52 protein-coding genes (1 of these 52 running past the window's edge) are annotated in these 57,671 nt (G+C 46.0%); 25 read left to right on the top strand and 27 right to left on the bottom strand.

Features of this window, described 5'->3' with window-relative positions; all coding sequences use genetic code 11:
* From AB4371_RS17360 to AB4371_RS17345, 4 genes are all read left to right on the top strand, one after another.
* Nucleotides 1-32, top strand: partial view of a 2-hydroxy-3-oxopropionate reductase gene (locus AB4371_RS17360; protein ID WP_017105663.1) — the final stretch only. The gene continues 865 nt to the left of window position 1, outside the view; only the last 32 of its 897 coding nucleotides appear in the window; its start codon lies beyond the left edge, outside the window; its stop codon occupies nt 30-32.
* Nucleotides 33-274: 242 nt separating this feature from the next.
* Nucleotides 275-1,585 (top strand): glycerate kinase, encoded by a 1,311-nt coding sequence (locus AB4371_RS17355; RefSeq protein WP_372150397.1) that lies wholly within the window; start codon nt 275-277, stop codon nt 1,583-1,585.
* Nucleotides 1,586-1,748: 163 nt separating this feature from the next.
* A complete protein-coding gene (locus AB4371_RS17350; RefSeq protein ID WP_372150396.1) occupies nt 1,749-2,357 on the top strand; it encodes a TetR/AcrR family transcriptional regulator in 609 nt (202 codons plus the stop codon).
* 267 nt (nt 2,358-2,624) lie between these two features.
* Nucleotides 2,625-4,061, top strand: coding sequence for an amidohydrolase (locus AB4371_RS17345; protein ID WP_372150395.1), 1,437 nt, complete (start codon nt 2,625-2,627; stop codon nt 4,059-4,061).
* Between the two features lie 86 nt (nt 4,062-4,147).
* On the opposite strand, the gene AB4371_RS17340 is transcribed toward AB4371_RS17345, so the two are convergent.
* The 4 genes from AB4371_RS17340 to uraH all read right to left on the bottom strand — a co-directional run bounded on the left by AB4371_RS17340 (nt 4,148) and on the right by uraH (nt 9,286).
* Nucleotides 4,148-5,509 carry an 8-oxoguanine deaminase gene (locus AB4371_RS17340; RefSeq protein WP_104216391.1) on the bottom strand — a complete coding sequence of 454 codons (1,362 nt, stop codon included), beginning with the start codon at nt 5,507-5,509 and terminating at the stop codon, nt 4,148-4,150.
* 158 nt (nt 5,510-5,667) lie between these two features.
* Nucleotides 5,668-7,119 (bottom strand): nucleobase:cation symporter-2 family protein, encoded by a 1,452-nt coding sequence (locus tag AB4371_RS17335; protein WP_104216392.1) that lies wholly within the window; start codon nt 7,117-7,119, stop codon nt 5,668-5,670.
* Between the two features lie 225 nt (nt 7,120-7,344).
* On the bottom strand, nt 7,345-8,688 hold the full coding sequence (locus AB4371_RS17330) for an NCS2 family permease (protein WP_017065002.1): 1,344 nt from the start codon (nt 8,686-8,688) through the stop codon (nt 7,345-7,347).
* 244 nt (nt 8,689-8,932) lie between these two features.
* On the bottom strand, nt 8,933-9,286 hold the full coding sequence (gene uraH / locus AB4371_RS17325; RefSeq protein WP_372128093.1) for a hydroxyisourate hydrolase: 354 nt from the start codon (nt 9,284-9,286) through the stop codon (nt 8,933-8,935).
* Nucleotides 9,287-9,712: 426 nt separating this feature from the next.
* Between uraH and puuE the strand changes: the two genes are divergently transcribed.
* The 9 genes from puuE (at nt 9,713) to AB4371_RS17280 (ending at nt 16,726) form a co-directional block, all read left to right on the top strand.
* Entirely contained in the window at nt 9,713-10,633 is a 921-nt protein-coding gene (puuE, locus tag AB4371_RS17320; protein ID WP_372130404.1) for an allantoinase PuuE, read from the top strand.
* Between the two features lie 23 nt (nt 10,634-10,656).
* The gene (gene uraD / locus AB4371_RS17315) at nt 10,657-11,172 is read left to right on the top strand and encodes a 2-oxo-4-hydroxy-4-carboxy-5-ureidoimidazoline decarboxylase (RefSeq protein WP_017061596.1); all 516 of its coding nucleotides are present in this window, start codon (nt 10,657-10,659) and stop codon (nt 11,170-11,172) included.
* Between the two features lie 123 nt (nt 11,173-11,295).
* Nucleotides 11,296-12,282 (top strand): allantoicase, encoded by a 987-nt coding sequence (gene alc, locus AB4371_RS17310; RefSeq protein ID WP_017069066.1) that lies wholly within the window; start codon nt 11,296-11,298, stop codon nt 12,280-12,282.
* Between the two features lie 14 nt (nt 12,283-12,296).
* The gene (locus AB4371_RS17305; RefSeq protein ID WP_372150394.1) at nt 12,297-12,857 is read left to right on the top strand and encodes an ureidoglycolate lyase; all 561 of its coding nucleotides are present in this window, start codon (nt 12,297-12,299) and stop codon (nt 12,855-12,857) included.
* Between the two features lie 14 nt (nt 12,858-12,871).
* Nucleotides 12,872-14,188 carry a urate hydroxylase PuuD gene (locus tag AB4371_RS17300; RefSeq protein WP_061037654.1) on the top strand — a complete coding sequence of 439 codons (1,317 nt, stop codon included), beginning with the start codon at nt 12,872-12,874 and terminating at the stop codon, nt 14,186-14,188.
* 348 nt (nt 14,189-14,536) lie between these two features.
* A complete protein-coding gene (locus AB4371_RS17295; protein WP_004732861.1) occupies nt 14,537-14,974 on the top strand; it encodes a hypothetical protein in 438 nt (145 codons plus the stop codon).
* A 230-nt stretch (nt 14,975-15,204) separates the two neighbouring features.
* Nucleotides 15,205-15,444 carry a hypothetical protein gene (locus AB4371_RS17290; RefSeq protein WP_017086627.1) on the top strand — a complete coding sequence of 80 codons (240 nt, stop codon included), beginning with the start codon at nt 15,205-15,207 and terminating at the stop codon, nt 15,442-15,444.
* A gap of 16 nt (nt 15,445-15,460) precedes the next feature.
* On the top strand, nt 15,461-15,934 hold the full coding sequence (locus AB4371_RS17285) for a GrpB family protein (protein WP_137002188.1): 474 nt from the start codon (nt 15,461-15,463) through the stop codon (nt 15,932-15,934).
* Between the two features lie 267 nt (nt 15,935-16,201).
* Nucleotides 16,202-16,726 (top strand): hypothetical protein, encoded by a 525-nt coding sequence (locus tag AB4371_RS17280; protein ID WP_136982328.1) that lies wholly within the window; start codon nt 16,202-16,204, stop codon nt 16,724-16,726.
* Here AB4371_RS17280 and AB4371_RS17275 read toward each other — a convergent pair.
* From AB4371_RS17275 to AB4371_RS17230, 10 genes are all read right to left on the bottom strand, one after another.
* Entirely contained in the window at nt 16,723-17,604 is an 882-nt protein-coding gene (locus tag AB4371_RS17275) for an AEC family transporter (protein ID WP_372150393.1), read from the bottom strand. The genes AB4371_RS17280 and AB4371_RS17275 overlap by 4 nt on opposite strands.
* Before the next feature lie 287 nt (nt 17,605-17,891).
* The gene (guaD, locus tag AB4371_RS17270; protein WP_372150392.1) at nt 17,892-19,226 is read right to left on the bottom strand and encodes a guanine deaminase; all 1,335 of its coding nucleotides are present in this window, start codon (nt 19,224-19,226) and stop codon (nt 17,892-17,894) included.
* Nucleotides 19,227-19,285: 59 nt separating this feature from the next.
* Nucleotides 19,286-20,167, bottom strand: a complete 882-nt coding sequence (xdhC, locus tag AB4371_RS17265) for a xanthine dehydrogenase accessory protein XdhC (protein ID WP_372100804.1) — start codon at nt 20,165-20,167, stop codon at nt 19,286-19,288.
* Between the two features lie 67 nt (nt 20,168-20,234).
* On the bottom strand, nt 20,235-22,640 hold the full coding sequence (gene xdhB, locus AB4371_RS17260; protein WP_108180032.1) for a xanthine dehydrogenase molybdopterin binding subunit: 2,406 nt from the start codon (nt 22,638-22,640) through the stop codon (nt 20,235-20,237).
* Nucleotides 22,633-24,078: a xanthine dehydrogenase small subunit gene (xdhA, locus tag AB4371_RS17255; protein WP_032549154.1), complete on the bottom strand. Its 1,446-nt coding sequence runs from the start codon at nt 24,076-24,078 to the stop codon at nt 22,633-22,635. The genes xdhB and xdhA overlap by 8 nt, the downstream gene beginning before the upstream one ends.
* Before the next feature lie 510 nt (nt 24,079-24,588).
* The gene (locus tag AB4371_RS17250; protein ID WP_017061609.1) at nt 24,589-25,323 is read right to left on the bottom strand and encodes a GntR family transcriptional regulator; all 735 of its coding nucleotides are present in this window, start codon (nt 25,321-25,323) and stop codon (nt 24,589-24,591) included.
* A 194-nt stretch (nt 25,324-25,517) separates the two neighbouring features.
* Entirely contained in the window at nt 25,518-26,204 is a 687-nt protein-coding gene (locus tag AB4371_RS17245) for a DNA-3-methyladenine glycosylase I (RefSeq protein ID WP_017067459.1), read from the bottom strand.
* Between the two features lie 89 nt (nt 26,205-26,293).
* The gene (locus AB4371_RS17240) at nt 26,294-26,809 is read right to left on the bottom strand and encodes a GNAT family N-acetyltransferase (protein ID WP_372150391.1); all 516 of its coding nucleotides are present in this window, start codon (nt 26,807-26,809) and stop codon (nt 26,294-26,296) included.
* 56 nt (nt 26,810-26,865) lie between these two features.
* Nucleotides 26,866-27,492, bottom strand: coding sequence for an HD domain-containing protein (locus AB4371_RS17235; protein WP_017071659.1), 627 nt, complete (start codon nt 27,490-27,492; stop codon nt 26,866-26,868).
* Nucleotides 27,493-27,666: 174 nt separating this feature from the next.
* Nucleotides 27,667-28,326, bottom strand: coding sequence for an HAD family phosphatase (locus tag AB4371_RS17230; RefSeq protein WP_017071658.1), 660 nt, complete (start codon nt 28,324-28,326; stop codon nt 27,667-27,669).
* Between the two features lie 411 nt (nt 28,327-28,737).
* Here AB4371_RS17230 and AB4371_RS17225 point away from each other — a divergent pair, with 411 nt between their 5' ends.
* The gene (locus AB4371_RS17225; protein WP_004732879.1) at nt 28,738-30,066 is read left to right on the top strand and encodes an anaerobic C4-dicarboxylate transporter; all 1,329 of its coding nucleotides are present in this window, start codon (nt 28,738-28,740) and stop codon (nt 30,064-30,066) included.
* Between the two features lie 115 nt (nt 30,067-30,181).
* Here AB4371_RS17225 and AB4371_RS17220 read toward each other — a convergent pair whose 3' ends face one another.
* The 5 genes from AB4371_RS17220 to AB4371_RS17200 form a co-directional block, all read right to left on the bottom strand.
* Nucleotides 30,182-30,505 carry a DUF4144 domain-containing protein gene (locus AB4371_RS17220; protein WP_017092264.1) on the bottom strand — a complete coding sequence of 108 codons (324 nt, stop codon included), beginning with the start codon at nt 30,503-30,505 and terminating at the stop codon, nt 30,182-30,184.
* 31 nt (nt 30,506-30,536) lie between these two features.
* Nucleotides 30,537-30,803, bottom strand: a complete 267-nt coding sequence (locus AB4371_RS17215) for a Txe/YoeB family addiction module toxin (protein ID WP_017069754.1) — start codon at nt 30,801-30,803, stop codon at nt 30,537-30,539.
* The gene (locus AB4371_RS17210; protein WP_017061616.1) at nt 30,793-31,050 is read right to left on the bottom strand and encodes a type II toxin-antitoxin system Phd/YefM family antitoxin; all 258 of its coding nucleotides are present in this window, start codon (nt 31,048-31,050) and stop codon (nt 30,793-30,795) included. The genes AB4371_RS17215 and AB4371_RS17210 overlap by 11 nt, the downstream gene beginning before the upstream one ends.
* Nucleotides 31,051-31,239: 189 nt before the next feature.
* Nucleotides 31,240-32,028 (bottom strand): CLCA_X family protein, encoded by a 789-nt coding sequence (locus AB4371_RS17205; RefSeq protein ID WP_102398061.1) that lies wholly within the window; start codon nt 32,026-32,028, stop codon nt 31,240-31,242.
* 120 nt (nt 32,029-32,148) lie between these two features.
* Nucleotides 32,149-32,838 carry a flavin reductase family protein gene (locus tag AB4371_RS17200; protein WP_017061618.1) on the bottom strand — a complete coding sequence of 230 codons (690 nt, stop codon included), beginning with the start codon at nt 32,836-32,838 and terminating at the stop codon, nt 32,149-32,151.
* 233 nt (nt 32,839-33,071) lie between these two features.
* Here AB4371_RS17200 and AB4371_RS17195 point away from each other — a divergent pair, with 233 nt between their 5' ends.
* The 3 genes from AB4371_RS17195 to AB4371_RS17185 all read left to right on the top strand — a co-directional run bounded on the left by AB4371_RS17195 (nt 33,072) and on the right by AB4371_RS17185 (nt 36,794).
* Nucleotides 33,072-34,403 carry a ferric reductase-like transmembrane domain-containing protein gene (locus AB4371_RS17195; RefSeq protein WP_102398060.1) on the top strand — a complete coding sequence of 444 codons (1,332 nt, stop codon included), beginning with the start codon at nt 33,072-33,074 and terminating at the stop codon, nt 34,401-34,403.
* Between the two features lie 139 nt (nt 34,404-34,542).
* On the top strand, nt 34,543-34,950 hold the full coding sequence (locus tag AB4371_RS17190; protein ID WP_017054885.1) for a hypothetical protein: 408 nt from the start codon (nt 34,543-34,545) through the stop codon (nt 34,948-34,950).
* Nucleotides 34,951-35,420: 470 nt separating this feature from the next.
* The gene (locus AB4371_RS17185; protein ID WP_102320859.1) at nt 35,421-36,794 is read left to right on the top strand and encodes a carbohydrate porin; all 1,374 of its coding nucleotides are present in this window, start codon (nt 35,421-35,423) and stop codon (nt 36,792-36,794) included.
* Between the two features lie 134 nt (nt 36,795-36,928).
* On the opposite strand, the gene AB4371_RS17180 is transcribed toward AB4371_RS17185, so the two are convergent.
* Nucleotides 36,929-37,915, bottom strand: coding sequence for a LacI family DNA-binding transcriptional regulator (locus tag AB4371_RS17180; RefSeq protein ID WP_017067468.1), 987 nt, complete (start codon nt 37,913-37,915; stop codon nt 36,929-36,931).
* A gap of 234 nt (nt 37,916-38,149) precedes the next feature.
* Here AB4371_RS17180 and AB4371_RS17175 point away from each other — a divergent pair, with 234 nt between their 5' ends.
* From AB4371_RS17175 to AB4371_RS17165, 3 genes are all read left to right on the top strand, one after another.
* Entirely contained in the window at nt 38,150-39,589 is a 1,440-nt protein-coding gene (locus AB4371_RS17175; RefSeq protein WP_017064972.1) for a sucrose-specific PTS transporter subunit IIBC, read from the top strand.
* 195 nt (nt 39,590-39,784) lie between these two features.
* The gene (locus tag AB4371_RS17170; RefSeq protein ID WP_017061624.1) at nt 39,785-40,744 is read left to right on the top strand and encodes an aminoimidazole riboside kinase; all 960 of its coding nucleotides are present in this window, start codon (nt 39,785-39,787) and stop codon (nt 40,742-40,744) included.
* Nucleotides 40,741-42,186, top strand: coding sequence for a sucrose-6-phosphate hydrolase (locus AB4371_RS17165; protein WP_372128280.1), 1,446 nt, complete (start codon nt 40,741-40,743; stop codon nt 42,184-42,186). The genes AB4371_RS17170 and AB4371_RS17165 overlap by 4 nt, the downstream gene beginning before the upstream one ends.
* A 124-nt stretch (nt 42,187-42,310) precedes the next feature.
* Here the strand turns inward: AB4371_RS17165 and AB4371_RS17160 are convergent, their stop codons facing one another.
* Entirely contained in the window at nt 42,311-43,753 is a 1,443-nt protein-coding gene (locus AB4371_RS17160) for an N-acylglucosamine 2-epimerase (protein WP_372128279.1), read from the bottom strand.
* A 143-nt stretch (nt 43,754-43,896) separates the two neighbouring features.
* Nucleotides 43,897-44,544: a glutathione S-transferase family protein gene (locus AB4371_RS17155; protein WP_017069761.1), complete on the bottom strand. Its 648-nt coding sequence runs from the start codon at nt 44,542-44,544 to the stop codon at nt 43,897-43,899.
* 98 nt (nt 44,545-44,642) lie between these two features.
* Between AB4371_RS17155 and AB4371_RS17150 the strand changes: the two genes are divergently transcribed.
* Nucleotides 44,643-45,494: a LysR family transcriptional regulator gene (locus tag AB4371_RS17150; protein WP_372150390.1), complete on the top strand. Its 852-nt coding sequence runs from the start codon at nt 44,643-44,645 to the stop codon at nt 45,492-45,494.
* Between the two features lie 18 nt (nt 45,495-45,512).
* On the opposite strand, the gene AB4371_RS17145 is transcribed toward AB4371_RS17150, so the two are convergent.
* On the bottom strand, nt 45,513-47,300 hold the full coding sequence (locus tag AB4371_RS17145) for a sigma-54-dependent Fis family transcriptional regulator (RefSeq protein WP_372150389.1): 1,788 nt from the start codon (nt 47,298-47,300) through the stop codon (nt 45,513-45,515).
* A 327-nt stretch (nt 47,301-47,627) separates the two neighbouring features.
* On the opposite strand from AB4371_RS17145, the gene AB4371_RS17140 reads away from it, so the two are divergent.
* Nucleotides 47,628-49,148, top strand: a complete 1,521-nt coding sequence (locus AB4371_RS17140; RefSeq protein WP_137002175.1) for an aldehyde dehydrogenase family protein — start codon at nt 47,628-47,630, stop codon at nt 49,146-49,148.
* A gap of 126 nt (nt 49,149-49,274) precedes the next feature.
* Here the strand turns inward: AB4371_RS17140 and AB4371_RS17135 are convergent, their stop codons facing one another.
* Both AB4371_RS17135 and AB4371_RS17130 read right to left on the bottom strand, forming a co-directional pair.
* The gene (locus AB4371_RS17135; RefSeq protein WP_104216025.1) at nt 49,275-50,012 is read right to left on the bottom strand and encodes an NUDIX domain-containing protein; all 738 of its coding nucleotides are present in this window, start codon (nt 50,010-50,012) and stop codon (nt 49,275-49,277) included.
* Nucleotides 50,013-50,236: 224 nt separating this feature from the next.
* Nucleotides 50,237-50,638: a hypothetical protein gene (locus tag AB4371_RS17130; protein ID WP_017061631.1), complete on the bottom strand. Its 402-nt coding sequence runs from the start codon at nt 50,636-50,638 to the stop codon at nt 50,237-50,239.
* Between the two features lie 306 nt (nt 50,639-50,944).
* On the opposite strand from AB4371_RS17130, the gene AB4371_RS17125 reads away from it, so the two are divergent.
* Complete coding sequence (locus AB4371_RS17125; protein WP_372128278.1) at nt 50,945-52,027, top strand: aminotransferase class I/II-fold pyridoxal phosphate-dependent enzyme; 1,083 nt, start codon at nt 50,945-50,947, stop codon at nt 52,025-52,027.
* 77 nt (nt 52,028-52,104) lie between these two features.
* Here the strand turns inward: AB4371_RS17125 and fghA are convergent, their stop codons facing one another.
* Both fghA and AB4371_RS17115 read right to left on the bottom strand, forming a co-directional pair.
* Entirely contained in the window at nt 52,105-52,944 is an 840-nt protein-coding gene (fghA, locus tag AB4371_RS17120; protein WP_017061633.1) for an S-formylglutathione hydrolase, read from the bottom strand.
* A 154-nt stretch (nt 52,945-53,098) separates the two neighbouring features.
* Nucleotides 53,099-54,247, bottom strand: a complete 1,149-nt coding sequence (locus tag AB4371_RS17115; protein WP_017064961.1) for an S-(hydroxymethyl)glutathione dehydrogenase/class III alcohol dehydrogenase — start codon at nt 54,245-54,247, stop codon at nt 53,099-53,101.
* 320 nt (nt 54,248-54,567) lie between these two features.
* Here AB4371_RS17115 and AB4371_RS17110 point away from each other — a divergent pair, with 320 nt between their 5' ends.
* Together AB4371_RS17110 and pflB are read left to right on the top strand one after the other, a co-directional pair.
* The gene (locus tag AB4371_RS17110) at nt 54,568-54,912 is read left to right on the top strand and encodes a multidrug efflux SMR transporter (RefSeq protein WP_017069768.1); all 345 of its coding nucleotides are present in this window, start codon (nt 54,568-54,570) and stop codon (nt 54,910-54,912) included.
* Between the two features lie 232 nt (nt 54,913-55,144).
* Nucleotides 55,145-57,442, top strand: coding sequence for a formate C-acetyltransferase (pflB, locus tag AB4371_RS17105; RefSeq protein ID WP_372128277.1), 2,298 nt, complete (start codon nt 55,145-55,147; stop codon nt 57,440-57,442).
* Nucleotides 57,443-57,671 lie beyond the last annotated feature (229 nt).

Here is a 57,671-nt window from a genome sequence, read left to right as displayed (position 1 = left end):
TAGAGAAACGTTCTGACCACTCGATTCGTTAATCTAGTTAACGGTTTGTCCGTTTAGTGGTTAATCAATCAACCGATTATCCGTTAATTAATTAGGGCTGCTATCGATTCGTAGCCCAACAGTTTGTTTATAAATCGCGTAGTTTCGTCTCCTTTTATACGCGTTCCTGATACGAGGCAGAGGTTGAAGTTGTTCCTTTCCAACTTGATCTTAGCAGGCACCCTTTGGCCTTGTATCGGGGTTCTTTTTTTCTCCGTCAACTAAGGAGTGGCTGATGGACATTGATGCTAAGCAGTTTCTGCAAACCCTTTTCTCAAGTGCTGTTAATCAGGCGCTACCTAAAAATCACATCGAACCTTTTCTTCCTCAAGACATTTTCTATCGCTCTGCTAATCAAGCCGGGCGTACTGTGGTGATAGGAGCAGGTAAAGCGGCCGCGTCAATGGCAGCAGAGCTTGAAGCGGTTTGGCAGGCAAAAAAACAACAAGATCTCGCACTGCGTGATCTTGAAGGTTTAGTTGTGACCCGCTACGAACACACCGCCCCTTGCGAACATATCGAAGTGATTGAAGCTGCGCACCCCGTGCCAGATGCGATGGGCTTAGAAGTGAGCCAACGTATGCTGCAATTGGTGAGTGGCTTGAGCGCTGACGACACGGTTATTTGTCTATTGTCGGGTGGAGGTTCCGCTTTGCTAAGTCTGCCCGGTGGCGACATCAGCTTGGCAGAGAAGCAACAAATCAATAAGGCGTTGCTTAAATCAGGCGCCGCCATTGATGAGATGAATTGTGTTCGCAAACATCTATCTTCGATAAAAGGGGGGCGACTAGCAAAAGCCGCGTATCCTGCAAGGGTTGTGTCACTGGCGATTTCAGATGTGCCGGGCGATGACATTAGTGTGATTGCCTCTGGCCCAACCGTACCCGACACCACCACGCGTTTTGATGCGATGGCAATTTTAGAACGTTACCAAATAGAAACACCACGCTCGGCATTTGAATGGTTAAATAATCCAGAGTCAGAAACCGTTAAGCCAGATGACGTCTGTTGGAAGAACGCTGAGCACCATATTATCGCCACCCCTATGTCGGCATTGGAATCCGCTGCAGCAGAAGCTGAAGGCTTAGGTATTCCGGCTTATGTGTTGAGTGATTGTATAGAGGGAGAGGCACGAGATGTCGCCAAGGTTCACGCTGCGCTGGCTAAGCAAGTGGCCAATCACAAGCACCCATTTGAGACGCCTTGCGTGATACTTTCCGGCGGCGAAACCACAGTAACCGTTAAAGGCAATGGTCGCGGTGGGCGTAACTGTGAGTTCTTGTTGAGCCTATATAATGAGCTTAAAGGCCAAGACAATATCTTCGCATTGGCTGCCGATACCGACGGGATTGATGGCGTGGAAGACAATGCGGGCGCATGGATAACCCCTCAAACATGGCAACAAGGTTCGAGCCTGTCGCTTAAAGCGCAAGACTACCTCGATGCCAACAACAGCTACGATTTCTTCAAGCAAGTCGATGTGCTTCTTATCACGGGGCCGACGCTGACTAACGTGAATGACTTCAGAGCGATATTGATTCTTTAACTTGAACAGTTCAAAAACACGGTATGGAATGGTCGCTTCTTAACAAATAGAGCGGCCATTTTATTGTTATCAATGCGGTGACCTTGAGTTCTGAGATTATCTTCTGGACTAATGAAGCACGTTGATTACTATGATTTTAGTAACGAGCTGTAAAGGATGCAATATGTCTAGGATCAGACAAAAGAATCAAGATTTAATCATCGAAGTCGCGTGTGAACAATTCGCCACTCATGGTTATGCCGCAACAAAAATGGCTGATATCGCAAAAGCGGCCGACATTCCCAAACCCAACGTATTCTACTATTTCAGCTCTAAAGATAAGCTCTACAATGCCGTTCTAGAAACCGTCACTCAGCCTTTACTTGAAGCATCTTGTCCGATTGAAGAGCTCAGCGATCCTGTTGAAGCCTTGTCCCAATATATTCAAACCAAACTGATCATTTCTCGCGACCATCCACATGCCTCTAAAGTGTTTGCCAATGAAGTGATGTCTGGCGCGAAAGTGCTACCAAAAGAGATTGGTGACGAGCTGTATAAGCAATCCCAGATGATTCTTGATAAGTTCTCGACATGGTCAGCGCAAGGTCTAATGGACGACGTTCCTGTACACCACCTGATGTTCACCATCTGGGCGGCAACTCAAACCTACGCCGATTTTGGCTGGCAGATTTGCAGCGTGATGCAGAAAGATCAGCTCGATGATAAAGACTATGAAGATGCCGCTGAGTTCATCACGCAGCTAGTGATTAAAGGGTGTGGTGTGAAAAGCTGACGTTATTTGAATGTTTTTTGGGTCTGCGATTGCAGGCCTTTTTTGTTTGTGCATGTGAGTGAGCATATGTGCAAAGCTACTTTTGTGACCCGTTGTGCAATAACTCATTTATCTTGAATTCGGTTCGATTAGGTATGCCATTTTATTTAAATGACAGGTTATAGTATCGCGAAAACTGGCGGCACTTACTCTTCTGAAAAGCGAAAAGCTGGAAACTTATAGATGAAGCCGCTAACAATATTACACGCACAACATTAAGGTTTAGCAATGACGCTTAAAAGCTTGGCATGCACCATCAGCGCAGTTCTGCTTGCAGGTTGCGGTTCAACGGTCGCGACGCAAACATACAACGCCGATCTGATCATCACCAACGGGCAGGTTCTCACCATCAATTCAGAAATGGATGTGATTGAAGATGGTGTTGTGGTAGTGAAAAACGACCAGATTATCGCAGTGGGCAACGAGGATTTGATCACTCAATATCGCGCTGAAAAGGTGATTGATGCTCAAGACGGAATCGTTATGCCGGGCATGGTGAATGCACACAACCATTTACCTATGATCGCGTTCCGCGGCTTAGGAGAAGAGGGCATCTCGAATCGCTTATTCGCTTACTTCTTCCCTCTAGAAGCCGAAAAGCTAAGCCGTGAACTGATTTACAACGCAACTAAGCTTGGCTCTATCGAATTGGCACAAAGCGGTGTGACCACTTACGCCGATATGTATTACCACATGGATGAAATGGCCAAGGCGACCAAAGAAGTTGGCTTGCGCGCCGTGTTGGGCGAAACCGTGATTAAGTTTCCAGTGGTCGATGCTAAAGAACCTTACGGTGGGATTGAGTATGCCAAAGGCTTTATTGAGCAGTACAAAAGCGACGAGTTAATCACACCTGCTTATGCACCACACGCGGTGTACACAGTGAGTAAAGATAAGCTGCAAGAAATCAACAAGCTGTCTGCTCAATACGATGTGCCGGTGCTGATTCACGTTGCTGAATTCCCGAATGAAGAAAAGCGCATCAAAGACGAAACCAAAGCGACATCGCCAGTTGAATACATGGATGAAATCGGTGTGCTAGACGAGCGCGTAGTGATTGCTCACGGTATCCACCTTTCAGAAAACGACCAAAAGCTACTGAAACAAGCTGACGCGGGTATCTCATACAACCCAATGGCGAACGCTAAAGGCGCGACAGGCATTGCACCTGCTTGGGAGATGTACCGTGCCGACATGCGCATTGGCTTAGGAACTGACGGCCCAATGAGCTCAAACCAAGTCGATATCATGCGTACTCTAAGTTACGCAGCTAACATGCAGCGCTTAAAGCATTCAGACCGCACCATTATGATCCCTGAGCAAGTGATTGAAATGGCAACCTTAGGTGGCGCGAAAGCCCTACACATGGAAGACCAAATTGGTTCTCTGGAAGTGGGTAAAAAAGCGGACATCGTGATTGTAGAAACACAATCAGCGAACATGATGCCAAGTTACGACCCATACGCGACATTGGTTTACCAAGCGAACCCAAGCAACATCGACACCACTATCGTTAACGGCCAAATCGTGATGGAAAACCGAGTGATGCAGACGGTTCAACTGGATGAAATCCGCCAAAGCGTCGATGAGTTTGAAACAGATATCAAAGCCTTTGCCAAAGAGCTTTCTAAGAAGGCGATTAAGTCGAAGAGCTTGATGGATTAAGATGTAAATCGGTTTCTAAAAATCGAACTGAATGAACAAGGCCGACATCACGTCGGCCTTTTTTCGCTTTTCTAGTTAGAGAGTATTTAATTATTCATCGCCAGTTTACCTAGCTTCATTGCAGCTGCATGGTGGCGGTGCATTAGTTGTTCCATGTCTACGCCAATCACAGCGCCATCGTTCACTCGCCACTTACCTGCAACCATCACTTTATCCGCTTGTTGAGCACCACAAAGTAGTAATGCGGCCAGTGGGTCGTGGCTGCCAGAAAAACGAATATCATCGAGCTTGAACATCGCGATATCGGCTTGTTTGCCAACCTCTAGTGTACCAATGTCGGTTCTGCCCATTGCCGCGGCAGAACCGGATGTCGCCCAGCGCAATGCATCAAAGTGTGAAACGTTGGCGGAACCATATTGCAGGCGTTGTAGATACATCGCCATGCGCACTTCGGCAATCATATTAGAGCCGTCGTTTGAGGCCGAACCATCCACACCTAGCCCGACTTTTACGCCTGCTGCTTCTAGATCGTTGTTTTTACAAATACCGGAAGCCAACATCATATTGGAAGTTGGGCAGTGACTGATACCAATGCCTGCTTTACCCAAACGTTTGATCTCTTCTGGATTGAAGTGAATACCATGAGCGAGCCAAGTGCGCTCGTTCAGCCAACCCACATCTTCTAGGTAATCAACTGGGCGCAAGCCAAACTTCTCTATACAGAAGTCTTCTTCATCGAGCGTTTCGCATAGGTGCGTGTGCATCATGACGTTTTCACGCTCACTGATCTTGGCGGTCTCTTTCATCAGGTCGGTAGTGACTGAGAACGGCGAACAAGGCGCGAGCGCGATTTGAATCATCGCCCCTTCATCACGCTGGTGGTAATCACGAATCAAGCGCTGGCTGTCATCAATGATGGTTTGTTCGGTTTGAATGGTGTGTCTTGGTGGCAATCCACCCTCATCTTCCCCTAGGCTCATGGAACCTCGGGTAAATATCGCTCTAACGCCCAGTTTCTCTGCGGCCTCGACTTGCAAATCAATAGCGTGCTCAAGCCCGTCTGGTAGCAAGTAATGGTGATCGGAAGCAGTGGTACAGCCCGACATCATCAGCTCAACCAGAGCAAGCTCTGTTGCGAGGCTCATCATCTCCGAATCGAGGTTGGCCCAAACTGGGTAGAGGCTTTGTAGCCAATGGAAGAGTTCTTTATTGAGTGCGCCGGGGTAGGCTCGCGTTAGGGTTTGATAGAAGTGGTGGTGCGCATTGATAAGCCCAGGAGTCACAACATGACGAGAAGCGTCGACGCTGTAATCTACGGGTAAGGTTGGCTCTTTGTGTTTGCCAACTAGCTCAATGATTTTATTACCTTTAATGACAATACCGCCTTCTGCATCAGCCAGCGAGCCAGTGTAGATTGCGAGAGGATTCTTAATCCAGATGGTTTCCATTCATAGTAGTCCTTAGCCATCTCAGCCTTTTCAGGGAAGAGGGTCTTTGTTGGTATTTGCTGTTGATAGATAAATTCGAATCAGGGGCGTTAAACGTTCAATGTTCTAATCATTCCCTGATTCTGTGAAAATCGGTTTTACGTTAGTCAGTGAACCAGTTAGTTCGCTTTGGGCTCAGGGTTATCTGATGCCGTTTGAACTTCAGTTTCTGTTGTTGCTTGTTGAATTTCTAATTGCTCGTTTGAGTGTAGTTCTTCTTCTGCTTGTTCTTTCATTTCTAGCTCAACTTGCGCTTGGCTTTCGGCTAACGCTTCTTGTTCTTCTGCGCGTGAAGATTTAGGCAATACAAGGTTAAGAACAACCGTCATGATGGTGCCAGTCGTAATGCCAGAGTGAAGGAAATTGGCCAAATCGTGTGGCAAATGTTGAAGCAATCTTGGTTCGAAGGTGACGGCTAAGCCAGACGCTAAACCTACACAGATTACTAAGGCATTTCGCTTGGTGTCTGCGGCCTTGATCAACATGCGGATACCCGCGTAAGCAATCATTCCGAACATTACAAAGCCCACGCCGCCTAAAACGGGTTTAGGGATTGTGACGGCAATAGCGGCTAATTTCGGGAATAAACCACCTAAAATTAACAAACCACCTGTTGCAGCTACTACATAGCGACTTGCTACACCAGTGATACCCACAATTCCGACGTTTTGGCTAAATGATGCTAGTGGCATCGCTGTTAAAATCGAAGATAAGGTGCTACCAAGGCCATCGCCTAGCAGTCCACGTTTTAGATCTTTACCACTGACTTGGGTTTGGCAGTTGTTACCAAGCGCCATGAAGTCACCGGTTGCTTCGGCGATAACTACGATGTACACCAAGCTCATGCTGATGATGGCACTCGCAGAAAAGGTAAAGCCATATTTGAAAGGTTCTGGGCCACCGACCCAAGCAGCAGAGCTAATTTGTTCAAGGTCGACCATGCCGAGTGACAGCGCCACAATGTAACCGCCTGCTAGGCCAATCACGATAGCGGAGGCCGCAACCGCGCCTTTACAGTAAACCGATACGCCAATCACGATCCCCAAAGAGACCAGTGCTAGAAACAGTTTAGGTAGTGTAGCGAATTGTTCCGTGTTGGCAGGAGAATCGCCAACCCAGTTCATGGCAACCGGTAAAATGGTTAAGCCGATTAAGGTAACCACAACACCACTTACCACGGTCGGGAATAGCTTGCGAACCTTGTCCATATAGAAGCTGGCACCAATGACCACAAACGAGCCGATAAGCGCCGAGCCCATGATAGCGGCAACACCACCTTCGTTACCGATCGAAATAGCCACACCTAAAAAAGCAAAGCTCGAACCCATCACCACGGGCAGTCGAATACCTACAGGGCCAAAGCCGAGACATTGCGCGACGGTCACAATACCGGATGCCAATAGCGCCGCATTGATCAGTGAGACGATCTCTGTGTTAGGTAGGCCGATAGAGGCACCGACAATAAGAGGGACAGCAACGATGCCACCAATCGAGGCGAGCATATGCTGTAAAGCGAGTAGAAGGGTTAGCCCATGGGGCGGTCTTTCATTAAGGGTGTACAGAAGTTTCATTTGATATTCCTCTGCCTGCGTTTCCGTTTACAGGCGATTGGCGGTCAAATAATGACTTCTACAAACTGCGTAGGGTCATAAAAAAGGTGCACTGAATCAGTAGGGATTCTGCTCTCTCGTCATCAATACAATTAGCTTTCTTAAAAATCATATTGTTGCTTGGCTCGCGAACCAGCCAAGCAACGTTGTGAGCAATCAAGAAATGACTGCTCAGGAGCTATAGGGTTAACCGATGAACACCAGCTTGGCGATGAAGATAGCCGCTAGGAAGTACATCGAGATAGACACATCTTTGGTTTTACCTGTCGCCAGCTTAAGCACGGTGTAGGTAATGAAACCCAGTGCGATACCATTCGCGATAGAGAAGGTCAGAGGCATCATTAACGCTGTAATGGCTGCGGGAGCACCGTTGGTGAAGTCTTTCCAATCCACGTGCTGCATGCTGCTCATCATCACGAACGCCACATAAATCAGAGCGCCAGAGGTTGCGTAAGCGGGGATCATGCCTGCAAGCGGTGATAGGAAAATTGCCGCTAAGAACAACACACCAACCACGATTGCTGAAAGACCTGTACGTGCGCCTGCTGCAACACCGGCTGCACTCTCTACATAACTGGTTACTGGCGGACAGCCTACACACGCACCTGCCACGCTTGAAATACTGTCGGCTTTCAGTGCTTTGCTTAGGCCTTCAATCTTGCCCGTTTCAGGGTTGGTCAGGTTTGCACGCTCAGCTACGCCCATCAAGGTACCAGCTGTATCAAACATGTTTACAAAAAGGAAAGCCAAGATAACGCTGATCATCGATACGTTTAGTGCACCGGCGATATCCATTGCCATAAAGGTAGGCGCTAAGCTTGGTGGTGCAGCGAAGAAGCCATCGTAGTGAACTAGGCCAAGCATCATGCCGACTAGCGTTACACTCAAAATACCGATAAGCACCGCGCCAAACACTTTACGCTCACTCAGAACCGCAATGATCAAGAATGCAATCGCAGCAAGCAGAGCTTCTGGTTTCGTGAAGTCACCCAATGAAACCAAAGTTGCTGGGTTTTCGACGACGATACCCGCTGTTTTTAAGCCAATTAGACCTAAGAACAAACCAACACCTGCAGTCATTGAATAGCGCAAGCTCTCTGGAATACTCTCGATGATCCATTGGCGGACTTTGTAGAAGCTCATCCCGACAAACAAGATACCGGAGATAAACACCGCACCCAGTGCCACCTCCCAGCTGTAACCCATTTCGCTCACAACCGTGAAAGAGAAGAAGGCGTTCAAGCCCATGCCCGGTGCAAGGCCGACAGGCCAGTTCGCGAATAAGCCCATTAACAAACAACCAATCGCGGCACCAATACAGGTAGCGACAAATACAGCCCCTGCATCCATACCTGAAGCGGCCATGATTTGTGGGTTAACGAAGATGATATAAGCCATGGTTGCGAAGGTGGTGACACCGCCGACTAACTCATTTTTTACGCTGCTTCCGTGTGCCTTAATCTTAAAGAGTTTCTCTAAAATTCCGTTGTTCGCATCTTGGTTGAGTATTTCTGTTTTACTCTCACTCATGTCTGCAAGTCCTTTTATGTTGTGATCCATTTATTGAATACAGCGAGATTTCAATATTAAGTTTTAAGGTTTTTCCTAGCTCTAACTCGTTATGAATAAGCTTTTCGTGGCTCATTTTTTAACTGTTAACGTTGTTAGTATTTTTATGTGAGCGTGCTTAATGAGCGCGCATCTTTTTAGATGCACGCATGAATCTGTTTATTATTGGGTGATAGAGCCTAGATCGGGATTCTAAGCATCGGGACTAACTGCCCCGATAAGTCGAGAAACTGTATGGTGAGACTAAAAGCGGAACGTGGTAGTGCGCATCGGGATCATCCAAGCCGAAGCGAATAACCACATCGTCTAGGAAAGGCACGCCATTCAATTCCACACCTTTGTTTTTGTAGTAGTCGGCTACATAGAATACCAATTGATATTTTCCCGGTCGGAATTCATTCCCAGCCAGAATCGGCGCATCGGTTCGGCCATCGGAGTTGGTGAGCACGGTCGCCAGCTTTTCTGTTGAGTCTTCGTTTACCTTATAAAGCTCTACCTTGATCTCTGCGCCAGGCAAGCCGTGTGTGGTGTCTAATACGTGTGTTGTTAATCTTCCCATAGTCCTTTAATAGCGCTTTTGGCGCTCCTCTGTTCCGTGGTTTATGTATCCATTTCGACCTTGCAAAAGAGTGCAACGGGTCACTTTGTTATCACTAACTATGTACGAACTGTACACAATTAGTAAAGCGAATTGTTGGAAGAATGTTAACTATTGTGTCTTTTTTTCTGGCTTTATAGATCCTGATTATCGTTTTTTGGTGAGGTTGTGATTTGTTAAGTTATTGTTTTTAAATTACAAAAGTAACAAAATTTAACTTGAATAACAAAATCTTTACATTGAGATAAATAATTGTATACAATAAATGTACAGGGGTAAGGTTACTCGGTTTTGAAATAACCAATAGCGGAATCACCAATAGAAGAATCATATTGATGAACCAGCTAAAGAGCGGCTAAGCCAACCACTTATGTTAGGAGTACTTGGATGAATAAGGATTATTCAAGAAATTTGATCGGTTACGGAGCTAACCCTCCCAACCCTCAATGGCCAGGTAATGCGCGCGTCGCGGTTTCTTTTGTATTGAACTATGAAGAGGGCGGTGAGCGTTGTTTGTTACATGGAGACGACGAGTCTGAAGCCTTTCTCTCAGAGATCCCGTCAGCACAGCCGATCAAAGGCGAACGTCACATCAGCATTGAATCCATCTATGAGTATGGTAGCCGTGTAGGTGTGTGGCGTGTTCTTCGCTTGTTCGATGAATATGAAATCCCACTGACTGTGTTTGCGGTTGCCATGGCCATTGAGCGTCACCCAGACGTAGCGAAAGCCATGGTAGAAGCAGGTCACGAAATCTGTAGCCACGGTTATCGCTGGATAGACTATCAATACATTGATGAGTCAGAAGAGCGTGATCATATGACCAAGGCGATTGAGATTATCCAACAAGTGACGGGTCAACGACCACAAGGTTGGTATACCGGTCGAACGGGGCCAAATACGCGTCGCTTGGTAGCAGAAGAGGGCGGCTTCCTTTACGACTCCGATGCCTATGATGATGACCTGCCTTATTGGCACACCGAAACCGGTGATCCACAACTGGTGATCCCTTACACACTCGATGTAAACGATATGCGCTTTTCAACAGCGCAAGGCTTCAACTCTGGTGAGCAGTTCTTCCAGTATTTAAAAGACACTTTTGACACCCTTTATATGGAAGGCGAAACCGCACCGAAAATGATGTCGGTAGGACTGCATTGTCGTCTTATTGGTCGTCCCGGTCGTATTGCTGCATTAAGACGTTTCTTAGATTACGTAAAACAGCATGACAGCGTGTGGCTATGTCGTCGAATCGATATCGCCAACCACTGGCACCAACATCACCCATACAACGAACAACAAAATTAGAACGAACAGCAAGGAGGCTTAACGTGACTGAATTTCGATCTTGCCAACCAACAACCATGAACCGCGATACCTTTGTCGCGCACTTTGCTGATGTGTACGAACACAGCCCATGGGTTGCTGAAGCGGTTTATGACCAAGGTTTGAATGCCGAAGATGATCATATCGAGAATCTTCATCTAAAAATGGCATCAACCTTGTTAAATGCCGACCAAGGCAAACAGTTGGCTTTGATCAATGCTCACCCAGATTTAGCGGGTAGAGCAGCAGTAAACGGCGAACTCACCGAGTCGTCGACCAAAGAACAAGCGGGGGCGGGCATCGACCAGTGCAGCGCCGAAGAATTTGAAAAATTCACTTCTTACAACAACAGCTACAAAAGTCGCTTCAATTTCCCTTTTATCATGGCGGTGAAGGGAGCCAATCGTTACCAAATTCTTGAGTCGTTCGAGATGCGATTAGGAAATGATAGTGAAACTGAGTTTGCTACGGCGATTCAAGAGATCAACAAGATCGCGATGTTTCGTCTCTGGGATATGTAAGTTAACGGAGTTAACAGCTATCTCAGCCCAGTCTTAGTGCGTTAAAGGTTTGATTTGTAAAAACATAAGCCACTAAGTTCTCATTTTATTATTACTTAATTAATTTCATAGGATTACACGGACATGACCCATAAATTTGAACAGTACATAAACCTTGCAGACGAAAAACTCGGCGCAGAAGCTATCTTCGCAACCGACGATTTTTTCGCAGATAAAAGCCGTCTACTCAGCCACGCAGCGCCAGAGTGGAAAGACGACTTATATGACGACAACGGCAAGTGGATGGACGGCTGGGAAAGCAGACGCAAACGCGGCGAAGGTTACGACTACTGTGTCGTTCGCCTTGGCCTAGCTGGCACCATTGCTGGCGTTGATATTGATACCTCATTCTTCACAGGTAACTTCCCACCTTCGGCATCAATTGACGCGTGTTATTCACCACAAGGTGAGCCAACAGATTCAACAGAGTGGCAAGAGATTCTGCCTTCAATGGCACTACAAGGCGATCATCATCATCTTGAAGACATCGAAAGCGACCAAGTATTTACGCACCTACGTTTGAACATCTACCCAGATGGCGGTGTCGCACGCTTACGTGTTTATGGCCGACCAAGCGTGGATTGGGACGCAATAGACTCTCAGCAACAAGTTGACCTAGCAGCCGTTGAGCACGGTGGCCGAGCACTCGCATGTAGCGATGAACATTATGGCAACAAAGCCAACATCTTAGGCCCTGGGCGCGGTGAAAACATGGGTGATGGCTGGGAAACAGCACGTCGTCGTACACCGGGTAACGACTGGGTAATCGTGGCATTAGGCCACCCAGGTAATATCGAACGTATCGTTGTGGATACGGCACACTTCAAAGGTAACTACCCAGACAGCTGCTCAATTCAAGCGGCTTACGTGAAAGGTGGCACCGACGACCAAGTTGAAACACAAAGCCTATTCTGGCGTGAACTCTTGCCAGCACAAAAACTGCAAGCACATGAAATTCACGAATTCATTTCTGAGGTTAACGACCTTGGTGCGATTACCCACGTACGTGCAAACATATTCCCAGATGGTGGTATCAGCCGTTTGCGTCTGTTTGGTACGAAAGCGAAATAGGTAAGGAAATGAGTATGAGTAATGGAATACGTCGTTTATCTATCGAACCGTTAACCAAGCAGGCTTTTGCAGAGTTTGGCGATGTTATCGAGTCCGATAATAGTGATTTCTTCATGATCAATAGTGGATCAACACGTCGCTACCACAAGCTAGCGACAACGGATGTGCAAGACCAAGATGGAGAAGCCATCATCAGCATCTTCCAGGCCACACCGTTGAGCTACCCACTGACCATCAAAATGTTAGAGCGTCATCCACTTGGCTCTCAGGCATTCATTCCATTACTTGGTCAACCCTATTTAATTGTTGTTGCGCCAAAAGGCGACGATCCAACATTAGCCAATAGCCGAGCTTTCTTGAGCAACGGTCGTCAAGGAGTGAACTATCACAAAGGGGTGTGGCATCACCCAGTGCTCGCCCTCACCGATCAAGACCAGTTCTTGATCGTCGATAGAGGCGGAGAAGGACATAACTGTGATGAAGTTTATTTTGAGAACGACCTAGTGGCATTGCATTTGGAAGATATGCCAACGGACGACAATAAGGAAGAGCAACGCTTAGCTAAAGCGTTGTGATACAGGAGTTTATTATGGATCCGCATATTACAGAATGGTTGAATTTAGCAATACGCTGGGCTCACATGATTGTTGGTGTTGCGTGGATAGGCGCATCATTTTACTTTGTTTGGTTAGAGAACAACCTTAACCGAGTAAACCCAAAAACTGGCCTTTCAGGCGACTTATGGGCAATTCACGGCGGTGGTATTTATCACCTAGAGAAGTACAAACTTGCGCCACCAGAGATGCCAGAGCACCTGCACTGGTTCAAATGGGAAGCTTACTTCACGTGGATCACCGGTGTGTGTCTACTGGGTGTGGTTTACTACCTCAACGCTGAAATTTACCTGATTGCACCGGGCTCTGGCCTTGATTCAACAACCGCAATCGCGATTGGTATTGGTTCATTCGTTGCCGGCTGGTTTATCTATGACTTACTGTGTGATTCGCCATTAGGCAAAACACCCGTGTTGCTTGGCGTTGTCCTGTTTGTGCTGCTCGTCGCAGCGACGTACGGCCTAACCCAAGTGTTCAGTGGTCGTGGTGCCTACATCCACGTGGGTGCCATCATTGGTACCATCATGGTCGGTAACGTATTCCGCGTTATCATGCCTGCGCAGCGTAACTTGGTGAAAGCGATAGAAGAGAAGCGCGAACCGGATCCGGCACTGCCAGCGAAAGGTTTACTGCGTTCTCGTCACAACAACTACATGACACTGCCAGTGCTGTTCATCATGATCAGTAACCACTTCCCAAGCACTTACGGCTCGGAATACAACTGGCTGATCCTTGCTGGTTTAGCGATCTTCAGTATCTTGGTACGTCACTACTTCAACACCCGCCACGGTAGCCAGAAGTTTGCATGGACAATACCAGTAGCAGCACTGGGTATGATCACGCTTGCGTTTGTTACCTCACCTTATGCGAAAAAACAGATGACTCCGGTTGTGCAAGCACCAGTGGTTCAAGAAGTGCAAGTCAGCGCGACTGAATCAGCGACAGAAGAGCTTGCTGCAAACGACACCGCTTCAACGACTAGTTCTCAGGCCGCACCAGCAGACCACGCAATGCAAACTGCTAGCGCAGGCGTCAGCTTTGAAACTATCAACAAAGTCATTCAAGAGCGCTGTTCTGTGTGTCACTCATCAACCCCGAGCCATGCTGCTTTTGCTGCTGCACCTGGTGGTGTGATGTTTGATACCCCAGAAGAGATTAAAGCCAACGTCCCAAGGATTGTTGCTCAAACCGTAACAACCAAGGTGATGCCGCTCGGCAACATGACTCAAATGACCGACGAAGAACGCGCACTGATCGGTACTTGGGTAGAGCAAGGCGCTACGCTTCAATAATGATGTGAATCCTTCACCTAAGAGCATGAGTCTTAGGTAAGGCTTGGGGAGAGTTTGGTTTACGGGCACGCGCCAAACTCATCCCACCCTGTTTCCCCGGTTCATATAACCGGGGCTTTTTGTTTTTGGACAAAGGTAATGCAGATTTATCATTCAGTTGGTGACTCTAGGTGCATATGTGGTTTAGAGTTCGAAGAATTGGGTTTTATTAAGTATTTTGGTGTAATCAAATCTTTATGTTACCTATGCTAACAATTTTACTTGATTATTCTTATTAAAGTTAAAGCTGTATTGAAATATCAAGTGTGCATCCACCTAAACTTGACCTAGGCATATAGGAAACCATTAATGAGTAACGTTATTCCATTTAGAAAGAAACCAACTTCAACTCAACACCCGAAAACAACGATTAAGATGAGCGATTGCCATTTTGAAGAAAATGGTATCGGTATGCTTTTAGGAGAAGGTGTAGAAGTTGAAATGGATACAACTACTTTCCTTAACAATGGCATGGGGATTGTTGCTGGCTCAACCGATGAAAAATTTCTTCAAGCGTTGTCTGAATCAAAACCTCAAGAAAGGCTAGGGTTTGCGAATGAACTAAATCAATTCGCTAGCATTCCAGATAAAGAACTACGTACACAAGAAATAGAGAAGTCTTCTATTTCCAGGAAATTATCTTCAATAGCCAATATTGCGACTGTCACAACTTGGCTTAATGAAGTTATTGAGGGCGTATCAAGCGTAGATTTTGAAGCGTTATTAAATACGATTATGGGTAGCTAGCGAGATAAAAACAGCTGAAGAGAACTTACTTAAGCTTGGTATCTCGCATAGGTGGCTTACAGTCTTTTAGCTATATCGTTTAGCAAGGAAGCTCTGTGAGTCATTGCATGTCGATAGTAAGTACTTACGTTTAAACTGATTCATTGCGTGCGCAGTCCTGTATAAGGTTCTTGATATGAATCTCTACCCATGGCACTTTTAGTCCAAATTGACTTTAGTTAGGACAAAAAATGGAAGACTTGATAGTCGCGTATTTTAGGGCATTGAGCTCATTCTTTAGGTATCTGTTTCAGTCGATATTGATTGAGTTCATTGGTTACGGAGCTGGCTGGATAGTTTGTAAAGTATTCACATTGGGGCGCTTCCCCCCATTGATTCCAACTGAAAAAGAGCGAACCAGAATCTCTTATATCGGAGCTATTAGCATCGTGTTGCTTCTGTTAGCAATTGGTGTGTTCAATAGTTTGTGATTCGGAGTAAGGATATATGAAATTTTATCCCGCGGAACAATACCAAGCAGCTTGCAACGAGCTGTTTATCCGATACGAACGTGACATCAAAAAGCTAATCCCTAACGCGAGAGTTGAGCACGTAGGTGCATCTTCTATTCCATCTGCAGTATCTAAAGGCGACTTGGATATATTCGTCGGTATTGAATCGAGTGAACTTGAGTACGCCATTGAACAACTCACAACACTCGGCTTCAATGAGAAACTCGATACCTTAAGAACGCCGGAGCTGTGCATGTTGGAGTCTACATCAGGACATGACGTGGCCTTGCAAGTAGTTGCCAATGGTTCTGAGTTCGAATGTTTTCTAAGGTTTCGTGACAAGCTACGTGCGAATCCGGCATTAGTGGAGCAATACAACACCCTCAAAATGTCTTGTGAAGGTTGGCCACAAGATGAATACCGCGAAAAGAAGTCGGCTTTTATCGAGCATGTGTTGGCTTTGAAATAACAACAAGTTTCGATTGGATATTATTCATCCAAATCCTAACTTTTTGTGCTGTTTTTACTTTCCTCTTACACTCTTTTCAAATATCGAATTTAGTATCAAATTTCTCTTTGTTATACAGGCAAGTCTCTCATTATGAAGAACTTCTTTGATAGCGAACTCATGCTCTCTAGCTCTTTGAATTTCGTTTTGCTATCGCTTGGGCTAACGCTCCTTTTTCATCTTCCGATTTGGTGTGGGTTCAACTTGAGCCGACGCAAATGGAAGCTTATGGATTATTTATGGCCGTTCTTGGCGGGTATCGGGATGCTGGGTGCAGTGTCTGAGATTCGTGCGAAAGTAGCGGGTGATTGGGTTGAAACCGAACAAACTAGAGCGGTGGCGATTTTAGAATCGGTTCAGCAGTTTTCTTTGGATAAATTAAGAAGCGACATCTGTACAGGTCAGCCATCTTTGGACTCTCACGGGCAACACCATGAGGCGTGTTTATGGTATTTGAACACGGCGATCACGTTCAAAGATGTCGATTTCACCTTGTTACCCAACGCATCGGATTTTACGGTTCCTGCGCCGAGCGTGTCGCTGGTTGAAAGCGATGCCGTGTGGGTGGATGGTATGCTGAGTCAGTATGAGAAGCAGAAAAACCAATACATAAAAACCAGAGAAGCGCAGGTGAAGCAGCCATTAGAAAGCCTCTTCTGGTATGTGAGTCCTTACTTAGTCTGTTTCGCTATTGCTCTGCGCCTTACTAAAGTGACGGCAGAGCTTAAACTGGATAAGTGCGTAAACAATTAACTCGACATAGACAGCGCGAACGACAGTAAAATAGGCAAGGTAACCACACTTAGGAAGTTGCCGAACAACACCATAGATGCGACTTTAGGCGGCTCGACATTGAACCGTTCAGCGAACAGGTAGTTCATCACGGCAGGTGGCAGCATGGTGAACAGCACCATCATTTGTAGGTGCAGCGTTGGCAGCGGGATAAAGAAGTAGATGATGGCGAAGGCGATGGCACCAGTAAACAGCGATTGAGCCGTACACAGCAAGCCAACTTTGAGTCCGCTTAGCTTCAAGTTCACCATTTGCGAACCCAACGACAACAGCATGATAGGCACGGCTGCTTGTCCAAGCAGTGAAGTGGCTTCGTAGATAGGATTCCAAACCGCAATGCCAGATAGGTTCAACGTCATCGCTAATGCGGCGGCTAAGAATATCGGCATCTTGAGGATCTGTTTGAGCGGATTACCTTCACTCAATAGCGCTAAACCGACACTAATGTGCACGCATGCCGATACCACAAACAGCAATACCGCAGGGGCTAATGCACTCTCACCAAAGGTATACGTGAATAGGGGAATCGCGAGGTTGCCACTGTTGCGGAACATATGTGGTGGCGCCCAAGCTTTGAAGTTGAGCTTAAACAGTTTACAGATCGGAATCATCAACAGTGCTGGCACTAGCACTGCCACCAAAGAGGCAGAGATCAGTGGCAGTTGCTCGGTGTCGAGGGGCATGGTGGTCAGGGATGCAAACACCAAAGCAGGAATACAAACATCCATGTTGATACGATTGATCGGTTTGAAATCGGGTTTGAGCCAACGGCCGACCGCAAAGCCAGCACTGGCTAAAGCAAAAACGGGAAACAGAATGCTGACGACCTGTTCGAACATAGAATTCCTTTCTAGATTGAGTGCTTCCATTTAGCTGAGAAACGAATGTTTTAGAGAGACGCTAAAGTGAAGTATGAAGTCGATATGTATAAACATTAACCTATCAATATAATGACTTGGCGTCACCGAAGATCGTTGTTTGTGAACGGTTAATTTATATTTCTTTGAATGAAGCACAAAAAAGACCAGTGGCATCAGCAACTGGTCTTTCAAGGCTAGATAAATCTGGACGGATTTTTAATGAACGACGGCTGTCGCTGTCTAGCGATTGTTACTCGGTTTTCAGTCTAGCTAACGAGCTTTTGATAATCTTTGAAATTCACATCGTAGGCTTTCTCGCCGTAGATGTAAGTCTCGCTGACGGTTCTGTCGTCACCTAGGCTCATCAATACAAATAGCTTCTCTTCAAGCTTGGTCGCTTGTTCCATTCTAAAGCGCATCAATTGTGTGGCGTGTAAGTCCAACACCACGAAATCGGCTTCTTTTCCTACTTCAAAGTTGCCAATCTTGTCTTCTAAATGCAGTGAACGTGCACCACCTAATGTGGCTAAGAATAGCGACTTAGCTGGGTGCAATTTCTTATGTTGAAGCTGCATGATCTTGTACGCTTCACTCATGGTCTGCAGGATGGAGAAGCTAGTGCCTGCGCCGACATCAGTCCCCATACCAACACGAATGCCGTGCTCTTCCATTTCTGGTAATCGGAATAAACCTGAGCCTAAGAACAGGTTAGAGGTCGGGCAGAAAGCAATGGCAGATTCCGTGTCGGCTAGGCGCTTACATTCGCAATCAGACAAGTGAATGCCATGGGCGAAAACCGAACGTTTGTGCAGTAGGCCATAGTGGTCATACACATCCAAATAGCTGTCGCGCTCTGGGAACAGTTCTTTTACCCATTCAATCTCTTTCTCGTTTTCAGAAAGGTGCGTGTGCATATACACATCTGGGTACTCTTCTAGCAATTTACCAACGGTAGCCAATTGTTCTGGTGTACTGGTTGGCGCGAAACGAGGTGTCACGGCATAAAGCAAACGGCTGCGGTTGTGCCATTTCTCAATCAGTTCTTTGGAGTCGGCGTAGCCAGATTCTGGCGTGTCGGTGAGGTAATCAGGCGCATTGCGATCCATCAAAACCTTACCCGCGATCATACGTAGGTTGCGCTTCTCCGCTTCTTCAAAGAAAACGTTAACCGACTCTTTGTGTACCGTGCCGAACACGAGTGCCGTGGTGGTACCGTTACTTGCTAATTCGTCTAGGAATAGCTTCGCCACTTTGTGTGCGTAGACTGGGTTTTTGAAGCGCTTTTCTTCTGGGAAGGTGTAGTTCTCTAACCAATCAAGAAGTTGCTCACCGTAAGACGCGATCATCCCTGTTTGAGGGTAGTGGATGTGCGTATCAATAAAGCCAGAGGTGATCAGCTTGTCTTTGTATTCTTTGACTTCGAGTGTTTTAGGTTGGCGAGCCAATACCTCGTCGACATGGCCCAAGTCGACGACATGGCCGTTCTCAACCACTAAAACACCGTCTTCAAAATAGTCGTAAGACTCATCGATGCCGACGTCTTTTGGGTCGGCGACGCTGTGTAAAATACTGGCGCGATAAGCTTTGCGTTGCGTTGTCATGTTTACTTCCTTTTAATGACTTCAGCGACGTTATGGCCACTGAAGCTTTGCGACTTGTGTTAGGCGATCTTCTCTTCCAATGGTGGTTCGCCTACGTCGCTTGGTTGACTGTGTTGATCGGTCAAACCCTGATTTCGATATTGTTTGGTTGGGCGCTTTTGTTCAAGCGCTTGGCCTTGATAGTGTGCGATCAGTTCACCCGCAACCGATACCGCAATTTCGGCAGGATGTTTGCCATTCACGGCGCTAATGCCAATCGGGCAAAGCATGGTTTCGATTTGTTCTTGGCTGTAGCCGCGCTGCTCTAAGCGGAAGTCGAACTTCTTACGCTTGGTAAGCGAGCCGATCATGCCAAAGTAACGGCTGTCTTCACGGTCAATAATGGCTTTGGTTAGGTCAAAATCGAGCTGGTGGTTGTGCGTCATCACAAGGTAATAACTGTTTGGTTGCATGTGTTTCACTTCGCCAACCGGATCGTCTGAGACAAGCTTCTTCACACCGTGTGGCAGCGCTTCAGGGAATACTTCTTCACGTTCATCAATCCAGGTCACACGGAAGGGCAGGGTTGCGACAATGTGCAGCAGCGCTTTGGCAACATGGCCTGCGCCGAATAGCACAAGGTGGTTTTGCTGAGTGCCAATCGGTTCAAAGCTTAATGTTGCCATTCCGCCACAACACTGGCCCAAACGAGCGCCTAGGTTAAAACGTTCCACTTTGAGCGACTTTTCACTGGCAATCAGCATCTCTCGAGCCATTTTAGTGGCCACATGTTCAAGGTGACCACCACCAATCGTAGCGATGATTCGGTCACGAGTGACAAGCATCTTGGTGCCCGCATCACGTGGCACTGAGCCTCTGTCTTCAAGCACTGTCACCATGACACATGGTTCGTAGCTCTCTTCCAGCTTTGCCAGTTCGTGAATCCAATTATCCTTAAACATATGTCCTCCTAAATCCCTTCTGTGCTTCCTAAGCTGTTTATTACGCCCTATGCCATATCTGTCAGCTCTAAGCCGTTTCTGATTGAGCATCGACCGAAGTCGGGGCTGTTTCAGAGACTTCCTGAATCGCCATCAAAATACGCTCTGGCGTTGCTGGTGTGTTGAGCTTAGGAATCGCTCCATCAACGGCCACGTAGCTAATCGCATCTTTCAATGCACTCCATACCGACATACCCAACATGAAAGGTGGCTCACCCACGGCTTTCGAGTTGAATACTGTGTCTTCTGGGTTGCTGCGGTTTTCCAAAAGGTGCGTTCTGAAATCAATTGGCATATCAGCAATCGCAGGGATTTTGTAGCTTGCAGGGCCGTTGGTCATTAAGCGGCCTTGCTGGTTCCACACCAACTCTTCCGTTGTTAACCAACCGACACCTTGTACAAAGCCACCTTCGACTTGGCCGATATCAATCGCCGGGTTCAATGAAGCGCCTACGTCATGCAGAATATCGACACGCAGAATCTTGTTCTCGCCAGTCAGGGTATCGATGATGACTTCTGAACAAGAAGCACCATAGGCGTAGTAGTAGAACGGACGACCACGCGCCTTCTCGTGATCGTAATAGATCTTCGGAGTGCGATAGAAGCCAGTGCTTGATAGCGAGATTTGGTTGAACCAAGCCAGTTCAACAAATGAGTTGAAGGTCATGATTTCGTCGCGGATCTGCACCATGCCGTTTTTAAACACCACTTCTTCAGGCCACACTTTGAAGTGCGAAGAAGCGAAGTCGATCAGGCGCTGCTTAATGGTTATTGCGGCGTTTTGCGCGGCCTTACCGTTGAGGTCGGCGCCCGATGAGGCTGCGGTTGGTGATGTGTTCGGAACTTTGTCTGTGTTTGTAGCGGTGATCTGGATACGTTCGACATCGACTTGGAACTCCTGTGCAACGATTTGTGCCACTTTGATGTTCAAGCCTTGCCCCATTTCCGTACCACCGTGATTCAAATGAATACTGCCATCGGTGTAGATATGGATGAGCGCACCTGCTTGGTTCAAGAAAGTCGCAGTAAACGAGATGCCGAATTTCACTGGTGTGATAGCAAGGCCTTTCTTCAAGATAGGGCTTTGCCTGTTGAACTCAGCGATTTCTTTACGACGTGCGTGATAGTCACTGCTGCGTTCAAGCTGTTCGGTTATCTCAGGTAAAAAGTTGTCTTCAACGGTTTGGTAGTAATGGGTCACATTACGGCCTTCTTCGCCGTAGTAGTTCGCTTTACGTACTTCCAAAGGATCTTTTTTCAGGTAACGCGCAATCTCGTCCATGATGTGTTCAATCGTCATCATGCCTTGCGGGCCACCAAAGCCACGGTAAGCGGTGTTCGATGCGGTATTGGTTTTGCATCGATGACCGACCACAGTTGCATCGCCTAGATAATAAGCGTTGTCTGAGTGGAACATCGCGCGGTCGACAATAGAACTTGATAAGTCTGGTGAGTAACCACAGTTACCTGCAACGGTAATGTCGGCACCTTGAATCACACCGTTGTCGTCAAAACCGACTGTATATTGATTGTAGAACGGGTGGCGTTTACCTGTTTGCTGCATGTCTTCATTACGCAGCAGACGCATTTTGGTCGGTCGGCCTGTAAGGTGGGCAATCACCGCAGCCATACAGGCTGGAGAGGCTGCTTGAGTCTCTTTACCACCGAAACCACCACCCATACGACGCATATCAATCACGACTTTGTGCATCGGCACGCCAATCACTTCCGCAACCAGCTTTTGAACTTCGGTCGGGTTCTGTGTAGAGGTGTAGACGATCATGCCGCCGTCTTCGGTTGGCATTACACTACTGATTTGAGTTTCTAGATAGAAGTGCTCTTGGCCACCGATCTCTAGGTCACCAGAGATCACGTGTTTCGCTTTTTTCAGTGCTGCTTTTGAGTCACCACGCTGTTGAGTGTGGCTTTCTGTTACGAAGTGCTCTTTTGCCAGCGCTTCTTTCACATCAAGAATGGCTGGTAGCTCTTCGTATTCAATAACGGCTGCGTGCGCGGCTTTGCGTGCGGTTTCTAGATCGTTAGCTGCCACAGCAATCACAGGTTGGCCGTAGTATTCTACTTTGCCATCGGCAAGCAGTGGGTCGCCCGGTAGGATTGCACCAATGTCCAATTCACCTGGTACGTCTTTGGCTTGAATGGCAATCGCCACGCCTTCAAATTCGTAACACGGTGATAAATCTATATTGGTAATGTTCGCGTGTGCTTGAGTGCTCAGGCGTGCGTAGACGTGCAGCTGATTTGGGAACTCTAGGCGGTCGTCAATGTATACCGCTTCGCCCGTGACTTGCTTGGCTGCACTGTCGTGTTTTACGCTTTTACCTACGCCAGTTTTTAGGTCTTGTTTTGCAATGGTAACCATCTCTTCGTGGGTCATCGCATTGCTCTTGTGAACAGAGGAATTTGATTTAGACATAAGACGTTACCCTTGTTTCGATTTGGTTGTTTTTGTTCTGCTGTTCAATGAAGTAACGACGCAACATATTGGCTGCCGACAATGAACGGTATTCTTGGCTGGCACGGAAATCAGATAGCGGCTCAAAGTCGTTATACAGTTCCTGCATCGCTAACTTAATATTAGCGTCTGTCCATGGTTTGCCTAATAACGTATTTTCACAACGCGCCGCGCGCTTAGGTGTTGCAGCCATACCGCCGAAAGCGATACGAGCGTAAGAAACCTTGCCGTCTTCGATTTGAATATCAAACGCACCACACACCGCAGAGATGTCGTCGTCTAAACGTTTAGACAGTTTGTAAGCTCGGAAGCTGTCGTTAGTTGGCTTAGGAATGATGATCTGTTCAATGAACTCACTCTCTTTTTGCGCCGTCACTTTGTAGCTGATGAAGTAATCTTCAATCGGCATGGTGCGTGACTCGTCACCGCAACGAAGTTTGATCTTTGCGTTAAGGGCAATCAGCAGAGGAGGGGTGTCACCGATAGGCGAAGCATTCGCTACATTACCGCCGATGGTGCCTTGGTTACGCACTTGCAGTGAAGCAAAGCGATGCAGCAGTTCACCAAAATCTGGGTAGTGTTTTTTCAATAGTGAGTAAGAATCACTGATAGGCAGGTTGGCACCAATGATTAGATCGGTGTCGGTCTCTTCACATACCTTCATGTCTTCAACAAGGTTCACGCTGATCAGTGTTTCAATCTCACGATGGAATTGCGTCACTTCCAGCGCTAAATCCGTACCGCCAGCAACCAGCTTAGCGTTCGGGTGGGCTTGAAAAAGCTTGGCCAACTCATCGGTGCTTTTTGGGGAAAAAGCGGTGAGGTGACCAAGGCGTAAGTTGGCCTCAGTGTCTTGAATGCTTTCTAGCTTCTTGATGGTGTTGCGTTCAAGTTCAGCAAATTGGTCGATCAAAGGTTGGTCTGTTGAAAGTGACATCGCAGCATCAACAATTGGTCGGTAGCCTGTACAACGACATAGGTTACCCGCCAGTGATTCCATGACGTCTTCTTTGCTCGCATCGGGTTTGTTTTTGCCTAGCGCAAACATCGACATGATGAAGCCCGGCGTGCAGTAACCACACTGTGAACCGTGAAAATCAACCACCGCTTTTTGCACTGGGTGCAATGAGCGATCTCGATTTTGCAGATCTTCTACTGTGATCAGTTGCTTGCCATGCAGCGCTGAAACGAACGTAAGGCAAGAGTTCACCGAGCGGTATTGCAGTTGTCCATCAACCACTTCACCCAGAACTACCGTACATGCGCCACAGTCGCCCGACCCACAACCTTCTTTTGTACCCGTCTTATTTATCTTGGTACGAAGGTAGTTGAGCACTGTCATATTTGGCGACAGATTATCTTCGCGTCTTATTTCCTGATTGAGCAAAAAAGTAATCAAGAGACCTCCTTGTAAATCGACATATTTCCATGTGTATTCTTTTTGACTTCTAGGTTAATAATTATCCATCCTGACCCTGTGGTCAACTATTTATTTACAAAAATGCAACAAATAGTCTTTTGTGAAGATTGTATACAATTTAATGTTGACTTTAGTTGTCTGTTTTATAAGGAGTTTAATTGAAGGTGAACAGTTTTATGGTGTGAATGAATGGATAGCTATGTATACAAGATAAAGGCAAGATTTATGGCACTGTGGGAAGTGATTCTGTAGAGGCTAAGATCGTTGTTGAGGGCAGAATAGACAGTATTTTTAGATGGATGTGAGTCGATCGTCGTCTTTATTTTTAGGGGAGAGGGCATAAAAAAGAGAAGTAAACACTAAGGCTTACTTCTCTCCAATTTTGTTAACGAAAAGCTGTTAACAAAAAGCTGTTAACGAAAAGCTGTTAATAAAAAGCTGTTAACAAAAAGTTGTTGAATGATGGTTATTAATCATATGTTGAATCTTCTATGACTTACTCTTAAGCAGATCTGAGAACACGACATGCAGATCACTAGAAGCTGTGCTGCTGTCTAGGTTGAGCTTCGAACGAATATGGCTTAGGTGTTCTTGCATCAACTCTACGGCTTGTTGTTCATTGCCTGACTCTATCGCATCCAGTAAGCCTGAGTGTTCGTCTAGAGAACAGTTCGAGTGGTTGCCCGTTTCGTACTGAGCGATCAGCAGTGAAGTTTGCGATACCAAGCTGCGTTGGAAAGCCAGCAGTGGCGCGTTTTCGGCCATTTCGGCCAGTTTGATGTGGAATTCACCAGACAAGCGTAAGCCGGAGCCGTAGTCACCTTGGTCGAAAGCACAGTTCTCTTTCGCGACTAATTTTCTACACTCTTCTATTTGAGCTTTGGTTGCGTTTTTCACCGCCAGCTCAGTGATAGCAATTTCCATCACTTCACGTGCTTTAAAGATCTGTTTGGCTTCGTCAACCGTTGGCGCAGCAATCACGGCTCCTCGGTTAGGACGGATCACCACAACTTGTTCTAAAGAAAGACGCAGTAAGGCACGGCGGATAATGGTGCGGCTAACGCTAAAGATTTCTGCTAACGCTTCTTCGCTTAATTTGGTGGCTGGTGGCAGCCTTTGTTCTAGTATCGCGTCGAAGATATGGCAGTAAACAACATCGTCTTGAGTCTGGCCTGTTACTTTCGTTTTTACACCTTTGGAGACAGAGTTTTTGAGAACTGTCATAGAGATAAGGACCCTTGTTTAGTCGAGTTGGGTTGGTCGAGAATAATTCATGAGTATTACTCTATATTGTATACATTTATCTATACAATGCCACCGGATGAAAGTGCGATGCACGCTTATTTGTTAATGACTTATAACATTTTGTTTGCAGGGAACTGTGTGCAATCTTTAGCTTTAAGTCATTCGCCCTAAAACTAGACGCGATTATCGCCGCAGCTGTACGCCACGATCTGGCTGATTTCGCTCAGGCTACGACCTGACTGTTGCTGCCATTCGTTGAAGGCTTTACCCGCTGCCAGTTGTGCTCGCTTGGTGTTACGACCGCTATCAACCACGTCTGTGCTGCGTAGGTGTGCTTCAACATCTGATGACAAGATGAAGGTATCTTTACCCATTTGGCGCAGAGTGTAGGCACCAGTGTTACCGCCTAATCGCTTGCCGTGTTTCTTCAGATAATCCCAAAGTTCAGTGATACGTTCTGATGGCCAGTCGGCAACCATTTGTGAGAAGGAATCCGCCTCACGCTTAGCATTGTGGATCATGGTGGCATTGGCAGGGATAGTCATTACCTTAGTCAGGTGACGAATAATGCGCGGGTCTTGCGCTTTTTGTTCCCACATTTCATTCGGCAGCATCAGCATTTTTTCGATATTGAATTCAAAGAACACTTCTTCAAATTGCGGCCATTTCTTCCTCACTACATTCCATGAAATACCACACTGGAATACTTTTTCAGTAAAGGCGGCTAGCCAACGATCGTCGGTGATTTGTGATAGCTCGGCTTGTGAAAGGGGCGCTCGAACAATTTTTTCGAGTTCGGCCGCTCCGCCTTTGCGGTGAGCTGCACGTTGGTAAATAGTATCGAATTTTTCTTGGGTCATTGAAGGTTCCAAATTACATCTGTGTAGCCAATGCTTAATGATATGGGGTTGAATCTAGCAATTAAAACCAGTTTGTTGATCAAAACAAACTAGCAGAGCTTTAATTCCATCTGATACAAGGGCCACGTTTTGCCATTGAACTCTTTGACGCTCGGCTCTTTGTCGACCACCTGAAAGCCGGCTTTGTCGTAGCAACGTTTTGCTCCGATATTCTGCTGAAATACCGCCAAGCTGATGGTGGTGACATCGGGTATTTCTTTCGCCGCTTCTAATGCACTCTCTATCATGGATTGCCCAAGCCCTTTGCCTCGTTGGTTTGGGTGAATGGCCACTCGGCAGAATCGAAGTTCACTGTCTGACATACGTTGAAACTCCATAAACCCGATCAGTTCAGTGTGATTGCCGTTCGAATTCAGTTCAGAGAGAGCACTAGACTCAGAGAAGGTATATAGCTCAACTTGAGGCTCTTGAGAACGTTCGATGATGGAGGCGGCTTCTAACGGCCAACCAAAGGTTCGTCCGCCCCACAGTACATAGTCTTCGAGTGATGTGAACCAAGTGACGATCTCATTGGCATCGGAGGCTTTAAAGCGGTTTATTTCCATATCCTTGTCTCTTCCTTATCGCGAGTCTCTTTTTCTAAGCTGCTAACTCTAAACCGCTAAACTTCCGCGCCCAACTGCTCAAGAAAGCCACGCATGTAGTCGGTGCGCTTGTTGGCTTCTAACTTAGCGGATTCTGTATTCATGGTTTCAGCGAGCTTAAACAGCTTCACGTAGAAGTGGTCGACGCTGTAATGCTTGTCATCTAAGTCACGATGTTCAGCGAACGGGTCTTCGTGGTTATACAGCTCGGCATTAAAGCTCTGACCCACATACAAGCAGCGAGCGATGCCAATTGCTCCGAGCGAATCAAGGCGATCGGCATCTTGGACTATCTGAGCTTCTAAGGTTTCAGGTGTGATGTTGGCGCTGTAGCTGTGCGTGACAATGGCATGATGGATCTCATCAAGATAGGACGCGGGATAGTCGATAGATTTGAGGAAAGAGATCGCCTTGTCTGCTGCCATTTGCGAGCTTTTGGCTCTGTCTGGATGGTTCTTAGGAAAGGTGAAACAATCATGAAGGTAAGCGGCGGGTAAAACGACTTCAAGCTTAGCCTGTTCTTGAGCACACAAAGCCTTAGCGGTTTTGACTACGCGCTTAATGTGGCTAATGTCGTGTGCTGCATCTTGTGTCATTTCTCGTTGTGCAAAATCAAGCAGTTGGTCTTCAAACTTTTCCTTCACGCGTCTCTTTCTCCCTATGTAGACGTTAGCAATCTTGTTGATCACCTAGCATTTATTTCACATCGACTTTAACAGTTTCAAGCGCGAGTTTTTATCTTTTATAAAAGGAATACCTACAAAAAAACCGACTCTGTGAGTCGGCTTAATATTGGTCTTTATTTGTTGTATTGGCTTTTAAGCTGCGGCTTGTTGCAGCTGCGCCAATACATGATGCAGCGATGGGCTGATCGTGTGGCCAAGCGCTTTTACTTCTTCGCAAGGCTCAACCAAATCTGGAATTTGGAAGCTGATCATGTTCGCTGCCATTGATGCACGAATACCGTTGTTTGAGTCTTCAAACGCTAGGCAGGTTTCAGGTGCAACACCTAAGCGTTCTGCCGCTAGCAAGTAGATCTCTGGGTGAGGTTTGCCGTGAGTCACTTCGCAGCCTGTGCTTAATGAGGCGAAGTACGAATCTAGGCCAGCTAGCTCAAGCTTCTTCTTTGCGATATCAAGCTGAGTGGAGGTCGCTACCGCGATTGGAATGTCATTCGATTTTAGCCATTCAAGTAACTCAATCACGCCATCTTTTACCGGGATTGCTTGGTTTTTAACAATTGCACTGTAGCGGGTGCGCCATTCATTATTCAGCGCTGGGTAATCTAACCCTTCACCGTAACCATTTCGAAAAATCTGTTCGATGGTTTTTGCGTTACAACCAATGATGCCTAGGTAAACATCCTGCAAAAACGGAACACCTTGCGCATGACATGCTTCTTCAAAAACTTGCATACAAAGTCGCTCGGTGTCGAGCAGCAGCCCATCCATATCAAAAATAGCAGCTTGAAAATTCATATCCGTGGTTCTTAATGTGTTGTCATCGTGAGGGCGGGTATTTTGACATAGTGTCTAGTGATAGGCGAGTCAACGTTCAGTAAGAATATATCCAATCGGCTCGGTAATATGCTTCTAGATGAGGCGAAACCTGATTAACTTGCGTTGGAATAATATCGTTCAGTTATGAGTCTGATGTTTGATAGGTCATGCGGTTCTAACAGACACAATAATGGCTATCATACATAACAAATCTAGGTTGAGTGCCTAGCTTCCTATTACAATTCATAAACTTACAGGTCGGTTAGCGTGACCATAATCTTATAAAAAACAATTAACGGAAGCCTGCAATCATAGTGTGACCAAGTAATAAGTAAAAGGCTGAACTAAAGGACAAAATATAATTAGTCCACATTTTTAGCAAGGTTGCTTATGTTGTATTTTGAGTTTCTATTTTTATTAGTCGTACTTTATATCGGGTCTCGGTATGGCGGTATTGGCTTAGGTGTTGTTTCTGGGATTGGCTTGGTTATCGAGGTGTTTGTCTTCAAGATGCCACCAACGTCTCCACCTGTCACCGTAATGCTGATCATCCTCGCTGTTGTTACCTGTGCTTCGATCCTCGAAGCGGCTGGTGGCTTGAAATACATGCTTCAAGTTGCGGAAAGGGTACTGAGAAAAAACCCGAAACGTGTCACCTTGATAGCACCGTTCGTGACTTATTCGATGACATTCCTATTGGGTACTGGCCACGCGGTTTACTCAATTATGCCAATCATCGGCGATGTTGCGTTGAAGAATGGTATTCGTCCTGAGCGCCCAATGGCGGCTGCGTCTGTTGCGTCTCAGCTAGCTATCACGGCATCACCAATTTCTGCTGCTGTGGTCTATTACCTCGCGCAACTTTCTGATATCCAACACTCTATTACTCTGCTTTCTATTCTGATGGTGACAGTTCCTGCAACCTTGTTCGGCACACTTTTGCTTTCTCTGTATAGCTTGAAACGTGGTAAAGAACTGAACGACGATCCTGAATACCAAGCTCGTCTAAAAGATCCAGAGTGGAAAAAGCGCATTGAAAGCACCACTGCGACCTCTTTGGATGAAGTACTTCCAACTTCGGCTCGTAATGCGGTATTGATTTTCCTACTTTCAATTGTCGTGATTGTTATCGTGGCGATGGTGCCTGAGATCAGAACGATCGTAGACGGCGACAAGCCAATCAAGATGTCGGTGATCATCCAAATGATGATGCTCTGCTTCGGCGGTATCATCTTGCTGGCAACTAAAACTGACCCGCGTGATGTGCCAAACGGTGTGGTATTCAAATCGGGTATGGTGGCAGCAATTGCTATCTTCGGTATCGCATGGATGTCGGATACTTACTTCCAATACGCAATGCCTCAGTTCAAATCTGGCATCGTGGAAATGGTGACCAACTACCCGTGGACGTTTGCTCTAGCGCTATTCATCGTATCGGTTGTGGTGAACTCTCAAGCTGCAACAGCACGTATGATGCTACCGGTTGGCCTCGGCTTAGGATTAGACCCAGCACTGCTTATCGGCTTGATGCCAGCGGTTTACGGTTACTTCTTCATCCCGAACTACCCATCAGATATCGCAACGGTTAACTTCGATGTGTCTGGCACCACCAAGATTGGTAAGTGGTACTTCAACCACTCATTCATGTCGGTGGGTTTAATCGGTGTAGTAGGCGCATGTTGCTTAGGCTACGCACTGGCACAGATTTTTATCGCTTAATGAATTAGCTTTCTTTGAGATAGCTAAGACAACAAACAAAAACAGCGCCTGAATTGGCGCTGTTTTTGTTTAATCTGTCTTGGGAATTAGTTTTGATACGAGCTCTAAAGCAATATTAACGTAGCTCAAAAGCCAAAGACTGAATCGCTTCTTCGATAGTCAGGAAATGAATCTTCATCAGGCACACTTCTGCTTTCTGGAACTCGTGATTTCGAATCAGTTTGGTCACGCTTTCAACTGAATACTGGTCTGCTCGTTTAGCTAGAGACAGTTGGTTAGAACTCGATTGAAGCGAATAGCTGTCGCCAACTGAATCGATGAGGTAATCCTCTTCGCCCAAGATCATGTCTGAGCATTCTGCCTGAAAATCGTTCTCGGACGCGACGTAAATAAGCTCATCATCACCGTCGAGTTTTACCAAAGATGGCCAACTGATCATTACTGCCCTTTCTATGTGCTGCTTACTGCTTTTAATAGTGGTGACGACAAGCAATTATGTAAAAGTTATCGTCATCTGCTTTATACACTAATCGATTCTTGTCATCGATTCGTCTTGACCAAAATCCAGACAGGTTGCCGACTAGTGGCTCCGGCTTTCCAATCCCTTCAAAGGGCGTTCTTTTGGCGGCTTCAATCAACTTATTTAGTTTCTTGAGCGTTTTCTTGTCTTGGGTTTGCCAGTATAGGTAATCTTCCCAAGCATTATCTGTAAATACAATCTTTCGATCATTCGTCATTATTCAATTCTCGAACGGTTGTATTTCCGGCTTCGAGTTGAGCAATGGATTCAGCTAATCTTTCAGCGTTTTTAGGCGAGCTCATTAGGTACAAGGTTTCTTGCATTGAATTAAAATGATCAAGAGACATTACCACGGCATCTTCTGAATCTCGTCTGGTTATTACCGTAACATCAGAATCGTCTACTACTCTATCGAGCACAGACTTAAGGCTATTTCTGGCCTCAGTAAAAGAAACAATATTCATCACTTATTTACCCTGTTGTTTTTGGATATGTTTAATCTTTCAATATATACAGAATAGTTAATCATTCATGAGTTAACTATTGTACATGTCCCGCTTGTTGTACATGTTATATCAGAGATTAAACATGATCAACTTATGGTACATGTCACTCACTGTAAATCTGCAGAGTGCTACTGACTCAAAATGCTATTAACTTAAAGATCGGCCCAACGGCGCGAAGTAACCTTGAAGCGCTTGATAAATCTCTTTGCGATGCGCCATATCAGGATACACGGGGTACATATCAGGCTTGGTTGTGCCATCGACTAGATAAGCGTTCTTGATCTCTGAACAGGATTCAATCACCGACTCAAAAGCTCGCGCCATCATCTCTGTGGGCAAGGAGAAGTAACGAGCAGACATCGCTTTGTCGGCAATAACGCTGCGCGCCACGTAATCGTGTTTATCTAAGTTGTTGTCGCTGAGCAATGTGGCGTCAAACAGAGACATCAAACTTTCGTTTAATGGATGAGGTCTTACTTTTCTATCGTGTAACCAACAATCACTGGCGAACAAAATGTGTTTTCGAGGGCCTGAGGTATCACCAATTTCAAACGCCTTTTCAGCAATGTAGTGGTCAAACGCATGCCAGAACTCATGCGCTAACGCACCTGCCCCTGCGTTTTTAGCGAGGGCTAATTCTCTTTGGTTTGGCGCGTAGTGTGCTTGTACACCCTTTCTGCCACCACTGCCGAACGCTAAGCCTAATGTGCCACGCAAGCCAATTGCTTCTGGTGGCAAAGCCAAGATGTAAGCCAAATCTGCTAGCGAATCGAATATCAGATTCGCAGCGAGCTCTTTCTCTTCTTTTGTTACCCAAGCGCCCACACGAATGCTGCCCATACCGAAGGTCTGTTTGATGTCCATGAAAGACACCTGATCGCCATGTCGGTAGTTTGGGCCTTCGCGCGTTTTGTATTTAAAGTGAGTTAACTTCAAAAGGGTCCTTGGAAACAGACGTAAGAATGAATAGTGTGCTCAGTGAGATGCGCCTGTGTGAGATGCATCTCTTGGAATCAAAGGACGTTAGCACTTTTGATAGCAAATTGCCGAACAAAATTAGTTTAGATTGAGTTCGAAAGCTTCCCATGAAGTTGGGTTACCTTCACGAGTGAGTGGAAAGAGTGGCTGTTGTGGTTTTGCATAGCTTAATCGGTGCAGTCTTTGAGTTACGTGGTAGCTATCAAGCCCTGATACCGTGACCAAATCCAACGCTTCTAAATCAAGGTAGCCATCCGGCATCACGGCGCGTTTGGGTGCGTGAATCGTTATAACTTCACCGATCAACATTTGCGTTTGATTGCTTTCGATTGTTATCTGTTCTTTGAACGCTAACCCTATCTTTAAACTGCTCTCCAAGACGAAGGGAGCGGGGAATGTGTCGTCATAATAGGCCGTTAAGCCGACCGCGTTGAATTCTGAGACTGGTTTAGGGTAGCGAGCCGAGGTTTGATGGGCCTTTTTAACAAAGTCAGCACCAATGCTGTTAACGGTGAAGTACTTAGTTTCTAGGATGTTTTCTAGCGTATGACGTCGGCTTTTATCTGGGCGAACAATAAAACCAAGCAGCGCGGGATCAGACCCTAGGTGAATGACAGAGCTCACTATCGCAAGGTTTTCAAGCCCCTGTTTATCACAAGTACCAATTAGGTTGGCGCTTTTAAATCCAGATAGGGAGTTAACCAAACGAATGCGGTGGCGCGGGTCCATTGTTTGGATATCTTGTTTAGAAAGGGTCATGTCCTTCATATCTTCTCTTCTTCTCATTTATTGTTATCTTCGAGCATGCTCACTAACGGACTTATATGTACGAAGAATCCGCTTTTATCGATCAAAGAGCGCTTATTGGCCGTGGGCAGTTTGTCTCTTTTATCTCTGCTACAGCGCAATGAACGAGATCCTTTGCATAGATTTACGTACGTTGACGTCCCTTTACATCACAGGAGCTAAAGTAATGATGTCGTCTTTATGAGTGTTAACAAATGAAAACAGTCCGCAGTATCATTTGGGCAATGATTGCCACAATGTCAGCCTTTTGGTTTGCGATGGAACCGCAATTATTCGCTTCAAGCGATGTCTTTGAATGGCGCTCAGCCATGATTCAGTACTCAGGTATTTTGTCTCTGGTGTTAATGTCCATCACAATGATCTTGGCGATGCGTTTGCCTATGGTTGAGAATTGGCTGAAAGGTATGGATAAAGCATATCGAGTCCATAAATGGCTCGGTATCGGTGGTGTTGCACTGGGTGTGACACACTGGTTGTGGTACCAAATACCTAAGTCATTGGTGGTGTCTGGTGTGTTAGATAAGCCTGTTCGACACGATGGTTCAGGGCCGCAAGCTGTTTTGACTGGATGGGAGTTATGGGTCAATGAATTACGCGGTATTGCTCAGAGTATTGGCGATTGGGGCTTCTACTTGTTGCTCATTTTACTGGTGGCGTCACTATGGGCGGCAGTGAAGTACAAACCGTTTAAATTGTCGCACCGTCTGATGTCGGTTGCGTACCTGTTTATCGCTTTCCACTCAGTAATCCTGCTTAAACGAGCGTATTGGGGAGAACCTATTTATTATCTAACTGTGGCATTTGCTTTGGCTGGGTCTATCGCAGCGATTTACAGTTTGTTGGGCTTGGTTGGGCGTCGTAATCGTCACTCAGCGAAGATTATCTCGACTCGCTATTTTCCACAAGCTGAAGTGATGGAGCTGGTGTTAAAACCGGAGGCATCTTGGCAAGGTCACAAAGCTGGGCAGTTTGCTTACTTGCGTTTCGGTAATGAAGACCCGCATCCGTTTACCATTGTTTCTGGCAGTGATGATCCAGAGCTGCGCTTTTTGATCAAAGAGCTGGGTGATTTTACTAATGGCCTATATGAACGAGTGAAAGCGGGCGATGCGGTTACGGTTGAAGGACCCTATGGTCGACTTTATTTTGACCTAAGCAAGCCACAAATTTGGATTGCTGGTGGTGTCGGGATAGCGTCGTTTTTTGCAACACTTGAAGCGCTCAAAACAGAACGAGATCATCCTCGTATTCAACTGTTTTATTGTACTCGCGGTGTTGATAAGCAATTAATCGATGAGTTGTGGCACCTAGCACACGCGGTTGGTGTGAAGTTGACCGTGATAGATACCTTGCACTCACCGCGGCTAAACGCCGGAAGAATTGTCAATCAATGTGGTGACCTCAACGAGTACGAGATGTATTTCTGCGGGCCGGAGTTGTTCTCTACATCACTGAAAAAAGAATTAGACACCTATCAATTTGATATTGAAAAGCACTACCACGAAGAGCTGTTTGTGATGCGTTAAAGCCAACTATTGGAGCTGTGATTGTTAAATTAGTCAATCGGCACAGTGTAAAAAGGCGTAAAGTCACTCAATTTGTTATTGCAGCGGTTTGCTATTGAGCGATACCATATAGGGCTGTTTCTTTGGTAAAGATGTAATTATGTCAGATGAAAAACTCGCACTCGAATGGATGCGCCAACAAGCTCATAAAGTTGACCCATACGTTATCGATCCATCGTTTGATGAATGCGTTGAGTTGCTTGATCCTGCCTTCAAGAAAGGCAAGAGTGTTGCTCAACTCAAGTATCTGTTATCAGAAGCAGATCGCCGAGCGGGCGCGGCAGAACGTAAGCATGCAGCCTTAAAGTATGCCAAAGAAAAAAGCCCAAATGCTGGTCAAATCTTGCGACTGCAAAGCAAGCTTCAACAAGTTCAGTTGGCTCTCAAGCTTGCCACTGGCGATAACAATATGACCATATCTCAGTTCTGTGCGGAGTACGATGTCTCTAAGCGTGACGGCAATACGGCATGGAATGAAAAGTTGGTGGAGCAGGGTAAGAGAAAGTAGTCTTTTAAACGCTTTATTCTTCTATAAACTGTCACGTTAGTTAATGTCATACACTTTTCAAAAAACGACCTATTGTTATCAATGAACGCCTTTCTAAAGCCTGAAAAATCGCTTCTCAGGCTTTAATTTTTATAGCCAACCTGTTGCATTTTTTAGCGCCTTTCCTAATTCTCGTACTGGATTTTCTCTCTATTTTTCTGAGATATCTAATGTGCGTGATACACTATTTTTCGCCCATTAATCAATTTCACTTGTGACAAAGTTATCAGAATTATGTATTTTCGGTAACGTTCCCGAAATTATCGATCTATCATCCACTCAGATACAAAAGTGAAGTAATCAACACGACTGATTTCTATTTCTTCTTCGATATAGAGCTTATACATCAAAAGTATAAGCCGAAATGTGCTTACGAATTGTTTTGGGAACGTTTGCAAATAATCCAAAACAATTAACGTGAGAACATCAGAATGAAACGACACATTTTAGCGGTTGCTGTAACAATGGGGCTAATGACTACATCGGTATTAGCAAGTGAAGACGTTGCAGCATTAGAGCAACGTATTAATGAATTAGAACAAAGGGTTGCACAAACAGAGCAGGTCTCTACCGAGGCCAATGAAAAGGCTTCTTCGTTTGAGTTTCACGGCTATGCTCGCTCTGGGTTATTGATCAACGACGACCTAAACGGCGCGACAGGTACTGGTCCTTACATGACAGCGGCGGGTGCCATTGGAGCTCCAATTGGACGTCTTGGTGTTGAAGATGATCATTACGTTGAAGCGAACTTGATTCATAAGCGATTTGCAGACGATGGCTCTAGTGCTTTGTTTCGCATCATGTTGGCCGACAGTACTGAGACAAATAACGAGTGGACTGCCAGCGAAAGCCAGTTGAATGTGCGACAAGTGTATTCAGAACTGAACCGTCTGAGCATGTTCTCTGAATCTGAAGCGTTTTCTGAAGCAACGTTTTGGGCGGGTAAACGATTCGATCGCGACAACTTTGATATTCACTTTTTCGATTCGGATATTGTCTTCTTATCAGGTACTGGTGCGGGCGTTTATGACGTTCAGATGAGCGACAACTGGAAAGCGAATTTCTCTATTTATGGCCGAGATTTTGGTGAGATTGATAGCTCGTCAACAGATGTAGAAAACTACATTGCAACCATGAATAACCGTATTGGCCAATGGCAAGTGATGTTGAGCGGTATGACCTCAGCAGACAACGATAGCCGCCTAAATGGCGCAGCTGAAAGCGGTGTACACGCAATGTTTGCGTACCATGGAGACAACTTCTTTGGTCTGAGCGAAGGCTTCTCTAAAACGGGTATGTTAGTGGGTAGTGGCCTAGGTGCAGAGCTAAAAGGCATCGGTTCAAATGGTGATCTACTGGATGACGCGAAAGCCGTTCGCCTGTTTAGCTACGGTGTCACTCGCATTGGCGACAACTGGCGCTTAGCACCTGCATTAATGGCAGAGCATAGCCAAGACCGTTTGAAGAAGAATGACGAGTTCACATGGGCTTCTTTAAACGTTCGATTAGCTCAAGAGTTCACAGAGAACTTTGAGATGGTTTACGAAGGTTCATTGCAATACATGGATTTAGACAACTCGACAGAGCAAGCGAGCGGCGGTTTCTACAAAGCGACAGTTGCACCAACACTCAAGCTTTCAACTAGCACTGGTTTCTTTGATAGGCCTGAACTGCGTTTCGCTGTGAGCTATGTGGATTGGAGTGAAGACCTGAATGGTTACTCGATTAGCACTGAAGCAGATGCTGCAACGATGGGAGAGGGCGGCGAGGTTCTGTTTGCACTGCAGATGGAAACTTGGTTCTAATTGCTTGATATATCGTTTAGATAGAGAGTGTTACTCATGATGTGATAGTCGCATCACCAAATGCCAACCTTATCGTTTCAACTCGAAGGTTGGCATTTTTTATCTTGGGATAACCTGATCTCTGAAATAAATCGCTAGCAAGACTCTCGGTCAATAGTGGTGAAGGTCAACACCATCTTGCTCATTTCAAAGCCTTTTTTCTCAATACGGTCGAGTAGCAGCTTGGCTCCATTTTCTCCCGCTTTATCAAACGCATAGTTAAACGTAGACAGCGTTGGTGTGCATACTGAAGCAAGTTCATCATCACCCACGCCGAGTACCAAGACATCCTTTCCTGGAACGAGGCCCGCTTCTTGAATTGCTCTGATCGCACCGATTGCGATACGGTCAGTGGCGCAGAATAGGCCGTCGAGCTTGGTGTGCTCCTTGAGATACTGCTTCGCCAGTTGGTAACCTGATTCTATGGTGAAGTCGCCACGGGCGTGAAATTGCAGTGTGAGGTCGTTAAATTGAAGCGATTGAGCGAAGCCTTCCGATCTCATCTTATCAACCGCAATATCATCACCTTGCACACCGATGAATCCCATATGCTTACAAGCTTTCGCTATGAGGCGATTACCCGCTTCAAACCCTACGCGAGTGTCGTCGTGCACAATGCTTGGGATGTTAAACATTGACCCGTCTTGACCAACCAATACCACGGGTACGGCAGAGCTTTGAATCGCTTTGACTAATTGGTTGTCGAGGTGGGTCGCGTACAGGATGATGCCTTCAACACGCTTCTGGTTAAATATCTGAATATATTCAAGTTCTTTATGGTGTGTTTGGTGTGTGCTCGCTAATAATACATGCTTGCCCGCTTGCTCTAAGACAGCGGTTAAACCATCGACACCCTGAGAGGTGGCATGGGAAGAAACCCTAGGAACAATCACGCCAACCAGGTTGGTTTTTTGGGACTTTAAGTCTTTAGCGACTTGGTTTGGGAGATAGCCACACTCTTCAACCGCTTTACGCACCTTCACCTTGGTCGCGTCTTTTACGCCATACTCATCATTGATTACTCTTGAAACCGTCGACTTGGAAACTCCAGCGAGACGAGCGACATCATGAAGACTAGCCATTATTCATTATCCAATTGTAATTTTAGTTTTGGGATTGTTTGCAAACAGAGCATCAAATTTACCTGTTATTAGGGGATTTTAACCCTGTCTTCTTATCCTAGGGAGATAATTTGAAGATCATTCTCACACTATTGAGCAGTTATCTTTGATCATTTGTTATTTCTAGGCAAAAATTTGTTTTGCAAACGTTCCCGAAAATTCAAAAGCTCAAATGATAATCCAATGGGGTATGTAATGAATTATCCAAAAATAGCAAAAGAGCTGCTTTCTCTATTAGGTGGTAAAAGTAATATCACCGCACTCGCACACTGCGCGACTCGTCTGCGTCTTGCGGTTGCAGACCAAGATAAAATTGATGAACAGGCGATTGATAACCTAGAAGGGGTTAAGGGCCAGTTTAAAGTGGCAGGTCAATATCAGATCATCTTTGGCTCAGGCATCGTAAACCAAGTTTATGCTGAGTTGGCTAAGCTGACTGAAATGACGGAAATGTCGACCAACGATGTGGCGTCTGCAGGTGCTGACAACCAAAATATCCTGCAACGCGCGGTGAAAGGCCTGTCTGATATTTTTGTACCAATCATTCCGGCGATTGTTGCTGGTGGTTTGTTGATGGGTATCTACAACCTATTGACGGCTCAAGGCTTATTCATTGATGGCAAATCTTTAATCGACGCTAATCCGGGTTTGACCGACCTAGCAAACATGATCAATACATTTGCTAATGCTCCTTTTGTGTACTTACCTATTTTATTAGCATTTTCAGCGAGTAAGAAGTTTGGTGGTAACCCATACCTTGGCGCGGCTTTAGGTATGTTGATGGTTCACCCAGACTTGCTTAACGGCTGGGGCTTCGGTGGCGCATCAGTGTCGGGCAGCATTCCGGTTTGGAACATTTTAGGTTTCGAAATCGAGAAAGTAGGCTATCAAGGTTCAGTACTACCCGTTCTTGTTTCTGCGTTTATTCTAGCGAAAGTTGAGCTTGGGCTGCGTAAAGTTATTCCTTCGGTTCTGGATAACTTGCTAACGCCGCTATTGGCGATTTTCATAACTGGTTTGTTAACATTCACGATTGTTGGTCCATTTACTCGTGATATCGGCTTCCTGCTTGGTGACGGCCTAAATTGGTTATACAACAGTGCTGGCTTCATTGGCGGTGCGGTGTTTGGTTTGATTTATGCGCCGTTTGTTATTACTGGTATGCACCATAGCTTTATTGCTATTGAAACTCAGCTGCTTGCGGATATCGCAACGACTGGCGGTACGTTCATCTTCCCTATCGCGGCGATGTCTAACGTGTCACAAGGTGCAGCGGCACTGGCGGTTGGTTTCATGAGTAAAGATAAGAAAATGAAAGGTATCGCGATTCCTTCTGGTGTGACTGGCTTGCTTGGTATTACTGAACCTGCAATGTTCGGTGTGAACTTGAAGCTTCGCTATCCATTCATTGCTGCGGTTTGTGCCGCTGCGATTTCAAGCGCGTTTATCACGATGTTCAATGTGAAAGCACAAGCACTGGGTGCGGCGGGTATTCCTGGCATCATCTCAATATCACCAGAAAAGATTGGCTACTACGTGGTAGGTATGATTATCGCGTTCGTGACTGCCTTTGCTCTGACCGTTGTTTTAGGTCTGCGCGAGCGCAGCAAGCAAAACATTAAAGCAACAGCTTAACGTTTCTCCCTAGAAGTGAAGCCCCCCTTTTCACTTCATTTCCTAAGCTTTGGGGTGCTAGCTAGGTGATTTGGCTTAGCTAGCCTTTTTATATTTTTACATGACAGCGTGAAGTGTCACCTTGCTTTTGGTTGCTACTGCTTTCGATTGCCATCGCTTTCGGTTGTCATGATTTTCAGTTTTAAGGTAAGAAAGATGAATCAAGTTTGGGTAACTGGAGACGCCGTCGTCGACCTCATTCCGGAGACTGACGCGACATTATTGAAATGTCCGGGCGGTGCGCCTGCTAATGTCGCGGTAGCGATTTCTCGCCTTTTAGGCAAAAGCGCATTTTTTGGCCGAGTGGGTAACGATCCGTTTGGCACTTTTATGGAAGTGACTCTGCAAAAGGAAGGTGTGAATACCGAGCGTTTGGTGAAGGACCCTGAACAACGCACGTCAACCGTGGTGGTCGATCTTGATGACCAAGGCGAGCGTAGCTTTACGTTTATGGTTAAGCCAAGTGCCGACCAGTTTATGTCTGTTGAAGACATTCCCGAATTTAAGAAAAACGAGTGGCTACACGTCTGCTCGATCTCTTTGGCTAATGAACCAAGCCGAAGCAGTACCTTCGAAGCGATCCGACGTATGAAAGCCGCGGGCGGTTACATCAGCTTCGATCCAAACCTTCGTGATGAAGTGTGGCAAAACCCATCTGAAATTAAGTCTGTGGTCATGAAAGCGGTTGAGTTGGCGGATGTGGTTAAATTCTCAGAAGAAGAACTGGACTTCTTAACCGATTCAACTTCGATGGAACAAGGCTTGGCTAACATTGCAGATCTTAACAACACGCTTGTTCTGGTTACGCAGGGCGCGAAAGGCGTTTGGCGAGTATTTGAAAACCAAGGTGTGTTGATTTCAGGTCGCTCAGTGACGCCAGTGGATACCACGGGTGCAGGCGATGCTTTTGTTGGCGGTTTGCTTGCAAAGCTTTCTCAAGATGATGAGTGGAACAATCAACAAGTCGTCGATTCTGCAATTCAGTGGGCGAATGGGTGTGGTGCACTGGCGACCACGCAAAAAGGCGCAATGACCGCACTTCCAACGCAAGAAGCTCTTACTCAGTTTATTCAAAAAGACTCTTCAAATACGAATGCCGTAGAGGAGAGTGTATGAGTTTGAACTCGAACTGGACAGTAGAGCAAAGATATCGCCGTATAGAAGATATTTCTCTAGAGAGTATTGATGCGATGGTAGAGCTTCGCAAACAAGACTCTGGCTATCCAAGCTACCATATTGCGCCTAAGTTTGGTCTGCTTAATGATCCGAATGGTCTGTGTTTCTTTAATGGTGAACACCACCTATTTTACCAATGGACGCCAGTTGGCCCCGTCCATGGTATGAAGTACTGGTACCACCTTTCTACCAAAGACTTCGTTCATTTCGAAGACCACGGCATTGGCTTGCACCCAGACCAAGATTACGACTCTCACGGTGTTTACTCTGGTGGTGCATTGGTTGAAAACGACAATGCATTGTTGTTTTTTACAGGTAACAAGCGCGACGGAAATTGGTTGCGAGTGCCAACTCAATGTTTTGCCAAGATGACTGCTGACGGCAAAATAGAAAAGCACGGCGTGGTTATCGAAAACGATCACTACACCGAACATTTCCGCGACCCAAAAGTGTGGAAACAGGGCGGCGATTATCTGATGGTTGTGGGTGCTCAAACGCCTCAAAATACTGGCTCTATGGCGCTATATTGCAGCCGAGACCTGATGAATTGGCAGCACAAAGGTCCAATTCAAACTCGTTACAACAACCTTGGCTATATGTGGGAGTGCCCTGATTTCTTTGAAATAGATAATCAGTCGGTGATGCTATTTTCTCCGCAAGGCGTGTCTAGTGAAAACCCATACGACTTCAAAAATATCTATTCTGTGGCTTACATTTTGGGTGACCGCTTGAACCTAGATACGGCGAAACTGGAAAATCATCAAGACATTGCGCAGCCAGATTACGGCTTTGATTTCTACGCACCACAGACTTACTTAGATGATAAAGATCGTCGCATTTTGATTGCTTGGATTGGTCTGCCTGAGATTGATACACCTTCTAATGCGCATCAGTGGGCGGGCATGTTGTCGTTACCACGCGAACTTCAAATCCAAGATGGCTATCTTGTTCAGTCTGCTTTACCTGAATTGAAAGCGCTACAGGGGGAAGCTGTTACGATTGAAAATGCTCTTGAATTGGATACAACCAGCTTCATGGTTGAGCTCGAAACGGATACTGACGAGTTTGAGTTTACACTTGCCAACGTTGCGGGTGATAACATCGTGTTCAGTGCGGCAGATAATGAGTTCATTCTTGATCGCAGCAATATGTCTCAACTCTACGCTGAAGAGTTTGGGTGTGTTAGAAAAGCGCCGAGGTTGAGCGCCAAGCAAACCATCGAGGTCTATGTCGACAAGTCGGTCATCGAAATATTCATCAATTGTGGTAAGCACACAATGACTAGCCGCTTCTTCATTGATGATTTAAGCATGCTGTCCATCAAAGGTGACGTAAAAACCGTTTATCGTTCAATGAGCCCAATTGAAGGGCTAGATGATTAAGCCATCTTTGTTTCACCAAAAAGCCGCTGCCCAACAGCGGCTTTTGTTTGAGTCTGTTGCATCGTGTTGTGCAGGCTTTCTGAGCTTATCTGTTGCTCCAAGCAATTCAGATCCAATACCCACGCTAAGGTCGAATGTTATTGAAGCTGACCTTCTGCGTTCCATCTCCAAGTTTCTCCAACTTAACTACGTCTCCTTGATAGTAATACGGTTCCATTGGCATATTGCTGTTGGTCGGCCTTGCGTAATGCAATACTGCTGGCTTCGCGTCAACTTGCTGAGCGAACAAATAGCCAATCAGCGCATGTTCAAACTGGTGATAACCGTTGCCCCAATGGAAAGCTTTGGTGCGTTTTGGGTCAAGCCCGACACCGCCGTATTTGTGGTCGACCCATACATCATGAAAGGTCGGTAACGTGTATTGCAGGACGTCTTTCATCGAACCATCGACAAGTGAAACCGTCATTGCTGCTTGATCAAGTTCCGCCCACTCCCATGATGAAGCCCACTCACTGTGCGGTCTGCTTTGCCAGCCAGTTATCTCTTGTCCTTTCCAGGCTTTCTGAAGTTCCTCGCCATAATATTGGGAGACACTCACGAACTCTTTCTGATATTGCGCCTGATCCAAAGTGTATTTCATACCGTCTAAACCAAACTCTGACCATTCAGAGTTATTCAATGTTTGGCCTGTAAGGTAAGTCATCCAATACGCTTTGATGGTGTGTCCAAAATCATTGTGATTAGCATTCGGCATCATCGCTGCTTTATCGTGAATTGCACCGTAGAAGCGTTGTTCATCTTCAGAATGGTATTGGTCAATCATGGCTTGCGTGAGCCAGTTTAAGTCATCAAGCCATTTTGATTTGATGGGCTCTTTGAGCAGAGGAGCGACTAACAGCATGTAACCGTTAATCTGATCAAGTTGCGCGACCAGTTCACGCTGTGTGGCTTTGCCATCTTCACCATCCGCAAGTACCCAAGCAAGACCGCTGTTGTCGCTAAGTCGATATTTATCAAAGATAAAAGCTTGTTGTGCGATGAGTGCTTCTTCTACCTTTTTGTCTTGAGTCAGGTAGTAGTACATGGCAAGGCCTACTAATGCATACGCTTGATCTTGAGAAGTACGCTGCTGCCAATTCTGGCCTACTTTTCCCTCTTTTGTGTAGCCGATAAAGCCGCCGTTTTGCTTATCTTCTAGCTGATCAATGATGTAGTAGGCTCCTTGCTTGGCAAGCGCTAAAGCCTGCTTATCGCCACTAAGGTGGTAGAGCACGCCATAGGCATAAGTTTGACGTGACTTCATCCGCGTAAACTCTTTGCCAAAGTGTGGCGTGATCCAGCCTTTGTTTAGTTCATGGCACACATCAGAAACATCGAGCAAGGTACCGTCATCACAGCGGAAAGTAGGGAAGTTTCCTACCGGTTCTCCTTGAGCGCTAGGCATTAACCAATAAGGTGCAAGCCCTTCAGTCGCATGGTTGAGCCACTCTTCTCCAGAAGGAAGATGGGCGTTGGCAGATACGGCGAAGCTAGTAATACTGAGTAATGCGATCGTTGCTCGTAACATGATGTTTATCTTAACTATTTGAATTTCTTTGAATATAAACAATCACATCTGCACATTGTGATTAGGCGATCACAATCGACCAAATTAATAAGGTTTAGATAAAAGCTCACAGACTAGTGAGCTTTGGAAGGGTGTCTTGTATTTTATACTGGCTTGCCCGCCTCATCTTCTTCAACCACATCGGTTTCTAAGCTTGCCTCTGCCAGCCATTTTTGTATTGATGGACTGTTAAGCACACGTTGTTGATACTGCGATGCCTTTTCGGAAAGTTGTATTCCATAGGTTTCTACGCGCAATGCGACGGGTGCAAACATCGCATCGGCAATCGACCATTCACCAAATAACCATCCCTCTGGGTATTGTTCCATTTGTGCAGACCATATTGCATCAATACGAGCGATGTCTTTCAGTGCGTCTTCACTCAGTGTGAGCTTTCGTTGTGCGCGGCAGTTCATCGGCATTTCATTTCTGACGGCAAAGAACCCAGAGTGCATCTCGGCGGAAATTGCTCGGGCATGGGCGCGTTCTTTCACTGAGCTAGGCCACGCTGCACCGTCCAAATAGGCATCGTTAACGTATTCGAGAATCGCCAATGAATCCCACACCGCAACATTACCATCAACTAGGGTTGGAACCTTGGCCGTTGGCGTCACTTTCGCCAGAGTGTCGTAAAAATCAGAGGTGAACAGCTTGAGCTTGATGACTTCTGCATTCAGGTTGTAGTTGTCGAATATTAGCCATGCGCGCAGTGACCAAGTTGAGTAGTTCTGGTTTCCAATATAAAGCTGCATCGTTGCTTCCTTGCGTTTGGTGGGCATGCATTTGAGATTAGGGGATTGTATTGCGGCGCACTAACGGATAATTTTGATGCAATACATTAACAAAAACGATGGGTGGTGATTTCAATATGGATATTGATGCTTTGCGAGGCTTTCTCGCGTTTGTAGAAACCAGTAGTTTCACTCGTGCAGCGAAACAGATAAATCGCACCCAATCGGCATTCAGTGCTCAGATGCGTAAGTTGGAAGAAGAACTCAACGTCACTCTTTTCCAGAAAGAAGGACGTAATTTAATACTGACTGAAGCTGGCTTAGCGCTGCGATCTCATGCCGAACAGTTGGTCGCCCTTCACAATACCGCACTTAAGCAAGTAAAGCGTTACGAAGACAAACAACCTCTGCGACTCGGCTGCCCTGAAGACTACAATGACACCATTCTGCCGAAAGTGATTCGCCTGTTGCAGAAAGCAGAACCCACCTGTTCAATCCAAATATTCAGCCTGCCCAGCATTACGCTGAGAGAGTGGTTGGATGACGGCAGGCTTGATGCGGCGATTGTCACCCGAGCGCCCGATAGTGAAGAGGGTTACTGGCTCACTCATGATATCGGAGTATGGATAAGCAGCCCTGATTATGTGTTCGATGAGTCTAAACCAGTGCCATTAGCCTTGTTTCAGACCGATTGTAAGTACCACGCCGCGGCAGTGAATGGCTTAACCAAGCAGGGCACGCCTTATCAGTTATTGGCGTGTAGCAATACTGCTTCAGCGCAGCGAGCGATCGTTAAAGCTGGATTAGCCATTGGCGCGATGGGTAAGCTGAGCGTGACTTCAGATTTGAGAATCCTCGATGATATGCCACCGTTGCCTTCGGTCGATATTGTGCTGATCCTAGCGGCCAAGCATCACCCGGTATTGGATAAAGAAGTGCTCAATCAACTTGTGGAGTTGGATTCTGAGTAGCTTAGATTCCTTTTCCTACTATAGAATCCCCAAGCTCTTTAGCTTTCGATAAATGGTATTGCGGCTGATACCGAGTATTCTCGAAGTCTTACTTATGTTGCCTTGGTTGGCTTGATAGGTTTGCAGCAAGGTTTCTTCAACGGTACTTCTTAAATCGTTACTCGCTGTACCTTTGATGGCATTAGGAGTCATTAGCTGATGCTGATTATCGTGTGCTAATGACGTGAGATGTTGAGCAAGGTGGCTGGGCACATGCTCGAGTGTGAGTTGGGGTTCATCACTTGCTAATAGAGCAGCAACCTTAAGTAAGTTGTCTAATTCGCGGATATTACCCGGCCAAGAATAGGCGCACAGTAAGCTCATCAAGTGCGGGCAGATTGTCTGTTCGTCTTCGGCGTATTTACGATGAATGTGCTCGATTAAAGCGTGCTTGTCTTGTCGGTGTTGTAGGCTTGGCAAGGTGAAAGCTAAGCCATTGAGTCTGTAATACAGGTCTTGCCTAAACTCACCTGTTGCGACTAACTGCTCGAGGTTTTTGTGAGTTGCAGCGATGATCTGACAATCGACTTGATAGCTTTGATTAGAACCAACTGGCACCACGGATTTGTCTTGCAGAACATGCAGTAGTCGGCACTGAGCTTCTAAAGGCATGTCGGCGATCTCATCTAGAAATAAGATCCCTTTATCTGCCTGGCGGATCTTGCCTTGGAAACCTTTGTGGCTTGCGCCCGTAAAAGCCCCCGGCGCGTAGCCAAACAGTTCAGATTCGATAAGATCTTTCGGTAGCGCCCCGCAATTTACTGCTACTAAGGGTGAAGATTTACGCTGGCTTTGCTTGTGCAGTGCTTTAACAAATTCGCCTTTACCAACCCCTGTTTCACCTAGGATTAATAGGCTGATTCCTTTGTCGATAACCTTGTTGGCTTGCTGCCAAGCGTGTTCTATCTGTTGTTCGCCATGGTGCAAATCGCACGATGCTGAAATGGAACGCGTGCGCTTGGTCGTTGTTTGTTTGAGGTGCTGTTTCTCAAACACAAAGGGCGTGTCTAATGAGGTTCGGTTGAAGAGAGTGTCGATGCACTCGCCGACGATTGAGGTTTGATCCAGCAGTTGAGATGCGACTTGATTGTGCGCGACTACCTCGCCAGCTTCGTTCGCTATCACTATCCCTTGCCAACCACTGTGTAATAAAGATTTCTCACACGCAAGATCGATTCGAGTGGTGCCTTGTGGGATGTGGCTCAGTAGCTGGTTCTCAACAAGCTGAACCATATTTTGAACCAGTAGTTGCACCGAACTGTCGTGTTGCTGTTGCTCGCTGGTAATGTCTAACACCCCAACCATTTGACCTTGATGGTCAAACACCGGACTCGCTGAACAACTGATAAATCGATGCTGGTGGATGAAGTGCTGTTCGCCAATGATAGATACTGGCTTGGCCTCAACAATCGCGGTGCCAATCGCGTTGGTGCCTTTAAGTTGTTCCTGCCAACACGCACCAGAGCTGAGTGCAATCGAAGTCAGTTTCTCCTTAAACCGCTCTTGTCCCCAACTAGCCAGAATCACCCCTTCAATGTCGGTCAAGATCAAACGACTGTCGGTACGTGCAAACATCTGGTTGAACAGAGGCAGTGCATTACGTTCGACGATTTGAATCAAGCTCGATGATTGATGACGTCGCTGCTTCAGAATCGACTGTGGCAGGCGAATATCTTCAGGAAGTCGTCTCTGTTTTAGACCCGCTTCTGTGCTGCGGTGCCAAGAGGACGAAAGCCAATCTGAGGTGTTTGCTTGTTGAAGGTGCATGACTGTTCCATGTCGTAACAGTGAGGGTGTACCAATTTGGAACAGTTGAACACTGGAGTGGTTTCCATACGTCCGTTCAATGCCAACTCACTTTGGGTTGTAAACGTTTGGTAATCATAGTTTTACAATTTATTAACAACAAGTTTTGAAGTTCTGGCGTGTGATTTGCGTTGTTACTGTTGTGAAGAAAACACGAAGTATCAGTGTTTTAAACAGAAAGCATAAACATGGGCGTCTCGCCATGAGTTCTTTTCTCAAGGGGAGCCGCCACAAAAATAAGACAGTTCTAGCTCAATAACGAATATCAAATCGAAGAAGGATCTAACTATGATTTACGCACAGCCGGGTAGTGACAACGCAGTGGTGAACTTTAAAGCTCAATACGATAACTTTATCGGTGGCGAGTGGGTGAAGCCTGTCAGCGGCGAGTATTTTGATAACACTTCCCCAGTGAATGGTCAGGTGTATTGCCAAGTGGCACGTTCAACAGAGGCAGACATTAGCTTGGCACTCGATGCGGCGCATGCGGCTCGTGCTAGTTGGGCTGCGACCAGTGTGACAGAACGTTCCAATATCCTACTTAAAATTTCCGATCGCATTGAAGCGCACCTAGAAGAAATCGCGGTGGCGGAGACGTGGGAAAACGGCAAGCCTGTGCGTGAAACTCTAGCGGCAGACATCCCGTTAGTTGTTGACCACTTCCGTTACTTTGCAGGCTGTATTCGGGCGCAAGAAGGCAGCGCAGCCGAGCTAGATTCAAACACCGCGAGCTACCACTTCCCAGAACCCATCGGTGTGGTGGGGCAGATCATTCCTTGGAACTTCCCGATTTTAATGGCGGCTTGGAAATTGGCGCCAGCACTGGCTGCGGGTTGCTGTGTTGTGATGAAGCCAGCGGAGCAAACACCGACATCGATCTTAGTGATGATGGAGAAGATCGCTGATCTTCTACCTGCAGGCGTAGTCAACATCGTCAATGGTTTTGGTAACGAAGCGGGTCAAGCGTTAGCAACCAGCGATCGTTTAGCGAAATTGGCCTTTACCGGTTCGACAGAAGTCGGTCACCACATCTTGAAATGTGCGGCTGAAAGCTTGATTCCATCAACGGTTGAGCTTGGCGGTAAGTCTCCAAATATCTATTTCCCAGACATCTTTAACCATGAAGACGAATACCTTGATAAGTGTGTCGAAGGCATGTTGCTGGCGTTCTTCAACCAAGGTGAAGTGTGTACCTGTCCATCACGTGTGCTGATCCATGAATCGGTGTACGACAAGTTCATCGCCAAGGTGGTCGAGCGTGCTCAAACTATTAAACAAGGTAACCCGCTAGATACTGATACTCAGGTTGGCGCACAAGCTTCAAAAGAGCAGTTCGATAAGATTCTGAGCTACCTTGAAATCGGTCGTCAAGAGGGTGCGAAAGTGCTGACAGGTGGCGAAGTTGCGCAGCAATCTGATGATCTCGGTAATGGTTATTACATCCAGCCAACAATGTTGGAAGGGCACAACAAGATGCGAGTATTCCAAGAGGAGATCTTCGGTCCTGTTATCGCGGTGACGACGTTTAAAGATGAAGCAGAAGCACTCGAGATAGCCAATGATACCGAATATGGCTTGGGTGCAGGCGTGTGGACGCGTGATGCAAACCTCGCGTATCGAATGGGTCGCAACATTGAAGCCGGCCGTATTTGGGTGAACTGCTACCACGCTTACCCAGCTCATGCCGCGTTTGGTGGTTACAAGAAGTCGGGTATCGGCCGTGAGACACATAAGATGATGCTCGATCACTACCAAAATACTAAGAACCTGTTGATCAGCTACGATACTAACCCACTAGGATTTTTCTAAAATAGATAGGTTCTAGAACAGTCTATTAGGAAGTCACTAGCAACGAGATGGCTTAAACAATACAAGTAAAATGAAAAGCAAAACGCCAAGTTCTTATGAGCTTGGCGTTTTTATGTTTGAATCGCTTTAGTTTTTCGAAAAGAAGATCTCTGGCTTATGGTTCGGGCCATAGTTGCCTTCTAGTTGGGTAAGTTCTAATCCTTGTTTGCCTATCAAAGAGCCGACTAACTGGCGGTTGAACGGGTAGCTGTCGGGGTTGTTAATATACTCTTCAACATCAATCCATTTAGCTTCTGCAATTTCATCTGTGTCTTGAATCGCAATTTCTTGAGTTTGAGCGATAAGGTGACAAATAAAGTAGAGGTTTGATTTACCGAATTGATACGGGTGTCTTGTCGCCATGCCAACCACAGAAACGAACGTTGCCTCGATACCGGTTTCTTCCAAGGTTTCACGAACCACCGATTCTTCAATGCCTTCACCCAACTCAATATGACCGCCCGGTAATTTGTAACCCGTCATGCCGTGCTCTTTGATCATCAGAACTTGATTGTGTTCGTTAGTGATTAACGCACCAGCACCCAAGGTGTGGGTCGGAATGAAAGGCACAAACTCTACAATCTCGGATTTGTGGATCAGCGTAATCTCGTCTTCTAAGCAGTTGTGAAACACAAAGCCAAGCTCAGTCGCCACCGGAATAAGGTGCGAGAGTGAAATAGGTAAGCTAATCCAAATAATGCCTTTGCTATTCTGCTTTGAAAATTCGGTGATCTCGCTGAGTTCGGCATTGAATGAGTCAACATCGTGAGGGGCTGTTGCTGGGTCAATGATGATGCCGTTAAATTTGTCGAGCGTAAATTCCACGGGTGATCCTTTATTATTTTGATTTATTGGGCGTCGAGCATGGTCTGAGCTTATCGTATCTAAAGAGCTTATAACACCTTGAGAGCAAGGGCAGCAGTGAATCAAAAGTAGGCAATGCAGTTTATGTCGAACGGGTCGGGATAAGTGGAGGGTGTTGCTAGAAACAAAAACTGCGCTTGGAAGCCAAAGCGCAGTTTTAAAATGAGGTTTATTGCAGTTCGATTTTAACGAATATAGTTCGCGTTAATACTCACGTACCAGTGTTGAAGCTTGCCATCAGATTTCTTGATCCACAAATCGTTGGTGTAGCTATCAATCTTGCCGTTAACCGTAAGGTTGAATGTGTTCTCGTCGAATTCGCCAAGCTTCACGAACTGGTCCGTGGTAATCAGGAATGGGTCCATGTCGTCTACACCAACCACATCTGAAATCACATAGTAGTGGTAAGTCAGCGGCTTGCTCGCATCATTCGGGTTGCTGCGATACGCAACAAGCTTGAATGGTTCCGTTAATGGAACGTCGAGCGTTTGCTTGTCCATGGTCGCTGGAATTGGAATAAACAGCCAAGCGGTAAACAGACCGCTCAATAAAACCATCAGGAAGAAAAGAGTCTTAATTGCTTTCATAGCAACCTTCAAAATATGGGGGATGTTAATGGGGCTATGGTAACTAGGGAGAGTAAAGATGCAAGCTCTGTTATTACCCTATCTTATCTCAGCTTAATCTAGCGCAAAGAAAGCGGTTCGGTTAACTCGAAATGTAAACACGAGTGCTTAACTCTTGATTATGGCTTAAGAGAATTCGTTATTTGAACCAATCTTGGTTTTTAACCAGTCTCTCGAAACAAGGCGAAGAACTGTCGCGAAATGACCTATATAGATAAAATTCAGTACGATAAGAATAGCGCATGAATATTTTTTGAGCGTTTTCTTATGCATTTAAATCCACGGTTAAGTGGCGAATACCATTCTTATGTCGATCACTCATTTCGTATCGATTGTTCACTTGGCTCCAATCCATTTGGCGCACCAGAAATTCCTGAACATGTGATCAAAGATATTATCTACGGTATTGATAAGTACTATTGCCACAGGGAGCTTTCGGAGCTGACTTATCTGACTCGCCAGTTTATTGGGATTGAAGATTGTCGTATTACGTACACCACGGGCTCTCTTGGGGCGCTAGAACTTATCTTCAATAAACTTATCGATCACAACAATCGCACCATGATAGGCATTGGCCCTCAGTTTGTTGAAGCAGTATCAGAGTTCACTTTGGTGGGCGGGAAGTACCAGTCCATCAACATGTTTGATTATCAAAACGAGTCGGATCTGTTCGGTGTGTTGGCATCAAAAATAAGCAGTCAAAATCCTGCCTTGGTGTATATCGATAATCCCAACAACCCAACGGGTCGAATCTACGACAGAGCTTATCTGGTCGAGATAGCGAGAGTATGTGAGCGTTCTGGCGCTATTTTGATTGTCGACGAGGCATATGGTGAATACCTGACCCCTGAGCAGTCTATGCTCGATCAGACCTTAGTCTTGGACAACTTAATAGTTTTACGAACCTTTTCTAAAGGTTTAGGGCTCGCTGGGATTCGACTCGGTTACTTAGCCAGCAGTGAAAACCTGACTTCTGCAATCGAAGCTGCGGTGAGTGTGTTTACGCCGACTTACCCCTCAATAAAAATCGCATCGGCGACCTTACCCAATGCAAAACACTTCTTAGAAATGAACCGCAGCAAAACTGAATACTTTAAGCAGCAAATGATCAGCTTGTTGTCTGAGAACAATATTGAGGTGGTTGGCACGTCAATATCGACGCCCATTATGTTGTTGAAAAAGAGAGGAACTCACCTTTCAAAGCTATTTGAGAGTATCGGTATTAAGACATGTTCGGGTGTCGATTTTGCTATTACGTGCGACGCGATGACTGAAGAGTATGTTCGATTACGAATTGTTGGCAATGATATAGATTTAGAAGCGTTAAAGCAGCGTATTAAGCAGTTATAAAAGCAACCGTTATAAAATCAGTAGGCATAAAAAAGCCCGCACCTTGCGTTTACAAAGTGCGGGCTAAATTCATCTGGCTACTTGTTTAAGTAAGCAGCGTGGAACTCAATGTGTTCATCAATAAAGCTAGAGATGAAGTAGTAGCTGTGGTCGTAACCAGGCTGCATACGTAGATCTAAATCGGCATTGGTTACCTTAGCGGCTTCGACTAATTGCTCAGGTTTAAGCTGTTCAATCAGGAAGTTATCGGCTTCACCTTGGTCGACCAACATTGGCAGTTTAGTGCCTTTGGTTTTTAGAAGCTCAGAGGCATCGTAGTGTTTCCACTCTTCAATATCCAAGCCTAGGTATTGGTTGAAGGCTTTTTGTCCCCAAGGGCATTGCATTGGGTTGGTGATTGGGCTGAATGCAGAGATAGAACGGTAGCTATCTTCGTTTTTAATGCCAATCGTTAGGGCACCATGTCCGCCCATGCTGTGACCAGAAATCGATTTTACGGATGTAACAGGGAAGAACGACTCAATTAATGCAGGGAGCTCTGTTACCACGTAATCGTACATGTGGTAATGGCTGTCCCATGGCGCTTGAGTGGCATTCACATAGAAGCCTGCACCTTGGCCGAGATCGTAATTTTCATCGTCGGCAACACCTTCGCCACGTGGGCTAGTGTCTGGTGCAACAATCGCGATGCCTTGCTCAGCCGCGGCTTTGAAAGCGCCGGCTTTTTGCATGAAGTTTTCATCGGTACAGGTTAAGCCTGACAACCAATACAAAACAGGAACTGGGTTTTCTTTGCTTGCGTTAGGTGGCAAGAAAATCGCAAAACGCATGTTGCAGTCAAGCGTTGCAGAAAAGTGGGTGTATTGTTTGTGCCAACCACCAGCAACCTTTGCTTGGCTAATGTTTTCGATTGTCATCTATTGTGCTCCGTTAGGTTGATGGTTTGGGAGTAAATTTGTCTATATTACATAAAGTTTCACCACCCACCGGGCAGGAGGTGGTGAAGACAGTTTGTTGCTATTCATTTGTAGCTGTGGCCTCGATGCTCGAAAGAATCGAGGCCAAGATGTGTTACTTATCCATGTGTAGAACAGTACGGATAGATTCACCTTTGTGCATTAGGTCGAATGCTTCGTTTACGTCTTGCAGACCCATTGTGTGAGTGATGAACTCTTGAAGGCCAAACTCACCCGCCATGTAACGGTTTACGATTTCTGGAAGCTCAGAGCGGCCTTTAACACCACCGAAAGCAGAGCCACGCCATACACGACCAGTCACTAGTTGGAATGGACGAGTTGCGATCTCTTGGCCTGCACCCGCAACACCAATGATGACAGATTCGCCCCAACCTTTGTGACAGCACTCAAGGGCTTGACGCATCACGTTTACGTTACCGATACACTCGAAAGAGTACTCAACACCACCGTCTGTCATCTCAACGATAACGTCTTGGATTGGCTTGTCGAATTTAGTTGGGTTGATGCAGTCAGTCGCGCCAAGCTGTTTTGCTAGCTCGAATTTGCTCTCGTTGATATCAACACCGATGATGCGGTCAGCACCAGCCATGCGAGCACCAATGATTGCAGAAAGACCGATACCACCTAGGCCGAATACAGCAACGTTGTCGCCTTTTTCAACTTTAGCTGTGTTAAGTACCGCGCCCATACCCGTAGTTACACCACAACCTAGAAGACAAACTTCTTCAAGTGGTGCTTCTTTGCTTACTTTCGCTAGAGATATTTCTGGAAGTACTGTGTACTCAGAGAAAGTCGAGCAACCCATGTAATGGAAAATTGTTTCGCCATTGATAGAGAAGCGGCTTGTACCGTCTGGCATTAGGCCTTTACCTTGCGTTTCACGAACGGCTTGGCATAGGTTAGTTTTACCAGATTTACAGAACTTACATTCGCCACATTCTGCTGTGTAAAGTGGGATAACGTGGTCGCCAATCTCAACACTTGTAACGCCTTCGCCGATCATCTCAACGATACCGCCACCTTCGTGACCAAGAATTGAAGGGAAGATACCTTCTGGATCGTCACCTGATAATGTGAATGCGTCAGTGTGACAAACACCAGTAGCAACGATGCGAACTAGAACCTCACCAGCTTTAGGAAGTTGTACATCAACTTCTTCCATTTTTAGTGGCTCGCCAGCTGCCCATGCAACCATTGCTTTTGATTTGATATGCGTTTGACCAGGTTTAATTTCGATTGTCATTGGATGTTTCCTATATGTCAGTACAGCGGATAACTGTGCAATTAAATTCAACCCGTTAAGCGTAGTTGAGCTTAATTGTTTCCGCTCTCTCGTTTTGTTGGAGCTAGTATAGGTGTGAGTGCATGTTTTGATAATCCCCTTAAATAGAAAATGATTATTACGTATTTGTAATAATAGAGCATTTAGGTTCCTCGTGTTAACCGAAAGTCACACTTAAGAATTTTTAAGGTACGTCATAATAATTGCTTACTGAAAATCGCATGAATTGGAAATAAAACTACAATATTCTGAGCGCCGTATTTAATGTTGTGGACTCAAACATGCTTTTATCTCTTCCGCCTCCAGTGATGCTGTCACTCGCCATCGTGCTTGAAGTTGTCGCGACTTCTCTATTGCCTAAAACGCAGCAATTTACTTCCCTTCCTGCTACCGCCGCAGTACTCGTCGGTTATGGCTTTGCTTTTTATCTGTTGTCTCTCACGGTTCAAACCATGTCTTTGGGTGTCGCCTATGCGATTTGGTGTGGGGCAGGGATAGTGTTGGTCGCGGCGTTGTCTTGGTTGGTCTACGGGCAAAAGCTAGACATCTACGCGATCATTGGCATCGCTTTGATTCTGTCTGGTGTGGTGATCATCAACCTGTTTTCAACGTCGGTGAGTCACTAAGAGTCTATTTCCTACTTCTGAAGGAACAAACTAATTGGAATCTAGAGTAGTTAACCTTCAACTTAAGGTATTGAATATAAAATAGTAATTTCAATAAATGCATTTTGTGCATGTATTTTATGAAAACAGCTCACTTTACTCATAGATTGGTCGGTTTAGTATAGCCAGCAGAAACCAATGATTATAAATAATCATCGATATTGTCTGTTTATCAATAACTTAGGAGGTCATTATGACTATTCCGACAACCGATATGATGGAAGCTTGGGCGGGATTTCAAGCTGGCGAGTGGCAAACATCCGTTAATGCACGTGATTTTATTCAGCGAAACTACACCCCTTATGAAGGTGATGAATCTTTTCTTGCGGACGTGTCGGACTCGACGACACAGCTATGGGAATCGGTGCTAGAGGGTATTAAAGAAGAAAGCCGCACTCATGCCCCTGTCGATTTTGATACTGATATCGTTTCCACTATCACCTCACACGATGCAGGTTACATTGCAAAAAACCTCGAAAAAATCGTGGGTCTACAAACCGATAAACCACTGAAACGCGGCATCATCGCTAATGGTGGTATTCGAATGGTGAAAACGTCGTGCGAAGTGTACGGTCGTGAATTAGAGCCACAAATCGAAAAGATCTTCACTGAGTACCGCAAAACGCATAACCAAGTAGCGTTCGATCTTTATACTGACGAAATTAAAGCATGTCGCCGTTCTGGTATTATTACTGGTCTGCCAGATGCTTATGGTCGTGGACGCATTATTGGCGACTACCGTCGTCTTGCTTTGTACGGTATCGACTTCCTAAAATCAGACAAAAATGAGCAGTTCAAATCAACTCAGAAGATGCTTGAAACGGGTGGTGATTTAGATAAGACATTGCGTCTACGTGAAGAGCTTACTGATCAAATTCGTGCCCTTGATGAAATGCGAGAAATGGGTTTGAAGTACGGCATTGATATGTCTTCTCCTGCTCGTACTGCGCAAGAGGCAATCCAGTTTACCTATTTTGGCTACTTAGCTGCGGTTAAGTCTCAAAATGGTGCTGCGATGTCGCTAGGCCGCACATCAACCTTCCTAGATGTTTACATCGAACGTGACCTTAAACTTGGTCTGATTGATGAAAAACAAGCGCAAGAGTTGATTGACCATTTCATCATGAAGCTTCGTATGGTTCGTTTCCTTCGCACTCCTGAATACGATTCATTGTTCTCTGGCGACCCAATTTGGGCAACAGAAGCAATGGCTGGTATGGGCGTTGATGGTCGTACTCTTGTTAGCAAAACGACTTTCCGCTACTTGCACACATTGCACACGATGGGCCCAGCACCAGAGCCGAACATGACGGTTCTATGGTCTGAACAACTGCCTATCGCGTTTAAACAATACGCGGCTAAAGTGTCTATCGAAACCTCATCACTTCAGTATGAGAACGATGATCTAATGCGTGCGGATTTTGATAACGATGATTACGCGATTGCGTGTTGTGTAAGCCCGCAGGTGGTTGGCCAACATATGCAGTTCTTTGGTGCTCGTGCAAACCTTGCTAAAGCGTTGCTTTACACCATTAACGGTGGTGTTGATGAAAAATCTAACATGCAGGTTGGCCCCCAAGTTGCTCGTATCGAAGATGAAGTTCTCGATTTTGACCGCTTAATGCCTCGCTTTGATGACATGATGGATTGGCTTGCAACGCAATACGTCACTGCGCTGAACGTGATCCATTACTCGCATGACCGTTACAGCTATGAAGCATCGTTAATGGCATTAATGGACCGCGATGTTCATCGCACAATGGCTTGTGGTATTGCAGGGCTGTCGGTTGTTGCTGACTCGTTAGCGGCTATCAAATACGCGAAGGTAACACCAGTACGTAACGAAGATGGCATCGCTGTCGACTTTGAGATTGAAGGTGAATATCCAAAATTCGGCAACAACGATTCACGTGTTGATGATATTGCTTGTGATTTGGTTGAACGTTTTATGAAAAAAATTCAGAAAATGAACACCTACCGTGAAGCGGTTCCAACTCAATCTATCCTTACGATTACTTCAAACGTTGTATATGGTAAAAAAACCGGTAACACACCAGATGGTCGCCGCGCAGGTATGCCATTTGGCCCGGGCGCAAACCCAATGCACGGTCGTGACGAGAAAGGTGCGGTTGCTTCACTTTCTTCAGTTGCCAAACTGCCGTTTGAATTCGCTAAAGATGGTATTTCTTACACCTTCTCAATCGTACCAAATGCACTAGGTAAAGATGATCTAAGCCAAAAAGTGAACCTAGCAGCACTAATGGATGGTTACTTCCACCACGAGGAAAGTGCAGGATCGATTCGTGTTGAGGGTGGACAGCACCTTAACGTGAACGTGCTTAACCGTGACATGTTGTTGGATGCCGTCGAACATCCAGAAAAATACCCACAGTTAACCATCCGAGTGTCGGGTTACGCTGTGAGGTTCAACTCGCTAACACGTGAGCAGCAACAAGATGTAATTAGCCGTACGTTTACTGCTAAGATCTAACCGTAAACTTCAAGATATACGGTTCTAAAAAAGCGCGAGAATGACATCCGTTTCTCGCGCTTTTTTGTGCGTGGAGTATGGCGCTAATGATGTCGTTGGGCGTCGCGTTGTCTTGGCTAGTATATGGGCAAAACCGATATTTACGCGGTGATTGGAATTACTTTGATGCTTTTTTTGGGGGGATTCGCTTGTTTTTTATGTCAGAGATCACTAGGGCGTGTTGATCTTT

It is taken from the genome of Vibrio sp. 10N.261.51.A3 (assembly GCF_041471965.1).
GTDB lineage: Bacteria > Pseudomonadota > Gammaproteobacteria > Enterobacterales > Vibrionaceae > Vibrio > Vibrio crassostreae_C.
The sequence above is the reverse complement of the archived record's forward strand: the minus strand, read 5'-3'. Positions and strand labels throughout refer to the sequence as shown.

Coding starts and splice junctions, on each gene's coding strand:
- AB4371_RS17355 (WP_372150397.1), top strand. CDS start 275: ATGGACATTGATGCTAAGCAGTTTCTGCAAACCCTTTTCTCAAGTGCT.
- AB4371_RS17350 (WP_372150396.1), top strand. CDS start 1,749: ATGTCTAGGATCAGACAAAAGAATCAAGATTTAATCATCGAAGTCGCG.
- AB4371_RS17345 (WP_372150395.1), top strand. CDS start 2,625: ATGACGCTTAAAAGCTTGGCATGCACCATCAGCGCAGTTCTGCTTGCA.
- AB4371_RS17340 (WP_104216391.1), bottom strand. CDS start 5,509: ATGGAAACCATCTGGATTAAGAATCCTCTCGCAATCTACACTGGCTCG.
- AB4371_RS17335 (WP_104216392.1), bottom strand. CDS start 7,119: ATGAAACTTCTGTACACCCTTAATGAAAGACCGCCCCATGGGCTAACC.
- AB4371_RS17330 (WP_017065002.1), bottom strand. CDS start 8,688: ATGAGTGAGAGTAAAACAGAAATACTCAACCAAGATGCGAACAACGGA.
- uraH (WP_372128093.1), bottom strand. CDS start 9,286: ATGGGAAGATTAACAACACACGTATTAGACACCACACACGGCTTGCCT.
- puuE (WP_372130404.1), top strand. CDS start 9,713: ATGAATAAGGATTATTCAAGAAATTTGATCGGTTACGGAGCTAACCCT.
- alc (WP_017069066.1), top strand. CDS start 11,296: ATGACCCATAAATTTGAACAGTACATAAACCTTGCAGACGAAAAACTC.
- AB4371_RS17305 (WP_372150394.1), top strand. CDS start 12,297: ATGAGTAATGGAATACGTCGTTTATCTATCGAACCGTTAACCAAGCAG.
- AB4371_RS17300 (WP_061037654.1), top strand. CDS start 12,872: ATGGATCCGCATATTACAGAATGGTTGAATTTAGCAATACGCTGGGCT.
- AB4371_RS17295 (WP_004732861.1), top strand. CDS start 14,537: ATGAGTAACGTTATTCCATTTAGAAAGAAACCAACTTCAACTCAACAC.
- AB4371_RS17290 (WP_017086627.1), top strand. CDS start 15,205: ATGGAAGACTTGATAGTCGCGTATTTTAGGGCATTGAGCTCATTCTTT.
- AB4371_RS17285 (WP_137002188.1), top strand. CDS start 15,461: ATGAAATTTTATCCCGCGGAACAATACCAAGCAGCTTGCAACGAGCTG.
- AB4371_RS17280 (WP_136982328.1), top strand. CDS start 16,202: ATGGATTATTTATGGCCGTTCTTGGCGGGTATCGGGATGCTGGGTGCA.
- AB4371_RS17275 (WP_372150393.1), bottom strand. CDS start 17,604: ATGTTCGAACAGGTCGTCAGCATTCTGTTTCCCGTTTTTGCTTTAGCC.
- guaD (WP_372150392.1), bottom strand. CDS start 19,226: ATGACAACGCAACGCAAAGCTTATCGCGCCAGTATTTTACACAGCGTC.
- xdhC (WP_372100804.1), bottom strand. CDS start 20,167: ATGTTTAAGGATAATTGGATTCACGAACTGGCAAAGCTGGAAGAGAGC.
- xdhB (WP_108180032.1), bottom strand. CDS start 22,640: ATGTCTAAATCAAATTCCTCTGTTCACAAGAGCAATGCGATGACCCAC.
- AB4371_RS17250 (WP_017061609.1), bottom strand. CDS start 25,323: ATGACAGTTCTCAAAAACTCTGTCTCCAAAGGTGTAAAAACGAAAGTA.
- AB4371_RS17245 (WP_017067459.1), bottom strand. CDS start 26,204: ATGACCCAAGAAAAATTCGATACTATTTACCAACGTGCAGCTCACCGC.
- AB4371_RS17240 (WP_372150391.1), bottom strand. CDS start 26,809: ATGGAAATAAACCGCTTTAAAGCCTCCGATGCCAATGAGATCGTCACT.
- AB4371_RS17230 (WP_017071658.1), bottom strand. CDS start 28,326: ATGAATTTTCAAGCTGCTATTTTTGATATGGATGGGCTGCTGCTCGAC.
- AB4371_RS17225 (WP_004732879.1), top strand. CDS start 28,738: ATGTTGTATTTTGAGTTTCTATTTTTATTAGTCGTACTTTATATCGGG.
- AB4371_RS17220 (WP_017092264.1), bottom strand. CDS start 30,505: ATGATCAGTTGGCCATCTTTGGTAAAACTCGACGGTGATGATGAGCTT.
- AB4371_RS17215 (WP_017069754.1), bottom strand. CDS start 30,803: ATGACGAATGATCGAAAGATTGTATTTACAGATAATGCTTGGGAAGAT.
- AB4371_RS17210 (WP_017061616.1), bottom strand. CDS start 31,050: ATGAATATTGTTTCTTTTACTGAGGCCAGAAATAGCCTTAAGTCTGTG.
- AB4371_RS17200 (WP_017061618.1), bottom strand. CDS start 32,838: ATGAAGGACATGACCCTTTCTAAACAAGATATCCAAACAATGGACCCG.
- AB4371_RS17195 (WP_102398060.1), top strand. CDS start 33,072: ATGAAAACAGTCCGCAGTATCATTTGGGCAATGATTGCCACAATGTCA.
- AB4371_RS17190 (WP_017054885.1), top strand. CDS start 34,543: ATGTCAGATGAAAAACTCGCACTCGAATGGATGCGCCAACAAGCTCAT.
- AB4371_RS17185 (WP_102320859.1), top strand. CDS start 35,421: ATGAAACGACACATTTTAGCGGTTGCTGTAACAATGGGGCTAATGACT.
- AB4371_RS17180 (WP_017067468.1), bottom strand. CDS start 37,915: ATGGCTAGTCTTCATGATGTCGCTCGTCTCGCTGGAGTTTCCAAGTCG.
- AB4371_RS17175 (WP_017064972.1), top strand. CDS start 38,150: ATGAATTATCCAAAAATAGCAAAAGAGCTGCTTTCTCTATTAGGTGGT.
- AB4371_RS17170 (WP_017061624.1), top strand. CDS start 39,785: ATGAATCAAGTTTGGGTAACTGGAGACGCCGTCGTCGACCTCATTCCG.
- AB4371_RS17165 (WP_372128280.1), top strand. CDS start 40,741: ATGAGTTTGAACTCGAACTGGACAGTAGAGCAAAGATATCGCCGTATA.
- AB4371_RS17160 (WP_372128279.1), bottom strand. CDS start 43,753: ATGTTACGAGCAACGATCGCATTACTCAGTATTACTAGCTTCGCCGTA.
- AB4371_RS17155 (WP_017069761.1), bottom strand. CDS start 44,544: ATGCAGCTTTATATTGGAAACCAGAACTACTCAACTTGGTCACTGCGC.
- AB4371_RS17150 (WP_372150390.1), top strand. CDS start 44,643: ATGGGTGGTGATTTCAATATGGATATTGATGCTTTGCGAGGCTTTCTC.
- AB4371_RS17145 (WP_372150389.1), bottom strand. CDS start 47,300: ATGCACCTTCAACAAGCAAACACCTCAGATTGGCTTTCGTCCTCTTGG.
- AB4371_RS17140 (WP_137002175.1), top strand. CDS start 47,628: ATGATTTACGCACAGCCGGGTAGTGACAACGCAGTGGTGAACTTTAAA.
- AB4371_RS17130 (WP_017061631.1), bottom strand. CDS start 50,638: ATGAAAGCAATTAAGACTCTTTTCTTCCTGATGGTTTTATTGAGCGGT.
- AB4371_RS17125 (WP_372128278.1), top strand. CDS start 50,945: ATGCATTTAAATCCACGGTTAAGTGGCGAATACCATTCTTATGTCGAT.
- fghA (WP_017061633.1), bottom strand. CDS start 52,944: ATGACAATCGAAAACATTAGCCAAGCAAAGGTTGCTGGTGGTTGGCAC.
- AB4371_RS17115 (WP_017064961.1), bottom strand. CDS start 54,247: ATGACAATCGAAATTAAACCTGGTCAAACGCATATCAAATCAAAAGCA.
- AB4371_RS17110 (WP_017069768.1), top strand. CDS start 54,568: ATGCTTTTATCTCTTCCGCCTCCAGTGATGCTGTCACTCGCCATCGTG.
- pflB (WP_372128277.1), top strand. CDS start 55,145: ATGACTATTCCGACAACCGATATGATGGAAGCTTGGGCGGGATTTCAA.